Origin of the sequence: Crocosphaera chwakensis CCY0110, assembly GCF_000169335.1 — a bacterium.
In the GTDB taxonomy this organism is placed as follows: Bacteria; Cyanobacteriota; Cyanobacteriia; order Cyanobacteriales; family Microcystaceae; genus Crocosphaera; species Crocosphaera chwakensis.
Genome location: NZ_AAXW01000015.1, coordinates 1 through 57671, shown reverse-complemented (window position 1 = coordinate 57671; position 57671 = coordinate 1). Strand labels below are relative to the sequence as shown.

The 57671-nt window shown below is 36.5% G+C and carries 50 protein-coding genes (1 of these 50 running past the window's edge); 21 read left to right on the top strand and 29 right to left on the bottom strand.

Going from position 1 to position 57671, the window contains the following annotated elements; genetic code table 11:
* A protein-coding gene (locus CY0110_RS11735; RefSeq protein ID WP_008275650.1) for an HlyD family efflux transporter periplasmic adaptor subunit crosses the window boundary here: on the bottom strand, positions 1-1500 show its 5' portion. It extends 159 nt beyond the left edge of the window; 1500 of the gene's 1659 nt are visible here — the first part of the coding sequence; the start codon lies at positions 1498-1500; its stop codon lies beyond the left edge, outside the window.
* An 867-nt stretch (positions 1501-2367) separates the two neighbouring features.
* On the opposite strand from CY0110_RS11735, the gene CY0110_RS27965 reads away from it, so the two are divergent.
* On the top strand, positions 2368-3309 hold the full coding sequence (locus CY0110_RS27965; RefSeq protein WP_008275649.1) for a DUF3102 domain-containing protein: 942 nt from the start codon (positions 2368-2370) through the stop codon (positions 3307-3309).
* A 217-nt stretch (positions 3310-3526) separates the two neighbouring features.
* On the opposite strand, the gene CY0110_RS11725 is transcribed toward CY0110_RS27965, so the two are convergent.
* The 4 genes from CY0110_RS11725 to rsmI form a co-directional block, all read right to left on the bottom strand.
* Positions 3527-4906 (bottom strand): aldehyde dehydrogenase, encoded by a 1380-nt coding sequence (locus CY0110_RS11725; RefSeq protein WP_008275648.1) that lies wholly within the window; start codon positions 4904-4906, stop codon positions 3527-3529.
* Positions 4907-4993: 87 nt separating this feature from the next.
* Complete coding sequence (gene dusB / locus CY0110_RS11720) at positions 4994-6007, bottom strand: tRNA dihydrouridine synthase DusB (protein WP_008275647.1); 1014 nt, start codon at positions 6005-6007, stop codon at positions 4994-4996.
* A gap of 4 nt (positions 6008-6011) precedes the next feature.
* On the bottom strand, positions 6012-7517 hold the full coding sequence (locus CY0110_RS11715; protein WP_008275646.1) for a TAXI family TRAP transporter solute-binding subunit: 1506 nt from the start codon (positions 7515-7517) through the stop codon (positions 6012-6014).
* A gap of 20 nt (positions 7518-7537) precedes the next feature.
* Positions 7538-8401 carry a 16S rRNA (cytidine(1402)-2'-O)-methyltransferase gene (gene rsmI, locus CY0110_RS11710; RefSeq protein WP_008275645.1) on the bottom strand — a complete coding sequence of 288 codons (864 nt, stop codon included), beginning with the start codon at positions 8399-8401 and terminating at the stop codon, positions 7538-7540.
* Here rsmI and CY0110_RS11705 point away from each other — a divergent pair.
* Complete coding sequence (locus CY0110_RS11705) at positions 8400-9308, top strand: sugar kinase (protein WP_008275644.1); 909 nt, start codon at positions 8400-8402, stop codon at positions 9306-9308. The two genes, rsmI and CY0110_RS11705, sit on opposite strands and share 2 nt — an antisense overlap.
* Before the next feature lie 113 nt (positions 9309-9421).
* On the opposite strand, the gene CY0110_RS11700 is transcribed toward CY0110_RS11705, so the two are convergent.
* Entirely contained in the window at positions 9422-10894 is a 1473-nt protein-coding gene (locus CY0110_RS11700) for an FAD-dependent oxidoreductase (protein ID WP_008275643.1), read from the bottom strand.
* A gap of 224 nt (positions 10895-11118) precedes the next feature.
* Between CY0110_RS11700 and gntT the strand changes: the two genes are divergently transcribed.
* On the top strand, positions 11119-12462 hold the full coding sequence (gene gntT / locus CY0110_RS11695) for a guanitoxin biosynthesis MATE family efflux transporter GntT (RefSeq protein WP_008275642.1): 1344 nt from the start codon (positions 11119-11121) through the stop codon (positions 12460-12462).
* 146 nt (positions 12463-12608) lie between these two features.
* Here the strand turns inward: gntT and CY0110_RS11690 are convergent, their stop codons facing one another.
* On the bottom strand, positions 12609-14525 hold the full coding sequence (locus tag CY0110_RS11690) for a transketolase C-terminal domain-containing protein (protein ID WP_008275641.1): 1917 nt from the start codon (positions 14523-14525) through the stop codon (positions 12609-12611).
* A 44-nt stretch (positions 14526-14569) separates the two neighbouring features.
* Positions 14570-15859: a glucose-1-phosphate adenylyltransferase gene (locus CY0110_RS11685; protein ID WP_008275640.1), complete on the bottom strand. Its 1290-nt coding sequence runs from the start codon at positions 15857-15859 to the stop codon at positions 14570-14572.
* A gap of 302 nt (positions 15860-16161) precedes the next feature.
* Here CY0110_RS11685 and fabG point away from each other — a divergent pair, with 302 nt between their 5' ends.
* Both fabG and CY0110_RS11675 read left to right on the top strand, forming a co-directional pair.
* Complete coding sequence (fabG, locus tag CY0110_RS11680; protein WP_008275639.1) at positions 16162-16857, top strand: 3-oxoacyl-ACP reductase FabG; 696 nt, start codon at positions 16162-16164, stop codon at positions 16855-16857.
* Positions 16858-16991: 134 nt separating this feature from the next.
* Positions 16992-17534 (top strand): REP-associated tyrosine transposase, encoded by a 543-nt coding sequence (locus CY0110_RS11675; RefSeq protein ID WP_008275638.1) that lies wholly within the window; start codon positions 16992-16994, stop codon positions 17532-17534.
* A gap of 213 nt (positions 17535-17747) precedes the next feature.
* On the opposite strand, the gene CY0110_RS11670 is transcribed toward CY0110_RS11675, so the two are convergent.
* Positions 17748-18506 (bottom strand): pentapeptide repeat-containing protein, encoded by a 759-nt coding sequence (locus CY0110_RS11670; RefSeq protein ID WP_198139148.1) that lies wholly within the window; start codon positions 18504-18506, stop codon positions 17748-17750.
* Here CY0110_RS11670 and CY0110_RS11660 point away from each other — a divergent pair.
* Positions 18483-20537 carry a PKD domain-containing protein gene (locus tag CY0110_RS11660; protein WP_198139147.1) on the top strand — a complete coding sequence of 685 codons (2055 nt, stop codon included), beginning with the start codon at positions 18483-18485 and terminating at the stop codon, positions 20535-20537. The two genes, CY0110_RS11670 and CY0110_RS11660, sit on opposite strands and share 24 nt — an antisense overlap.
* Before the next feature lie 96 nt (positions 20538-20633).
* Here the strand turns inward: CY0110_RS11660 and CY0110_RS11655 are convergent, their stop codons facing one another.
* On the bottom strand, positions 20634-21704 hold the full coding sequence (locus CY0110_RS11655) for a DUF3616 domain-containing protein (RefSeq protein ID WP_008275635.1): 1071 nt from the start codon (positions 21702-21704) through the stop codon (positions 20634-20636).
* A gap of 282 nt (positions 21705-21986) precedes the next feature.
* Here CY0110_RS11655 and CY0110_RS11650 point away from each other — a divergent pair, with 282 nt between their 5' ends.
* A complete protein-coding gene (locus tag CY0110_RS11650) occupies positions 21987-22244 on the top strand; it encodes a hypothetical protein (RefSeq protein ID WP_008275634.1) in 258 nt (85 codons plus the stop codon).
* 96 nt (positions 22245-22340) lie between these two features.
* Here CY0110_RS11650 and miaE read toward each other — a convergent pair whose 3' ends face one another.
* Together miaE and CY0110_RS11640 are read right to left on the bottom strand one after the other, a co-directional pair.
* Complete coding sequence (miaE, locus tag CY0110_RS11645) at positions 22341-22937, bottom strand: tRNA-(ms[2]io[6]A)-hydroxylase (RefSeq protein ID WP_035799247.1); 597 nt, start codon at positions 22935-22937, stop codon at positions 22341-22343.
* A gap of 40 nt (positions 22938-22977) precedes the next feature.
* On the bottom strand, positions 22978-24261 hold the full coding sequence (locus CY0110_RS11640) for an ATP-binding protein (RefSeq protein ID WP_008275632.1): 1284 nt from the start codon (positions 24259-24261) through the stop codon (positions 22978-22980).
* 148 nt (positions 24262-24409) lie between these two features.
* On the opposite strand from CY0110_RS11640, the gene trpS reads away from it, so the two are divergent.
* The 3 genes from trpS to CY0110_RS11625 all read left to right on the top strand — a co-directional run bounded on the left by trpS (position 24410) and on the right by CY0110_RS11625 (position 26986).
* Positions 24410-25429 (top strand): tryptophan--tRNA ligase, encoded by a 1020-nt coding sequence (gene trpS / locus CY0110_RS11635; protein ID WP_008275631.1) that lies wholly within the window; start codon positions 24410-24412, stop codon positions 25427-25429.
* A 55-nt stretch (positions 25430-25484) separates the two neighbouring features.
* On the top strand, positions 25485-26381 hold the full coding sequence (locus tag CY0110_RS11630; RefSeq protein WP_008275630.1) for a methylenetetrahydrofolate reductase: 897 nt from the start codon (positions 25485-25487) through the stop codon (positions 26379-26381).
* Between the two features lie 71 nt (positions 26382-26452).
* On the top strand, positions 26453-26986 hold the full coding sequence (locus CY0110_RS11625; protein WP_008275629.1) for a DUF2062 domain-containing protein: 534 nt from the start codon (positions 26453-26455) through the stop codon (positions 26984-26986).
* Positions 26987-27298: 312 nt separating this feature from the next.
* Here the strand turns inward: CY0110_RS11625 and CY0110_RS11615 are convergent, their stop codons facing one another.
* The 3 genes from CY0110_RS11615 to CY0110_RS11605 form a co-directional block, all read right to left on the bottom strand.
* Positions 27299-28099, bottom strand: coding sequence for an SDR family NAD(P)-dependent oxidoreductase (locus CY0110_RS11615; RefSeq protein ID WP_008275627.1), 801 nt, complete (start codon positions 28097-28099; stop codon positions 27299-27301).
* 94 nt (positions 28100-28193) lie between these two features.
* Positions 28194-30860, bottom strand: a complete 2667-nt coding sequence (locus CY0110_RS11610) for an MGH1-like glycoside hydrolase domain-containing protein (RefSeq protein WP_008275626.1) — start codon at positions 30858-30860, stop codon at positions 28194-28196.
* Between the two features lie 217 nt (positions 30861-31077).
* The gene (locus tag CY0110_RS11605; RefSeq protein WP_008275625.1) at positions 31078-31950 is read right to left on the bottom strand and encodes an SDR family oxidoreductase; all 873 of its coding nucleotides are present in this window, start codon (positions 31948-31950) and stop codon (positions 31078-31080) included.
* A 334-nt stretch (positions 31951-32284) separates the two neighbouring features.
* Between CY0110_RS11605 and CY0110_RS11600 the strand changes: the two genes are divergently transcribed.
* On the top strand, positions 32285-32680 hold the full coding sequence (locus CY0110_RS11600) for a rhodanese-like domain-containing protein (protein WP_008275624.1): 396 nt from the start codon (positions 32285-32287) through the stop codon (positions 32678-32680).
* A gap of 139 nt (positions 32681-32819) precedes the next feature.
* A complete protein-coding gene (locus CY0110_RS11595; protein ID WP_008275623.1) occupies positions 32820-33617 on the top strand; it encodes a glucose 1-dehydrogenase in 798 nt (265 codons plus the stop codon).
* A gap of 139 nt (positions 33618-33756) precedes the next feature.
* Here the strand turns inward: CY0110_RS11595 and purD are convergent, their stop codons facing one another.
* Positions 33757-35016, bottom strand: a complete 1260-nt coding sequence (gene purD, locus CY0110_RS11590) for a phosphoribosylamine--glycine ligase (protein ID WP_008275622.1) — start codon at positions 35014-35016, stop codon at positions 33757-33759.
* A 115-nt stretch (positions 35017-35131) separates the two neighbouring features.
* Here purD and cobT point away from each other — a divergent pair, with 115 nt between their 5' ends.
* On the top strand, positions 35132-36244 hold the full coding sequence (gene cobT / locus CY0110_RS11585) for a nicotinate mononucleotide-dependent phosphoribosyltransferase CobT (RefSeq protein ID WP_008275621.1): 1113 nt from the start codon (positions 35132-35134) through the stop codon (positions 36242-36244).
* Positions 36245-36262: 18 nt separating this feature from the next.
* Here the strand turns inward: cobT and CY0110_RS11580 are convergent, their stop codons facing one another.
* Together CY0110_RS11580 and CY0110_RS11575 are read right to left on the bottom strand one after the other, a co-directional pair.
* Positions 36263-36460 carry a type II toxin-antitoxin system HicA family toxin gene (locus CY0110_RS11580; protein WP_008275620.1) on the bottom strand — a complete coding sequence of 66 codons (198 nt, stop codon included), beginning with the start codon at positions 36458-36460 and terminating at the stop codon, positions 36263-36265.
* 2 nt (positions 36461-36462) lie between these two features.
* Positions 36463-36711, bottom strand: a complete 249-nt coding sequence (locus tag CY0110_RS11575) for a DUF1902 domain-containing protein (RefSeq protein ID WP_008275619.1) — start codon at positions 36709-36711, stop codon at positions 36463-36465.
* A 574-nt stretch (positions 36712-37285) separates the two neighbouring features.
* Here CY0110_RS11575 and CY0110_RS11570 point away from each other — a divergent pair.
* Positions 37286-37801, top strand: a complete 516-nt coding sequence (locus CY0110_RS11570) for a hypothetical protein (RefSeq protein ID WP_008275618.1) — start codon at positions 37286-37288, stop codon at positions 37799-37801.
* Positions 37802-37837: 36 nt separating this feature from the next.
* On the opposite strand, the gene CY0110_RS11565 is transcribed toward CY0110_RS11570, so the two are convergent.
* Positions 37838-40084 carry an amino acid permease gene (locus CY0110_RS11565; protein WP_035799226.1) on the bottom strand — a complete coding sequence of 749 codons (2247 nt, stop codon included), beginning with the start codon at positions 40082-40084 and terminating at the stop codon, positions 37838-37840.
* Between the two features lie 71 nt (positions 40085-40155).
* Positions 40156-40530 carry a phage holin family protein gene (locus CY0110_RS11560; RefSeq protein ID WP_008275616.1) on the bottom strand — a complete coding sequence of 125 codons (375 nt, stop codon included), beginning with the start codon at positions 40528-40530 and terminating at the stop codon, positions 40156-40158.
* Between the two features lie 233 nt (positions 40531-40763).
* Here CY0110_RS11560 and CY0110_RS28575 point away from each other — a divergent pair, with 233 nt between their 5' ends.
* Both CY0110_RS28575 and CY0110_RS11555 read left to right on the top strand, forming a co-directional pair.
* Positions 40764-40940, top strand: a complete 177-nt coding sequence (locus CY0110_RS28575) for a YqaE/Pmp3 family membrane protein (RefSeq protein ID WP_008275615.1) — start codon at positions 40764-40766, stop codon at positions 40938-40940.
* 590 nt (positions 40941-41530) lie between these two features.
* Positions 41531-42373 carry a DUF4253 domain-containing protein gene (locus tag CY0110_RS11555; protein WP_008275614.1) on the top strand — a complete coding sequence of 281 codons (843 nt, stop codon included), beginning with the start codon at positions 41531-41533 and terminating at the stop codon, positions 42371-42373.
* A 154-nt stretch (positions 42374-42527) separates the two neighbouring features.
* On the opposite strand, the gene dprA is transcribed toward CY0110_RS11555, so the two are convergent.
* The gene (dprA, locus tag CY0110_RS11550) at positions 42528-43655 is read right to left on the bottom strand and encodes a DNA-processing protein DprA (protein ID WP_008275613.1); all 1128 of its coding nucleotides are present in this window, start codon (positions 43653-43655) and stop codon (positions 42528-42530) included.
* A gap of 56 nt (positions 43656-43711) precedes the next feature.
* A complete protein-coding gene (locus CY0110_RS11545; protein WP_008275612.1) occupies positions 43712-44341 on the bottom strand; it encodes a YchE family NAAT transporter in 630 nt (209 codons plus the stop codon).
* A gap of 73 nt (positions 44342-44414) precedes the next feature.
* Between CY0110_RS11545 and CY0110_RS11540 the strand changes: the two genes are divergently transcribed.
* The 3 genes from CY0110_RS11540 (at position 44415) to CY0110_RS11530 (ending at position 47086) form a co-directional block, all read left to right on the top strand.
* The gene (locus CY0110_RS11540; protein ID WP_008275611.1) at positions 44415-45209 is read left to right on the top strand and encodes an HAD family hydrolase; all 795 of its coding nucleotides are present in this window, start codon (positions 44415-44417) and stop codon (positions 45207-45209) included.
* Between the two features lie 154 nt (positions 45210-45363).
* Positions 45364-46056 (top strand): manganese catalase family protein, encoded by a 693-nt coding sequence (locus CY0110_RS11535; RefSeq protein ID WP_008275610.1) that lies wholly within the window; start codon positions 45364-45366, stop codon positions 46054-46056.
* A gap of 403 nt (positions 46057-46459) precedes the next feature.
* Positions 46460-47086, top strand: a complete 627-nt coding sequence (locus tag CY0110_RS11530) for an HD domain-containing protein (RefSeq protein WP_008275609.1) — start codon at positions 46460-46462, stop codon at positions 47084-47086.
* A gap of 72 nt (positions 47087-47158) precedes the next feature.
* Here CY0110_RS11530 and CY0110_RS11525 read toward each other — a convergent pair whose 3' ends face one another.
* From CY0110_RS11525 to CY0110_RS11510, 4 genes are all read right to left on the bottom strand, one after another.
* Positions 47159-48160, bottom strand: coding sequence for a fatty acid desaturase (locus tag CY0110_RS11525; RefSeq protein WP_008275608.1), 1002 nt, complete (start codon positions 48158-48160; stop codon positions 47159-47161).
* Positions 48161-48406: 246 nt separating this feature from the next.
* A complete protein-coding gene (locus tag CY0110_RS11520) occupies positions 48407-48766 on the bottom strand; it encodes a hypothetical protein (RefSeq protein ID WP_008275607.1) in 360 nt (119 codons plus the stop codon).
* Between the two features lie 162 nt (positions 48767-48928).
* A complete protein-coding gene (locus CY0110_RS11515) occupies positions 48929-49582 on the bottom strand; it encodes a DUF1295 domain-containing protein (protein WP_008275606.1) in 654 nt (217 codons plus the stop codon).
* Between the two features lie 20 nt (positions 49583-49602).
* Positions 49603-51288 (bottom strand): DUF3352 domain-containing protein, encoded by a 1686-nt coding sequence (locus CY0110_RS11510; protein WP_008275605.1) that lies wholly within the window; start codon positions 51286-51288, stop codon positions 49603-49605.
* Positions 51289-51529: 241 nt separating this feature from the next.
* Between CY0110_RS11510 and hpnJ the strand changes: the two genes are divergently transcribed.
* A complete protein-coding gene (hpnJ, locus tag CY0110_RS11505; RefSeq protein WP_008275604.1) occupies positions 51530-52966 on the top strand; it encodes a hopanoid biosynthesis associated radical SAM protein HpnJ in 1437 nt (478 codons plus the stop codon).
* A 277-nt stretch (positions 52967-53243) separates the two neighbouring features.
* Here hpnJ and CY0110_RS11500 read toward each other — a convergent pair whose 3' ends face one another.
* Complete coding sequence (locus CY0110_RS11500) at positions 53244-55100, bottom strand: polysaccharide deacetylase family protein (RefSeq protein ID WP_035799219.1); 1857 nt, start codon at positions 55098-55100, stop codon at positions 53244-53246.
* 444 nt (positions 55101-55544) lie between these two features.
* Between CY0110_RS11500 and CY0110_RS11495 the strand changes: the two genes are divergently transcribed.
* Entirely contained in the window at positions 55545-55838 is a 294-nt protein-coding gene (locus CY0110_RS11495) for a hypothetical protein (RefSeq protein ID WP_035799246.1), read from the top strand.
* A 212-nt stretch (positions 55839-56050) separates the two neighbouring features.
* Here CY0110_RS11495 and rpiA read toward each other — a convergent pair whose 3' ends face one another.
* Complete coding sequence (rpiA, locus tag CY0110_RS11490) at positions 56051-56752, bottom strand: ribose-5-phosphate isomerase RpiA (RefSeq protein ID WP_008275601.1); 702 nt, start codon at positions 56750-56752, stop codon at positions 56051-56053.
* A gap of 348 nt (positions 56753-57100) precedes the next feature.
* Positions 57101-57547, bottom strand: coding sequence for an RNA recognition motif domain-containing protein (locus CY0110_RS11485; RefSeq protein ID WP_008275600.1), 447 nt, complete (start codon positions 57545-57547; stop codon positions 57101-57103).
* Positions 57548-57671: the final 124 nt, after the last annotated feature.

Below are 57671 nucleotides of genomic sequence, written 5' to 3'. Positions count from 1 at the left end.
CTCAACCCGATAAATTTCACCTAATTTTTCGTCGGATTCAGCATCGGCAGAAATGTCGGTTACTTGGCCAGTAATGACCCCATAATCCTGATAAGGGTAAGCATCTAACTTAACTTGTGCAGGCATTCCTATGTCCACAAAGCCAGCTTCTTCGTCTGGGAGAACTGCAGACACCACTAACGGAACATTGTGGGGAGCAATCTCTGCGACGGTTTTTCCTGCTTCAACCACTTCGCCAGTGTTTTTGAGATCGAGGGACAAAATGGTGCCACTGATGGGAGCTTTAAGATACTTATATTGCAGCTTACTTTGGGCAGCAATTAACAAATTTTTGTTTTCTGTTATTTTCCCTTGCAGTTGGGTCATTTCTACTTCAAGTTGCTGAATTTTTTGCATGGCTTCGATTTGCTTTCGTTGAGCTTGCGCTTGTTTCTGGGTAAATTCAGCTTGAGACTGTTGAACGGTTTTTTGTGCCGAAAAAAGTTCTCCCTGATTTTCAGTCATTTGCGATCGCAGATTCCGTATCCCTTGGTTAGCTTGAAAGATTTGTTCGTTGGCTTGAGTCACTTCTTGTAATTGACTACTGGTAATCTGTTGTTCTGTCTGTCTTAGGGTTTGTTCTGCTTCGTAGAGATATTCTTGAGAAATTGCACCTTCTTCTTGTAGGGGTTTGAGTCGGTTAATTCGTTCTTGGTGGGCAATTTTTTCCACCTCTAGTTGCTCAAGCCGTTGTTGGGCGATTGAATCGAGGGGTTGTAACTGTTTTTGTCGTAATTGATAGGCTGCAACTTCATTTTGTTGTTGAGCTAATAATTGACGAACTGTGGCAATCTTTTCTTTAGTATGAGCGATGACGGCTTGTTGAGCTTGCAGTTCGGCCGAAGCAATGGCTGCATCTGTTTCGGCTTCTAATTGAATACGTTGTTTTAGAGTGTGTTTTTGGCTTAACTCGGTTTGATAAGCTCTAATCATCTCTTGAAGTCGGTCAATTTCTTTTTCAGCTAATTCTGTATCGAATTCGACTAATAATTGTCCAGCTTGTACTTCTTGTCCCTCTTCGACAGCAATGTCAGTCACTTTACCCAATTCAACCGGTTGAATTTTATAGGTTTCTCCTTCTGGCACCAATTTTCCTTGAGCTTTCCCTACTTCTTCAAGGGTTCCAAACCAAGCCCAAGCGGAAAAGGCGAAACAAAACGCTATTCCTCCTAAGATGAACTTTTGGGGTAAGGTGGCAGGGGGTTGGTCTAGGAGGGTTTGGACAGAAGAAGACCAGAGATTAACTGGTTCTTCTACCTGGGGTGAACGATAGGCACAGGCGGGGTTAAAGGTGGTTTGAGGAAACTCTATAGCGTTGCTACTGACCCCACCATAAATGTGCTTAGAGTCATCAGGGGTCATCAAATTTGCCTGGTGTTTTTGACTAACTGATGAAGAGTCTTTATTTTGATTGAAATCCTGGACAAATTTCTTTTTCGTTCGATCAAAGTGGGTTGACATAGTAAATCTCTTATGGTTTAGATTGATACTTCTGTTCAAGGAAAGTTCACAACATTTATTAATCTTAAATTTCATTGTTTGGTTATCTTTTTAAGATTAGTTAATTTTGGCACTTTATAATGCTAAATCTTTAAAAGATAAATTATACATATTCTATTTGCTTCGCACAAAACTCTTAGAAACTATCCCTATTCTCTAGAAATATAGTTTATTCGATGTAAGTTGTCAAGACTTTATTTTGAACTTAATTTAATTTAATTTTTTGATTAAAAAATGTATATAGCATTAACAAAAAACTTTTGTTAGTGATCTTGAAAAGTTTTTTGAATATGGCTACAGACGAAAAAAACAGATAACTAGACAGGTGAATGGACAGTTAACCGTAAAAGTAAATGTGTAAAATTTACGCATTTACACAAATAGTATTGATGTAATGGTAGTCAATCCCTTAGATTGAGCTTAATTTCATGAGAATCTCTTGATCTTCATAAAGATACAGTAATTTTTTTTGACATCAAATCTCAAATACGGAAAAATTGGACTATTTATTTTTTTTGCTGTTTTTATGTCTAGATTTGTACATTTTTAGAAATTTAGTATTGTTGCAATAAGACTTAACTAAAGTTTGACCATAATCAAGGTATTATTTATAATCAGAAGGAATAAACTAGAAACTATTTCTGCTCGTTGTCTTCCTAGCTTGTTTGATGAAATCCTCATTAGACATTATTTAAGTACAATTATTTATTGCCTAAAATAGTAGATCCAGGTACTCATCACAAGTACCCGTTATCTGTCTTGTTTTTATATGGCAAACTAAAGAAATAATTAAGGTAAACAACAGTTTAAGCGTGGAAACAAGTTAATATGACTCAAAATCAAGTTTTTTCAATTTCTAACAATTCTGATATAAAAGATTTTAACTATCAACAGTTAAATCCCCAAGTGCGACATGAGATTCAGGAGTTAACCCTTGATATCAGAAATCGACTCCGTCGCTGCGCTCAAGATATCTATATTATTGGTGATCATTTATGCAAAATCAAACAACAATTGAAGCATGGACAATTTCGGACATGGTTAAAAGCAGAATTTGATTGGAGTGTATCGGCTGCTAATAAATTTATGCAGGTTAGTCAACAATTTCAACTGAATGACTTAGAAACAGTAGAAATTTCTCCCTCAGCTCTCTATATCTTAGCAGCCCCTTCAACACCCGAAGAAGTTCGCACTCAGGCTTTAGAAAAAGCGAAACAAGGTAAAACCATCACCTTTTCTTTTGCGAAACAACTCCTTAAAAAAAATAAAGATGAACAATTAGAGCCAAACATTAATAATCAACCAAAAAATAATCTTATAACCCAGGAATATCAATATAATCAAAAAACCTACAATCAGTTATTATCTGATCAATCCAATGTCTTAAATTTGGTAAACAAGAAGACAAGTGAGCTAAATTTATCGGTTCAAATTGATAGTCCTTCTAAATTTAATGATTATTTAGAGGAAGCATGGCAAAAAATGTTGGGTGCAGAACAGTATTTATCTCTGGTTCTATGTCAAATTAATTCAGAAGATAGTAACCAATCAAAAACTGTAATGTTTCAAGTCTTTCAACAACTCAGTTATGGGTTAGCTGATAGTTTGAAGCGAGGAGGAGATTTTGTCGGGCAATATGATGATAATAAATGTATTGCTGTTTTGCTTAATACTGATCCCGAAGGCGCTCAATGTGTAGTAGATCGGTTTATGAAGTGGTTTAGTGCTTGGCAAAAAGCTTATATGAGTCTGCTCAATTCAACACCCTAAATATCATATTGGAACCGCTAGTATGATTCCTAAGCAGGGATTTACACCTCACAATCTGATTGAAACGGCGTTACTGGATAAAGAACGAATGAAGTAGTTTAACTCCGATTATTATCGGAAATATTCTTTTTCCTCTATCTCCCCTCATTTCTATGTTTACCTCAACTAATAATCTCTATTGTTAATAAAGAGAATTAATGGATATTACATGGAAACTTTAACCTAGGAGACGCTTTACCCACTTTAATTTGCCTTGATAAGGTGGAAATCGCAAATTAGTTTCAAACCAAAAAGAACGTTTCAAGACACTTTTATAATGGGAAAATGTGTCAAAACTAGCTTTACCATGATAAGCACCCATGCCACTGTTTCCTACACCACCAAAGGGTAAGCTTAACACTCCATATTGCATCACTGTATCGTTAATCCCTACACTCCCTGATCGGGTATTTTCTAGTATCTTTTTTTGTTGCTTTTTATCGTTAGAAAATAAATAAATGGCTAAGGGTTTTGGTCTTTGGTTTATAAAGGCGATCGCTTCTTCTATTTCACTATAATCGAAAATTGGTAAAATAGGGCCAAATATCTCATCTTCCATAATAGGAGAATTAGGAGAAATATGATCAATCACTGTAGGAGAAATATAATTTTCTTGGGGAATTAGTTGACCCCCTACAATAATATTATCTTGGGGTAATAATGCAGATAATCGTTTAAAATGATACTCATTAATAATTCTTCCATAGTCTGGACTGTGAAAAGGTTCTTCTCCATAAAATGTTTTAATCGCTTCTTTAATCCCTTCTAATAGTTGTGATTTAATGGGTTGATTGACTAATAAATAATCTGGCGCAATACAACTTTGTCCAGCGTTGAGAAACTTTCCCCAGACAATGCGCTTAGCTGTTTCTTTAACATTAATATTTTTATCCACAATACAGGGACTTTTTCCCCCTAATTCTAAGGTAACTGGTGTTAAATGCTTAGCAGCAGCTTCCATAACAATTTTTCCAATAGAAGAACTACCAGTAAAAAAGATATGATCAAAGTTTTCTTTTAATAATTTTTGACTGATGTCTTTCCCTCCTTCAATCACTTTTATATAGTTATCATCGAAGTAATTGTTAATAATTTTTGCAATAACTTTTGATGTATTAGGAGTTAATTCTGAAGGTTTAATGATAGCACAGTTGCCAGCAGCGATCGCCCCTATTAATGGCATAATAGCTAAGGAAAAAGGATAATTCCAAGGACTAATAATAAGGATAACTCCTTTCGGTTGCGGTTGAATCAAGGCAGTGGCAGGAAATTGTTCTATGGGAGTAGAAACATAACGAGGTTTTATCCATTTTTTAAGATTATTTATCGTATTATCAATATCTTTTTTAATGATTCTAATTTCTGATAAGTAACTTTCAAAGTGACATTTACCTAAGTCTTTATTTAAAGCTTCTGCTATCTCACTTTCTTTCTCAATAATCAACTGTTTTAATTGTTTTAATTTTTGCTGACGAAACTCAATTTTTTGGGTATTTCCTGATAAAAAATATTGATCTTGTTTTTTAAAGATTGTTGGTATATTTCCAGTTTTCAACATTCTATTGTTGCCTTTCATCGATAATTTAAGGATATATGATTTAACAAAATTTTCAAAAATTAGCAATATTAATAAAAAACTTAATTATTAGTTATTATTGATTAATTTCATGGCTTTATCTAATAAAAAATAGCCTTCTTCTACTGTTTCAATACGAGACACTTTATCCCTTAATTCAGATGCGCCGATAAATCCTTTACAATACCAACTTAAATGTTTTCTAGCTTGATAAATACCTCGTTTGCCTTTATATTCCCATAACCCTTTTAAATGTTCTTTTGCACATTCTAATCTTTCAATAGAAGTTGGTTTAATTAATTCTTTTCCTGTCTGAAAAAAATAGTCAATTTCTCCCACTAAAAAAGGATAACCTAGGGTTCCACGGGAACACATAACCCCATCTGCACCGGTTATTTCTAAACAATTAATCGCAGCTTCAACGGAAAAGATATCACCATTAGCTATGACGGGAATAGTCAAGATTTTTTTGACTTTTTTAATCCATTCCCACCGTGCATTTCCTGTATATCCTTGGGCGCGAGTTCTACCATGAAGGGTTAACATTGATGCCCCCGCATCTTCCATTTTTTGGGCAAATTCTAAGATATTAATTTCATTATCGTCCCATCCTATTCTTGTTTTAACAGTAACAGGAATATCAACAGTTTTGACCACTTCTTTAACCAGATTTTCAGCTATTTCTGGTTGTCTTAATAAAGAAGATCCACCCCCTTTTTTTGTAATTTTATTAACAGGACAACCCATATTAATATCAATGGTTTTCGCCCCTTCTCCTACCGCTTTTTGAGCTGCTTCTGCCATAAAATCTGGACGACAATCAAATAATTGAATACTAATCGGTTGTTCATTGGGATCAATTTCCATCAGTCTAGGAAGTTGTTTTAAATGATGAATTTCTGTGGCACTTACCATCTCGGTGTACATCATAGAATTAGGAGAATAACGTCTGACTAAGCGACGAAAAACTAAGTCTGTTACTCCCGATAAAGGAGACTGCAACACCCGACTTTTTACTTCTACTGAACCAATTTTTAAGGGTTGAGATACTTTTTCTCGAAGGGTAGATGAAATAGATAACATAGTTTTATTTTGATGAATTAGGCAGCTTATTTTTATTATCTTGTGAGTTATTTAATGATAGTAAGTTGGTCCAAATTAAAGTGACTTGAATCATCTGTAAATAAGTTTGTAAGTCTAATTGTCCTGTTTTTAACATCTCTTTATACTGATCATGAGAATATTGTAATTTTCCATGTCTTACCATTAAACTTTCGGGTAGTTGTTGACTCCATTCATCCATCAATTGTAAGATTTGATTATGGGATAATTCTTTTTGTTTATTTTGCCATCTTTGACATTGATCTGAGAAGATTTGTGTCATTTTTTCAATTTGTTCATAAACTTCTGAAGACACTTGACCATCAATTAACATTAAACGATATTTTTGCCGTAAATCTTCAATTTCTTCTGTGGCTTTTTTGGGATTTTGCTCTAATAATTTTCTTAATTCGTTAATAGTTTGACGGTTAGCTTTCAGAAGATTGTTTTGTTTTCTTTTACGCCACCAACGAAGTAAAAACCCAATACTACTGGTTGTAATCAACATAATTGATGCAGCTTGTAGAGGCTTATTTTCTCTCAAATAACGTTGCCATGCGACTCTAGGATCACCATAATTAAAGACTTGTTGCGCCCCAGGATGAATATAAATTAACCCTTCCGTTAATAGTTTAGCATCTTGTTGAGAAGCTAATTCAGGGTAGAAAGGAGAGTATTGACGAAAGTTAGAAATAATCGCCCAAGTTAACAAAGAAACTGTCTTTTTATTGACATCAGGACGGGTAATTAATGCGCCAGGAGTAGCAATAGTTGATAAGTTTTGATTAGGTAATTCTGGTAAAGGTTTATAAGTTCCTTGGGGAATAATTGCTTGTTGATAAGATTCAGGAAATTGAATGGTTAAATAGTTAATTAAACTGGAATCTACGGAAATAAAACGAAGTTGAGTCGACTGTTGTAATTCTTGTTTAAATTTATCACTGGTTGCTAAAGGTCCAACATAAACAAAGGCATCAATTTCATTATTTATGAGTTTTTTAAGTCTATCTTCATTAGATTTTACTTCTATAATTGTGATATTACTAGCTTTAAAAATTCGCTTTGCAGTAAAATAAATTCCGCTACCTTCTGCTCCCACCATCACCCGTTTTCCTTGTAAGTCTGCTAAAGTTTTAATGTCAGAGTTAGCTTGAGTGACTAAGTGTAAATATTCTTGAGTTAAGACCAATAACGTATTAACTTTTCCTTGTTTCATAGCTTCACTAGCTACATCTAATTGTACAATAGAAAAATCAACTTCTTTATCTAATAATCGTTGTAAATTTTCTTGTGATCCTTGAGACTGATAAGTATCTGTTACCTGTATTTGTTCTACTGTATCTGCTGATGATTTAATTTGAGAACTAATTCTTTGATAACCACTTCCAAGAGAACCACTAGAAATAGATAGGTTTGTTTTGCGTGTACTACAACTACTTAAATAAATAGGAATAACGAGAAATAAACTGGTACAGAAAAATTTTTTGATCATTGTAACTATTGTAAAAAAAGCTAATTATCTAAAGATAAATTATAAATTTGACGACGGGAAAAAGTAGTGACTTCTGCAAGTTGACGACTCGCTTGCGATCGCGTCATTCCTTGATCTAATAATTGTTGTAATTCATCTTTTAATTGATCAACGGTTAACGTAAGGAAACGACTTTGAGAACAGCCAGCAATAATTAAGGTAAATTCCCCTTTAATCTGCTGAGAATTCTGATAATATAAGATAGCATCTTCTAAACTTCCTCGCCAAAATTCTTCATAACGTTTGGTGATTTCTCTTCCTACGGTAAGTTGATGATCGTTACTATAAACCTCTCGTAAATCAGTCAAAGTTTTTAGTAAACGATGGGGAGCTTCATAAAGAATAATCGTCCGAGTTTCTGTTTTTAATACTTGAAAGCGATCACGTCTTTCTTTTCCCTTTAAAGGAAGAAAACCCTCAAAGATAAAGCGATCAGTGGGCAAACCAGACACAGAAAGGGTGGTAATAGCAGCCGTCGGGCCAGGGATAGGAATAACAGGAATATTTGCTATAATAGAAGCATTAATTAAATCGTATCCCGGATCAGAAATACCTGGCATCCCTGCATCAGTTACTAAAGCAATGGTTTTTCCTTCTTCAAGATAGTTTAATAATTCAGTTTGGCGAGCCGTGCGATTATGATGATGATAACTAATCTGAGGGGTAGTAATCTGAAAATGATGCAAAAGTTTAGCTGTATGACGGGTATCTTCTGCAGCGATAAGATTAACTGATTTTAAAATTCGGATCGCCCGAAAGGTAATATCTTCTAAATTTCCGATGGGTGTTCCCACAATATAAAGTGTTCCTTGCTGTAAACTTTCGTTGTTCATTATATTAGTCATGAATGGATTATTTGTCGGTTTAACGACTCTCGATATTATTTATCTTGCGGATCATTTCCCCCATTCTAATGAGAAAATTGTAGCACTCGATCAAACCATTGCAGCCGGCGGACCTGCTACCAATGCAGCCATTACCTTTCAAAAGTTTGGGCATCAAGGAACCCTCTTAAGTATGATTGGTAATCATCCCATTAGTCAACTCATTTGTGCAGAATTAGAAGATTGTTCTTTGAGTGTTTTTGATCTTTCTCCTTATCATCCTGAACCCCCACCTACCTCTTCAATTATTGTTAATAAAATCACAGGGGAACGTGCCGTTATTTCTATTAATGCTATCAAATCTCAGGCAAAAGCGGATAAATTATCCATAGAAATTTTACAGGATATTGATATTGTTTTAATCGATGGACATCAAATGGCTGTCAGTCAAGTTGTTGCCCAAGAAGCCAATTTTAGAGACATTCCTATTATTATTGATGGAGGCAGTTGGAAACCTGGCTTTGAGAAGATTTTGCCTTATGTTAAATATGCGGTTTGTTCTACAAACTTTTATCCTCCCAATTGTTATGATTCTGATGACGTTTTTACTTATTTAAAACAGGCTAATATTCCTCATATTGCCATTACTAATGGAGAGAAGCCTATTAAATATTGGACAGATGGAGAGTTTAATAGTATAGAAGTTTCTCCTATTCAAGCCATTGACACTTTAGGCGCGGGAGATATTTTTCATGGCGCATTTTGTCACTTTATTTTGACCCATAGTTTTGCAGATTCTTTGGCTAAAGCTTCAGAGGTTGCTGCGGTTGCTTGTCAATCATTTGGAACTCGACAATGGATGGAAAATTTAACAGAGTTTGGTATTAAGAATCATCAAAAATCTACAAATAATGATCTTTTTTTTTAATGAAATAGAAAAATGGTTACGTATTCGGTTCTTTTCTCAATAAAATATTTTTAGTTGTGGTTCTGCTTCTTGTCTGCGATCGCAGTTCACTTTAAGATTCAATTTTTTCCTAATTAGTTAGTTAGAAAAATTTGCATTGGAAAAGATTCAGCCACTAATTTATTGGCTTCTTTTTCAAGATTGATATTCTCTTCAAAAGAAGTTTTGGGTTTAGTTTCTTCAAAATTGAGTAATGTTTTAATTCGTTGATAAGCTTGATAAGCAACAGTAGGAAAAAAGGAAAATTTACCAGGTAAAACACACATATAATTACTATCAGAATTCGATTCAATCCAATAACTATAGCGTCGTTTTTGTTCTTCTTGACTGATAAATTCAGTTTTCACACATTCATAACTATAAAGTTGACGACTGTATAACTTTTCTTTGCCAAAATAACGTTCTGCTGACTCTAAAATAGGTTCTATATCTACACCATCAATATTATCATCATTAGCATAACCAGAATCAGCTAATAAAGAGTAAGTATATTTTTCGTTTCCTAGTTCCCTATGTTGTACAAAATGATTAAAATGAAAGCGATTTTTAGTGGACATTCTGACAAAATTAGTGTTGACTAAAGCAGGATAACTTACCACCATTGCGCTGCGACTTCTCTTTAATTTTGCTCTCACTTGTAAATCTTTTAAAAAGGGTTCAAATCCTTCCCCAACAGCAAAAATAAATAACTTAGCTTTGAGTCGTTTTGAACGTCCTGCTTTCGTCTTACATAATAAACTTTTAATTCTTAGTTCACCATAACTATCACTTAACAATTTTTCGATTTTAATGCCGGTTTCAAATGTTACCCCATGACTCAAACAACTGGTTACTAAATCTTTTAGAATTCGACTGGTGTGCATAGAACAATCCAGCGTTTTAATAAAATCATAATTAGATGGTTGTATGTTATATGAATTATCAAATTGACGGCAAAGATTACGGATAATTTCTGTTGAATTTCTTAAAGAACAATTTAAGCCTTCATAATTTTCAACCTGTGCATAAGTAGGGGCTAAATATTTATTATTCACTAACCAATTATGTTGTCTTCCGTAAGCAACTTCTAATCTTCCTAAGACTCTATTCCGTTGAATATTAATTTGTACTGCATCACTTTTTAAGCGAGATGAGCGAATTTCTGGAGCATCTTCTTGGGGATGAATCAAATACACTGGTGCATCATTAAACCAACCTTTAGAATTAGGAATAATAGCAGGGGTATAAAATTTAGTGTCTTTTTCTGTTAAATTGACGTTGCATTGTTGCTTAAAATAAGGAGTATAAAAATTAATTAAATCCTCTACTCCATTAACACAATTAATGAATGTTTGAGCATCATCTTGACCCGAATATAAAGCTCCTGTATGATACCATCCTTCTAATTTTCCTGATGCTAATGTACCCAGTTGAGGAGCTTTTTCTAATAGTTTAATGGATAAATTACTATGACGGGCTAAGAATTCAGTAATGGCAACTCCAGCAATACCACCACCCACGACAATAACATCAACGTATTCAATTTCTGAAACTTGAATAGGGTTCATAAATGGGATAATCAGACTATTTTTCAAAGTAATTGTATAGGCTAACCCAGATTATAACGTAGATTTAAAAACTAGGTGATCACTGATTTAATGCTTAATAATAATTTTGGAATTTCATTGAATTATTATTACGACTAAACCCAATCAGCAGTATGTAAGCTAAAGTCAAAGTTAGTTATAATATAACTTTTAGTTGGATTCACAGATGACACTTAACTCTTTATATGAATTTTTCCCTTCCTGTTGAGTATCGTAGTTTTTTACCTCGCTTTTATCGTCTCGCTTCAGTTAGTGTTTTATCTAATATGATGGTTCCCTTAGCAGGGTTGTGTGATACTGCTTTTTTAGGACATTTAGAAGACATTCGTTACTTAGCAGGGGTTATTCTTGGAAGTATTCTTTTTGACTATTTATATCGAGTTTTAAAGTTCATTCGTTCTGGTACTAATGCTATCACTGCACAAGCTGTGGGAAGAGATGATCAAGACGGAATATTACTGGCTATTTTACGCAGTGGTTTAATTGCTTTGATTATTGCTTTTGTTATCCTGATTTTACAATATCCTATCGAAAAAATAGGCTTTACTTTATTATCAGGTTCACCCGACATTGAAGTATCTGGAATAGATTATTTTCGTGCCAGAATTTGGGGCGCACCTGCAGTTTTACTTAATTTTGTTTTTATTGGGTGGTTCTTAGGAAGAGAAATGAAAGCAGCTATTTTATTCTTATCTTTAGTTGGAAATGCTTCAAATGTTTTCTTAGATTATCTCATGATTGATCGTTGGGGTTGGCAAAGTATGGGAGCAGGTTTAGCTACAGCAATTAGTCAATATTTAGCTTTATTTGTTGCTATTATTTTTATGATAACAACTCTTAAATGGAGTGGCGTATTACCTCTTATCACCAAAGTTGTCAATAAAAAAGAATTACTTTCACTTATTTCTTTTAACGGTAATATTTTTATGAGATATTTTGCTTTAATTTCTGCCTATTCTACTTTTATGAATATTAGTGCTTTATTGGGAACTAATCTATTAGCTGTTAACGGAGTATTATTACAAATTGCCCTAGTGAGTCAATTTACAGTTCAAGGAGTAGGAATTACCACTCAATCTTTAACTGGAAACTTTAAGGGCGAGGGTAATATAGAGCAAATCATACCATTATTAGTCGTGTCTATTATTAATAGTTTATTCATTGCTTCAAGCTTTGCTTTGATTCCGTTTTTGTTTCCTGAAAGTATTTTTAACTTATTAACGGATCATCAAGAAATTAGTCAAGCTGCTATCACTTATACAGTCTGGTTATTCCCTTTCTTGTCGTTTAGCGCGATCGCTTTTATGTTAGAAGGATATTTCATCGGTTTAAAAGAGGGTAAAATATTAAGAAATGGAGTATTGATTGCCTTTTTGATTGGATTTTTACCCTTAGTAATTATGGCTTACTATTGGCAAAATAATCATCTATTATGGTCAGCATTAACTGCTTATGCAGGGACATTAATGATTACACTATTTTTACAATTATCGAAAGGACAAAGTAATCATATCCCCATTGAGTCATGATAACTTATTAAGATATTGAACTCAAAGATTTATGGTAGTGTAATCTCTTTTTTATTAAATGATAAGTTTTGGAACTAATCATATTTACACATTTTTGTAGGGATCAATGCTTCGATTCTGCTCAGTGTTGACCCCTATACTATCAATTAATTGATGCCTTTGGATAAAGCCTTAACATGACTAATAATACCCTTGGGATCAAGTCCTTGGTAGGGGTATTGTTCCCATAAACCCCCACAACCTTCTTGATAGGTTCCTAAATGGGCATATTTAGGCGTATAACCCCGTTCTAATAACCAAGTTCCGAAACGGCTACCCAGTCCGGTACGACGGTTAAATGCTTCAACCACCATCACTAAAGGAGACTGACCGATTTTTTTCATCATCTCTTCATCCACCACGTTTAAAGTAGATTTATTGATTAAACCGATATCTAAACCCTCTTGTTTTAACTGTTCTACCGCATCTAAAGCACGATAGAGACATTCCCCAAAACTAACCACATAACCGGCAGTTCCTTCCCGTATTACTTCGTCTTTTCCAGGGGTAAATTGATAATCCTCTCCATAGAGTTTATTCCCATTGCTATCTAAAAGATGAGGAACCTTAGAACGAGTGGAAAAGATAAATCGTAACCCTGGATCATTAAATACTGCTTTGACACAGGCGATCATCTGTCCTGGATCACCGGGAAAATAAAGACGGGTTTCGTCTCCTTCTTCGAGTCCGTTATCAGCAAACATATTATTGATGCCGAAGTGACAGGTATTATCCGCCATATCGTCGATTCCTGAATGGGAAAAATGACACAGTACATTAGAGCCATTCAGTCGGGCCATACTAATCTCAGAAACGCACATTTCTAGAAAAGCACTGAAAGTAGCATAAATCCCTTGTTTCCCTGCTTCCATACCAAAACCAGCGGCCGCTAAGAAGTTACCCCGTTCCATAATACCCCCACTGACAAAGATATCAGGATAGGCTTTACGAATCTGTTTTAAACCGCAAGATCCTTCTAAATCATTATCAATACACATAATTTTGTTTTTGCGGTCTTGATCGCTCATGGAATCTAAGATAGAAACCACCGTATCTCCGAAAATATTACGGTTTGATCCCACTTCTTCGGTTGATCCTATATAAGTGTAGGGATTTTTTGCTTTAGAAATGCTTTTGAGATAGTCAACCGCTTCTTTATGACCCCGATTTTCTAAATAGGCGATCGCTGCATCGACAGGAATCACGTCATGGCCTTCGGGGGTTCCTTCAATACCCTCAACTCCTACAGACATTTTACGCTTATTAATCACGGCCATCGGTCCATCGTTACTAATGGCTCGGTAAATGCGATCGTAGAGACTTTCTATGTCTTCCCCTTCCCCAGTCAAAGTGGTCAGTCCGTGACCTTCTAAGGTTCGACCGACATCAAAGCCTTTTTGATACTCAGACGGGTGGCCAGCGATGGTTACATCGTTATCATCGATAATTAATTTAACGTTGAGATTCTGAGACACAGCCAACCGCGCTGCTTCTGCGTCGTTTCCTTCTTGTTGGGAACCATCAGACCCTAAACAGAAGACAATTTTATTCGGGTTCGCCATTGCTATTCCATTCACATAAGGCCACATATGGCCCAAGCGTCCGGAACTAAATTGAACCCCTGGGGTTAACCCTAATTCTGGGTGTCCGGGGAGTTTTGAATAAGCTTCTCGATAATGGAGTAGTTTCTCGGCCGGTAATTGACCCCGTAGGGTTGAAATCAGGTATTGAGTGGCGACTCGATGGCCTGCTTCATCGAAGAAAATAGGTACAAATTTATTTGGCGCACCTCTAAATAAACCATCGAGAATCATCACTTCTGGAACGGTGTCATAAGGTCCTCCAGTATGGCCACCTACGCCTTTAGCTGCTCCGGTGGCGGTGAAGAAAATAATCACATCTCGACACAGTTGAATATTATGTTTGAGAGTTTCTTTTTGTTGTTGGCTTAATTTGGGTTGCGTGGGATCTAAATTTAGGGGTTGATAAGCGGTTAAATCGATAGGAAAGGTTTGGGTTGCCATTTAATTATTCTCTATGTATGGTTATTAAGTGCGTTTTCAAGCTGTTAGATGACCGTATCGTGAGGAATGACTGCATCCTTTAAAATGGTGATGATATTACTGCGAATATAAAAGCCTTGGTCTTCTTTTTCGGCTTCACTAACATTATCTTTGTTAATAATTTTGACGTTGCAGCCAATGCGAGCATTTTTATCAATAATGGCGTGGTCAATGGTGGTATTAGACCCGATACCGATGGGAATGTTTTCTAAGGAACAATCTCCTTCATTTTCAAAATCAGATTGATAATAATCTGCTCCCATAAGTAAGACATTTTTGATAGTGCAACCCGAATCAATGCGAGAACGAATACCGATGACAGAATTTTCGATATAACACTCTTTTAAGATACAACCCTCGCTAATCATCGACTCGATGACTTGACATTTTTGTTGTTTGGTAGGGGGTAAATAACGCGCTCTGGTGTAGATAGGAGCAGCTTTATCATAAAAGCTAAAGGAAGGGTTAGGCTGTTTAGCTAGGGCTAAGTTGGCGTTGAAAAAGGCTTCGATGGTTCCGATATCTTCCCAATAATCATTGAAGAGATAGGCTTGTATATTCAAGTCTTTAATCGCATTGGGAATAATTTCTTTACCAAAATCGGTACAGTCTGGCTGTTGTTTTAGTAAATCAATCAACACTTCTCGCTTAAATAGATAAATCCCCATTGAGGCAATATAGGGCTTAATTTTAGATTCTTCTGCTGAAAGTCCGAGGGTTGTGGTATCGACTTGCATCCGTTTGAGATCGTCCCCTTTGGGTTTTTCCTGGAAGTCAATAATACGACCAGTATCATCAATTTTCATTAAACCAAAACTAGAGGCTTGTTTTTCATCCACAGGAAGCACTGATAGGCTAATATCTGCGTTTGTTTCTCGATGATGTTGAATAAAATCACGATAGTCCATGCGATATAAATGATCCCCGGAAAGGATTAAATATTCATCCGCTTCTGCTCGATCAAACAACCATAAATATTGTCTGACAGCATCGGCGGTTCCCTGGAACCAATTCATATTTTCTGGAGTTTGTTGGGCTGCTAATATTTCTACAAATCCTTGCTGAAATCCTGAAAAGTTGTAAGAACGAGAAATATGTTGATTGAGTGAAGCAGAATTAAATTGGGTTAAGACATATATTTTGTGAATACTAGAATTAATACAATTACTAATAGGAATATCAATTAATCTGTGTTTTCCCGCTAGGGGAACAGCAGGTTTAGCTCTGGTTTTGGTGAGGGGATAAAGTCTTGTTCCTGCGCCACCACCAAGGATAATCGAAAGTACGTTATTCATAAATTCCTCCTAGTTAATCGTTTTCTTGTAATAGTCGAAGCAAAGGTTAATACTATCTTGTATTATCTAACCTACACACACACCTCTTTGTATGTCTAAAGTGTTATTCTCAATCATGAGTGATGTTATTTTTTGTTAAGATTTACCATAGTTTTATAGGTGTTGTCAAATTAATTAAAAAAAGAATTGACTAAATCTGAAAAATTTTGCAAGCAATGTATTGGAAAATACACCCTTGGGAAGATGTAGTTATTAACGTTATATTAGTCAATAGATAGAAGACAGTATGAATAATATTAATTATGGAAGGTAAACAAGTTTTATTAACTGGCGGAACTGGAGGATTAGGATTAGGGGTAACGCCAGAAGTCATTAAGCAAGGGGCAAAGGTAACCATTCCCTATCGAGATGAAACGGAGGTTAAGCGTCTTAAGGATAAATTAGCTCCGACAGATTTTGAGAAAATTCGTTTTGTTAAAGCGGATTTATTAGATGAAAATGTAGTTAAACAGTTAGTAAATGACTTAAATAAAGTTGATATTTTAATCCATCTTATGGGAGGTTTTTCTATGGGAGAAACTCATCAACAATCCTATGAAGACTGGAAATCTTCTATTGATTTAAACCTTAATAGCACGTTTTTACTGTGTAAATATTGTTTAGGTGCGATGTACAAATCAGGATATGGCAGAATTGTCACAGTCGGGTCTCGTGGTGCGGTGCAACCCGATGCAAATTTAGCTTCTTATTGCGCTTCTAAAGCCGGTGTAGTTGCGTTAACTAAGTCCATTGCAGAAGAGACAAAAGAGTATAATATTACGGCTAATAGTGTGCTTCCTAGTGTTATCGATACCCCTGCCAACCGCGAAGCAATGGGGGAAGAAAATGCGTCAAAATGGGTTTCTCCTGATTCTTTAGCGCAGGTTATTTGTTTTCTTGCGTCTGAAGAGGCTAAGGATCTTCGAGGTGCAGCTATTCCTGTTTATGGACAAGTATAATTCACAATACGAGCATTACCTAGGTTGGGTTTCGTTCCTTAACCCAACTTATAGTAAATTACCTAGAGGCTTGTCCTGAGCGATAGTTGAAGGAAACAAAATCCAACTCATAGCATCTTAATTATGATTAATTTATGCAATATCGTCGGGCAAAACAACCAGGAAGTAGTTATTTTTTTACCTTAGTTACCCATAATAGACGCTCATTTCTCTGTGAAGCAGAAAATATAGTATTATTGCGAGATTCATTTCGTAGAGTCATAGAAAAACATCCTTTCATTATTGATGCCATTGTTATTTTACCTAACCATCTTCATTGTATTTGGACGTTACCCCAAGGTGATGCTGAGTTTTCGACTCGTTGGCGTTTAATTAAAAGTTGGTTTAGTTGTCAATGCGATCGCAAATATCAAGGAAATATTTCAACTTCAAGACAGAGTAAACAAGAGAGGGCTATCTGGCAAAGACGATTTTGGGAACATTTAATCCGAGATGAAGAAGATTTTATTAATCATGCTGATTATATTCATTATAATCCCGTGCATCATGGGTTAGTTTCACGTCCAAAAGATTGGGAATATTCCAGTTTTCATCGTTATGTGCAGCGCGGTGTTTATGATGTTAACTGGGGAAGTTCAGAAATCCCTGTTTTTGATGTTTCTGTTGGGATGGAGTAATTTCTTATATTGTTTTGTTGGGTTTCGTTCCTCTACCCAACCTACGAGATCGGCGATCGCACTAATGTTCCTGAAGAGATTCGACGTGACCTCAAAAACAAACATCATTTTCAGGCAGCATCTGCATCTCTTCTAGCTGAGATAAGTAACAATTCTTTTGATTTATCTCAGGCTCAAAACAATTTAGAAAATAACACAACGCTATTTATCTCATCAACTCCAACCGTTGACAAAACTCCCGTCTTCTCTAATGGAATTGTAGCAAGAGGGACTGAATTTTCCGTTCCCACAAGTGCTAGTCAAATTAGCTCCTTGCCAATTAACATCGATCAACCTAAGGGCGTCACAATCGATCATCTCTCCTGTCGCTCCTCGCAAATCAGAAAAAGCAATTACAGCAGAACCGAGATAGCATCTGTTGAGAATCGCACCACTCAAATTACAGAAAATAAAACGAGTAGGCCAAACAGAAGCGTGACTCAAGTTGGCTCTACTAAAATTAACATGAGTGAATCTACCACCCCATTCAAGAGATCTGAGGTCAGCCCCACTCAGATCAGCACGATACAAGATAAATTCTTCAAAATACCGCTCTCCCTCGGCGTAACGTCCAAGCAATTCTGTGGCATCAATAACTTTGGAACTACTGCTTTCGATTGTGCCATTGGGCATAGTAGTCAAGTGAAAGATACTACTATCGAAGTGATTGCTTTGAGTAATAATCCCAGTCAAATCCGCTCCTCGGAGATTTGCACCGACCAAAATAGTATATCTGAGATCGGCATTGGTCAGATCAGCATTGGTCAGATCGGCATCAGTCAAGTCAGCCCCAGTCAAATCAGAGCCTCGAAGATTAGCATTCCGAAGTTTGGCATTCAGCAGAAGACTTCCTCTCAAATCAGCCCCTTCGAGATTGATACTGCTCAGGTCAGCGTTAATCAACCATATTTGGGTCAAAATCGAATTTGCCATATTGGCATTCCTAAAATTAACACCATTGAAAATCTCATCGATATCCCCAGGATATTCAGTTCCCATGTGAATTCCTCTCAAATCAACTCCAGAAAAACCCCGTTCTCCAGCCTCATATCTTCTCAGCAATTCGGCTCTATTCATCATTCAACCCCTGAAGTAATAAACAACTTAAATAATACTGCAACCAACATCTGGTCAAACTTACTCCAATCAGAAACCTCACTAGACATCACCTTCCAAATAACCGACCTACCCACAGGACATCTCGCCGAAGCCACCATCACAGGCTTCGACCCCTTCGGTCGCCCCAACGCAGGAACCATCCTCATCAACTACAACGCCAACGGAGTCGGTTGGTTCATCGACTCCACCCCATTTGAGAGTTCAGAGTTCGCAGTTCAGAATTCAGAATTTGCCTACAATGCTACCCCCAACTCCGACGCTTACGGCAAATACGACCTTCTCACCACCGTTCTCCATGAAATCGCCCACCTCTACGGTTTCATCGAAGGTTACGAACCCTTTGACCACCTGCATCATGACCATGCAACCCTACACGGCGAACACCTTGATAACCACGCACACCCCTACGATCTCCTCAACACTCACCTTGCCCCAGGTATCCGTAAACTGCCCTCAGATATAGATATTGAGATATTAAAAGCTATTTTGAAGGCAGAAGGCAGAGGGCAGAAGGCAGAAGGTAGTTTAGAAGCATTGCTAACATCGACTCCATTATTAGCTGCGATCGCCAACGGCAACTTCAATATCTCCGACCCCTACCACCCCAACTTTGGGTGGAAAACCAGAGGCGCAACCACCATCCTGAACGGTCAAGCACTACTTACAGAAGGTTCACCATTCCTCAGCAACCTCAGCCAAACCTTCATCATCCCCGAAGGTGCAAAAACCCTACAATTTACCCTGGTCGATGCCCAACTTGGGACGACCCAATCCTTCCCCAGTGATGCCTTTGAAGTCGCCCTTCTCGATGCTCATAGCCTCACCTCCTTAGTCGATACCATTGATGAACTCAGCTTCACCGATGCCTTCTTTAACCTCCAAAACACAGGTACAACTTACTTAGGAAATGACATTCAACTTACTCATGGTACAGACAATTCTCCCCGTACCTTCTCCATCGATATTAGCCACTTAACCCCAGGTACAGAAGCTACCCTTTACTTCGACTTACTTGGCTTTGGCGATAACGATAGTCGCGTCTTAATTGATGATGTAATCATACAACGGGAGATTTCCCCCATCACTGTTAATAATCCTGTTACCCTTACTCAAGGACAATCTACGGTTATTCAGATTTTCCCCGATAACAGCAATTTAGAAGAAATTCTGCAAACCTATACCATCCAAATTCAAACCCCTGCTGAAAATGGAACCGTTAATATTGCAGAAAACGGAACCTTTATTTACACTCCAAAAGCTGGATTTGTTGGTACAGATACCTTTACCTACATCCTTACCGATGGTAACGGCACTCAAACCATCCCAAGCACCATTACAGTTACTGTAAATAACGCCCTCCCAGAAATTGCAGACATTGACATCATTTCTGAAGTAATAGAAGGTAATAAAACGGTACTCAGAGCAACTGCAACGGATGCTGGAGGCGATACCCTGACCTATATTTGGGAATTAAGCGATGGCACACGGTTGACAGGTCAGGTGGTTACTCATAGCTTTCCCCATAACGGTACTTATACTGCTACTTTAACCGTAATCGATGCTCATGGAGAGCGAGTTACCACCAGCTTTGAGTTAGAAATTACTAATATTGCACCCATCGTTGAACCAGAAGACAAGCCGACTATTTCTTTAGCTTCCAATACAACAACTAAACTAACTCGTAATAATACAGAAACGATTCCCAACCTTAACATCCGTTCAAGTTTTTCTGAGACTCCTTTACCTATCAATTCTCTACCCTTTAATAACTTTGTTTCTGTGAGAATAAAAGATAGTTTAGCTCCAAATAATTTAGCATCAGCACTAAACAATAATCCAAATTAAGAACTCGGTCATATTAATAACTGTCTTATAACTTGTAAAAGTCCAAGGAAATCTTAATTAACTCGATTAATTAACTGGACATGGGATTTACTTGTACTAAGGTAAGCGAAATACATCTGCGAAAATACTATGATCTTGAGGACGGCGATTTTCGTTAGGGGAGTCATAAACAATCATCAGGGCGTTTTCATACCCTAAACAGGGATACAAAGCTAATCCTTCTGCATGATCAGAACCAATAGTAAAAGGTAAATTAAATAAAGTTTCGAGACAGTCTGCTTTTTGTTCCCATAAATTATTATGACTATAATCGAGTACATTTTTGAGACGAAAGACTTGCATTGCTCCTTCTAAATCCATTGTTGGACCAGCTAAAATGATTAAATCGTCCCCATTTAAACATAGTTCACGAATTCCCAAACCATTAAGATCAAGAAAATGTTTACGGTAGTAAGAACCGTCTCCTAAGTCTTTCAACGTGAGGATACCAGGAGCGGAATTTTCTAATTCAATTTCTATGATTATCGCCCAACCTCTTAACACTGGGCCACGCAATCCTAAAAATAATTTATGATCTTTTACGGCTAATCCTTCGATGTCAAAACCATTATCTTTTGAGGGAATATTCATCGTTAAAAATTTCCCTAAGTGTTCATCTTCTGCTAGTATTTCCATCAGTAAGTTATGATTATCAACTTTTTTGACGGAAGCAGCCGTTAAAGGGGTTTCTTCATCAACAGAATGACTACAAGTTTTGACTAATTCACCGTTTAATACTGGTAATCTGGCGATTAAATAACGATTAGGATCTCTTTCTATTTCTGAGAGATTTTTAATATCTTTTTTATTTTTTTTACCTTTAGTTTTGTTACGCTTAAGACTATGAGAACCAGTGACCCAAATATAACCGTCAGAGTAGTCAAGTCCTTCGATATCGACTTCTGAATCATGATCAAATAAGTCAATATAATCTTTTAGATGAAAGACTTTATGACCACCATAAATACCATCTCCCATTGGCGTTAATCTTTCTATAGAAAGGTATTCATCAGAACCAACCCAAAGACTACCATCTGGGGTACGAGTAACGGCAGAAATTTCTTCAATTAAATCATCGTCTTCACTTTGAAATTGTAACAAAATTCTAGTTAATAAAAAAGCATTCATAATTATATTCTCTATTAATAAGTGTTTAACCCGAACATTAAGGCAAAATTCGGGTTAGGTAACAGCAATGATTCTGTTTTGTGTAATTAGTCGATTTTTATAAAGCTAGTTAACTAAAAATCTAAACTAAAAAGTAAAGGAAATACATCTATCCAAAGACACATTAAATTAATGGGACTTGGAGGTTTTATACTATTGCTAATTCTACTTTTAGATAGATTAAATTTTTTGCTGGTTTGATTTAGGCTAGTGATATTAGTTATGTAAGTGAGGGAAAATTTTATGGCAGCTTCAACACCTCTCCATGAAAACGAATTAATTGACTGTGTCAGAGCCAATATAGGGAAAAATATAGCAACCGTAGCAGAAAGGGCCGGTTATGGTGAAAACATTGAGAAATTTGAAAAAGAGTTAAAAAAAGCTTATGAATCTATTGGCGTAGACATAGAAACGTTTGATGCTTTAAAAGAAAAAGAGCGAGAAAAAGAAAGAGAAAAGCGAGGAGTAGAAATTGCTCCTGAAACACCCAGTGACCTTTAAAATTATAGTAATCCAAACTTATTAAATTTGGACTTAATTATCACATATAAAGACTAATAAAACTTGCAAGAATCAACTCTGAACTCAGAAAGACAACTAACTATGTATTCTGGGTTCGGGGTATAATGTAGTTAAAATTTCACTTTCTATAATAGATAATTCTTCTAATCTTTTTTGTACCTTTTCCCTGTCAAAATAATGATCAGCTAATACCCAGTAAATACCGTAATGTCTGGCTTCTGATGCCATTAAACTACGGTAAAATTTAGCTAAATTTTCGTCAGGGCAATGTTTTCCTAGCAGTCCTAACCTTTCATGGGATCTCGCTTCTATTAAGGCTGCAACTAATAAAGAATCTAGACATCTTTGGGGTTCTTGGGTGCTAATTTCTGCTTTTAATTTAGCACCATAAGGAGGGGAAGAGAGAGGACCCAGGGGAATATTTTTCTTTTCTAACCATTGATTAACTTGGTCAAAATGTTCTAACTCTTCTTGTGCGATCGCTGTTAATTTCCTCACTAACATTGTGTTAGATGAATAACGAAACATTAAATTCAAAGCCACACTAGCTGCTTTTCTTTCACAATGAGAATGATCTAATAAAATTGTCTCTGAATTATTAATCGCTTGCTCAATCCAAGGGTCTTGAGTTGGTGTTTTGAGGATGTTTATTTTAGTTTTTTCCGTTAACATTTTAGAATTTAGCATAAGTTGATAGTATTGTAAATGATTATTAATGATTTAATCCTAATTCTCCCTCTAAAAAATCAATAAATTGTCTTGCTGTTCTTCCAGATCGCCCATTATGTTGAGTTGCCCATTGTTTTGCTCTAAATTCTAGCTCGTCTTTATCTATTTTAAGGTTAATTTGTGAGGCTAAATGATGGACAATATTGAGATAAGTATTTTGATTTGCTGGTTCAAACGTAAGGGTTAAACCAAAGCGATCGCTAAAGGATAGTTTTTCTTGTACGGTATCCCAATGATGCACCTCATCGGCATCTTTTGGACGGGGGCGATCATCGAAATATTCCCTAATTAAATGTCGTCTATTAGAAGTAGCATAAACTAACACATTTTTCGCTTTTGCTGTTACATTTCCTTCTAAAACAACTTTCAGAGATTTAAAAGCATCATTATCTTCTTCAAAGGATAAGTCATCTACAAATATGATAAACTTTTGAGGAATATGTCTTAATTGATCGACAATCATGGGTAAACTAGATAACTGAGATTTATTAACTTCAACCAATCTTAACCCTTGACTATAGTATTCATTTAATAACCCTTTCACTAAAGAAGATTTACCTGATCCACGACTGCCATATAACAAGATATTAAGGGCATTATAACCAGCTAATAAAATTTCTGTATTCTTCATTAATGTTTCTTTTTGAGACTCATAACCGACAATTTCAGTTAGGGTAATTGGATCAGCTTCACTAATCCCAATTAATTGCTTATTATGCCATTTTAAAGCTTTATATTGGGCAAAAATTCCTGTCCCATGTTGACGATAATGATTCGCTAATTGTTGTAAGCAATTAGCCCAATTATCTTCTTGATGAAGAAACGTATTATCTTTATTTTCAAATTCCCCAATAAAAGGAGAAAAAGGAACATTAGCTGCTTCTTTTACCCATTGACTAATGGCTTCAAGGGAAAGATTATATAAAGTGTTTAAAATGCGTACATCGTGTTCAGTAGCTTCGATTAAAGGTTTTGGTAAATCTTCTAAATCATAATATTGAACTTGTTGACTAAAGGGATTATCATCAACTAAGATTCTTCTAATCAGATAATCTTGCCAACTCATGCCTTGAGAAGCTAAATTTTTAAACAATAGACTATAAGCCTTAAGACAATTAATATCAATTGATTGCTGATTGCGAACATAAATTAAATTTAAAACTGACAAAAAAGCCTGTCCAATTTCATCGTCAAAAATAGATTGATATAACAGTAAAGAAGCAATCTCTTGATGAATAAGATGATAATAATTTAAGTCTTGATTCATGTTTCTTGACACAAAGCGTATGACTACAAGGGCATAATATATTATGACCTTACAAAACTTATCTGATAAATCTTTTTACAGAAGTTACATAATCAGTCATAATTGTAAAGAAATAATAACATTCAGTAAAAAGTAAAATAGTATTAGAATGGGTAAACAAAGGGTCTTATCAGGGGTACAACCAACCGGAAATCTTCACTTAGGAAACTATTTAGGGGCGATCCGCACCTGGGTAGATATACAAGATAACTATGATAACTTCTTCTGTGTAGTAGATTTGCACGCCATAACCGTCCCTCATAACCCCAAAACCTTAGCCCAGGATACTTATACCATAGCAGCCCTGTATTTAGCTTGTGGCATCGATTTAGACCATGCAACTATCTTTGTTCAATCCCATGTATCGGCACATAGTGAACTGGCTTGGTTGTTAAATTGTATCACCCCTTTAAACTGGTTAGAAAGGATGATTCAGTTTAAAGAAAAAGCCGTTAAACAAGGAGAAAATGTTAGTGTTGGCCTATTAGATTATCCCGTCTTAATGGCAGCCGATATCTTATTATATAACGCTGATAAAGTCCCTGTGGGTGAGGATCAAAAACAACATTTAGAATTAACCAGAGATATTGCTATCCGTATTAATGATCAATTTGGAAGCAAAAAAACCCCAATTTTAAAATTACCAGAACCCTTAATTCGTAAAGAAGGGGCAAGGGTAATGAGTTTAGCTGATGGAACTCGAAAAATGTCAAAATCTGACCCCTCTGATCTCAGTCGCATTAACTTACTTGACCCCCCTGATCTTATCAAAAAGAAGATTAAAAAATGCAAAACTGATCCCATCAAAGGGTTAGAATTTGATAATAAAGAACGTCCTGAATGTAACAATTTACTAGGTTTATATAGTTTATTGTCCCAAAAGAGTAAAGAAGAAGTCGCTACAGAATGCCAAGACATGGGATGGGGACAATTTAAACCATTACTGACTGAAACAACTATAGAAGCTCTCAAACCCATTCAAGAAAAATATCAAGCAATTATGGACGATAAAAATTACTTAGACTCTGTGTTACGAGACGGAAAAGAAAAAGCTGAAACCGTTGCCAATGAAACCCTAACTAGAGTCAAAGATGCTTTAGGATACCTACCCTTACCAACCAATGACTAGATAACCCCTCAGCGATCGCTTACTCCGATTGAAAAGATTAAAACATACCTAAACTATGATTAACCAATTTCGTCAAGCTGCTCAAAATAAAGAATTTTTGATCACCGCAGAAGTCACCCCACCAAAAGGCGGAAACCCGTCCAGAATGTTAAACATGGCTAAACAACTCAAAGGTAGGGTTCATGGGGTAAATATCACCGATGGTAGTCGCGCTGTATTGAGAATGTCCTCAATGGCAGCATCTGCTCTATTATTGCAATATGGCATTGAACCCATCTGTCAAATGACTTGTCGCGATCGCAATGTGATTGCCCTACAAGGAGACTTAATGGGGGCTTATGCGTTAGGATTACGCAATATTTTAGCCTTAACCGGTGATCCAGTTAAAGCAGGGGATCATAAAAAAGCAAGAGGCGTATTTGAGCTAGAATCTGTTAGACTATTGCAAATGATTGATAAACTCAATCGAGGCATTGATTTTAACGATAAACCCCTCCCCGATGAACCCTTAGACCTCTTTCCAGGGGCTGCTGTTGACCCTCAATGTGGCAGTTGGTCAGGGTTACAACGAAGATTTGAACGCAAAGTGGCCGCAGGTGCAAAATTTTTTCAAAGTCAATTAATTACTGATTTTGATCGCTTAGATAAATTCATGCACCAAATTGCTGCTAATACCGATAAACCAATTTTAGCTGGAATTTTTCTGTTGAAGTCGGCAAAAAATGCTCAATTTATTAACAAGAATGTACCAGGGGTAGAAATTCCTGAGAGTATTATTAAGCGATTAGCTGACGCAGAAGAACCCTTAAAAGAAGGGGTAAAAATTGCAGCAGAACAAGTTAAACTCGCTCAACAACTCTGTCAAGGAGTCCACATGATGGCTATTAAACGAGAAGACTTAATCCCTGAAATTTTAGATCAGGCTGGCATTGCCCCAATTGTTTCTAAATAAAAAATCTAGTATTCATGTTAAAAAGGATTGATAGCATAGAAAAAGAGTAAACCTCGTTACTTTTTAATCAAATGTCTCTTGATCCCTCTCCGTACCCTGTGATTTTTCAAGACCAAAAACCCAAACATCGTCGTCAGTCAAAACGTCGTCGTTCTCGAATCAAGCGATCGTGGCGTTACTTTTATTTGCGGTTTTTGCGCCTACGGGGAACGCCTCGCTATATTTCACGAGGGTTAGCCTTTGGGGTATTTGCTGGTTGTTTTCCTTTGTTTGGACTCCAAACTATCATCGGTGTTTTGTTAGCTATTCTCTTTCGTGGACATAAATTAGCTGCAGTTGCTGGAACCTGGGTTAGTAACCCTTTAACTTATGTGCCAATTTTTGCTTTTAATTACAAAATTGGAGAATTATTATTAGGGTTTGGGATCGGAGAAACTCAGGTTACTTTTCCCGATAATTGGCAATCTTGGGGCCAGTTAAAAGAATCAGGTTTAGTTTTTTTGGTAACGTTATTTTCGGGTTGTTTAGTGATAGGTGCGATCGCTTCAGTTGTAACTTATATTGTTAGTATACGATTTCTATATCGTTGGCGCAGAAGACGATAAGTTGTCATTGCGAGGGAGAAATTCTAGCTTAACCTATGATTCTCACTAAAAATACCCCGAAGCAATCAAGAGATTTGGCTATACCCACCTCTTGCAGCAATACGGCCTAACTAATACCAAATCCGCTCTAGATAGTATAGTATCAGGTGTCGGAGCAGGGAGCAGGGAGAAAAAACGTTACTCTACTAAAATAAGTGGATTTGGCATAAATAGTAAAACAAAAAAAATCAATTCTCAAGCGTTTAGGATAAAAATCGAAAAACCCCCTAACTTAATGCCAGGGAGTATAACCAAGTGAGTTTTACAATTGTTTTAGGCAACTGTCGCTACAGAACCGCCATCGACACGATAATCAGAACCCACAACAAAACTAGATTGTTGAGAACACAGAAAAGCGATAACGGCTGCAACTTCGTTGGCTTTTCCTCGACGGTTTAGAACAAGGTGAGGACGTTTATTTTCTAGAAATGTATCGATCGCTTGATCAAAACTGATATCCTTTTCTTTAGCCCGTTTTTCCATCATGGCATCAGTCATGGGAGTTTCAATATAAGCAGGAGAGACAGAGTTAACTAAAATTCCGTCTTTTGCATAAACTTTAGACAAATTTTTCGCTAAGTTGAGAATGGCTGCTTTGGCTGCACAATAGGGCATTTCGTCAGGGTAAGGTTGCACCGCATCTTCTGAACCGATTAAAACAACTCTACCCCATTGTTCTTTTTGCATCATGGGAATAAAGGCACGACAAACCCGAACAGCAGCCATAAAGTCAATTTCTAGGGTTTGATACCAGTCTTCGTCACTAAGTTCCAAAAAGTCTTTTGTTGCTCCTGTAATACCGGCACAATTAACTAAAATATGTAGGGTTCCAAAGCGAGTCAAAATTTCTTTTTTGGCAGCTTCGATGTCTTCTGGTTTGGTTAAATCTGCGGTTACGGGAATCACTTCCCCTATTTCGCTAATTTCTTCAGCATTAGCTTGTAATTGATCGGTTGTTTTATCAGAAAGAGCGATTTTGACTCCTTCTGCTGCTAATAGTTTGGCTGTTGCTTTCCCAATACCAGAGTCTGCTCCTGTAATGAGGGCAACTTTATTTTTAATTCCAAAATCCATAATTATTGCTGTTGAGAGTAAATTTTCACTTAACTACTAGGATTCCAATTTTTTGCTAATAATTTATCTTTCTAAAGATTGATTCTTGCTTAAATCATGAATATTCACTTCGTTGTAAAATCAACTTGGCAATTAAACCAGTCCATCCCGTTTGATGAGAAGCACCTAACCCTTTACCGTTATCGCCGTGAAAATATTCGCAAAACAGTAACAAATCTTGCCAATGAGGATCATTATTAAAGAGTTCCATATCTTTAAATACAGGACGGTTTCCTGATTCATTGGGTAAGAAAATATCAACTAAACGTCTTTCTACTTCTAGAGAAACGTCCCATAAAGTCATCATCTTTCCTGACCCCTTTGGACATTCAACCTTAAAATCATCTCCATAATAAAAGTCAAATTTTTGTAGGGCTTCAATTAATAAGTAATTAATGGGAAACCATACTGGACCACGCCAGTTAGAGTTACCGCCGAACATGGCTGTTTGTGATTCTGCGGGTTCGTAACCTATCGTATAAGTTTCGTTTTCTGTCTCAAATTTATAGGGATTATCAGCATGATAACGAGAAACCGAACGAATGCCAAAATCACTCAAAAATTCTCCTTCATCAAGCATTTTTTCGAGGAGAAGACGCAATTTATTTTGATCTACCATAGCTAATAATCGGCGAGAGTATTGACCACACCCTTCGAGACACGCTAAATTACGACTAAGTTGAGGACGATTCTTGACAAACCAATCAACTTGTTGACTAAAGTTAGGAAGTTTTTTTAATGTTTCACTTTCTATGGTTGTGACAGCCAAAAGAGGAATTAAACCCACAAGAGACCGAACTTTGAGATCAATATTTTCTCTGTTAGGTAAATCTAAAACATCGTAATAAAATCCGTCTTCTTCATTCCAAAGGGTTGCCCCTTCTGAACCCATATGATTCATGGCATCAACAATGTAGAGAAAATGCTCAAAAAATTTACTCGCCATGTCTTCATAAACATCATTTTCTTTGGCTAATTCTAAGGCAATGGTCAACATATTCAAACAATACATTGCCACCCAACTGGTTGCATCAGATTGGGTTAATTTTCCCCCTGTTGGTATGTCGCCTCCTCGGTTGAAAACCCCAATATTATCTAAGCCTAAAAATCCCCCTTGAAAGACATTATTTCCATCTTTATCTTGTCGATTAATCCACCACGTAAAGTTTAATAATAGTTTCTGAAATACTCTTTCTAAAAATTTCTTATCGCAGTTTCCATACATCTTTCTTTCGATGGTATAAATACGCCAAGCTGCCCAAGCTTGAACCGGAGGGTTAACACCGTTAAAGTCCCATTCGTAAGCGGGAAATTGTCCGTTAGGGTGCATATACCATTCACGGGTGAGGTGATGAAGTTGTGTTTTAGCAAATTCGGGGTCGATGGTAGCTAAAGGAATTAGATGAAATGCCCAATCCCAAGCTGCAAAATAGGGATATTCCCATTTATCTGGCATGGAAATGACATCATAAATGTGAATATGTTGCCAATCGCTATTATTTCCTTCTTTTCTCTCTTCTGGGGGTTTCGGTTGCTTGGGATCTCCAGCTAACCAGGTATCTATTTCATAGTAATAATATTGTTTGTTCCACAGTAAACCAGCAAACGCTTGTCGTTGAATATTACGGAGTTCGGGATTTTTTTCGTAGGGGGAAATTCTTTGATAAAATTCGTTGGCTTCTTGGTGGCGAGTATTGAAAATATTATGGTAGGTTTGATTAAACGGGGAGTCTAAATGAGGATTATCACACAGTCTTAGTGTGATCGTTTGCGTCTCTTCTCCTGGAATTTCTAAACAGTAATAAGCAGCGAATTTTGTGCCGATTTTATTAGGATTAACCGCTAATTCATCACCATTAACAATATAACGATTAAAGCCATCTTTCACATAGGGAGAGTTATTATCTGTATTAGATAATCGTTGGTAATTTGTTTCATTTTCAGTAAATAAAAGTTGTTCTGAGCCAGAACAATATAACCATCTTTTTCCTAACTCGTAATGGTTAGCTTCAATGATACTATAGTCTTCTTTATTTTCATAAATTTTTAAGTTTGGTTTGTGGGTTTCATCGTCCCAAGACCAAACATTACGAAACCATAAAGTAGGTAATAAGTGTAATTGTTTTAATTGTGAACTACGATTGGTAATATGAATTTTGATGAGAATATCTTCGTCACTTGCTTTGGCATATTCTACCGTAATATCAAAGTATTGATTATCATCAAAAATGCCTGTGTGGAGGATTTCAAATTCTCCGTCTGTTAATCCACGCTGTTTATTTTTTTCTTTTAATTGCTCGTAAGGAAAACAATTTTGAGGATACTTATATAAATATTTCATATAAGAATGAGTAGGAGTATTATCTAACTGAAAATAACACTCTTTAACATCTTCCCCATGATTGCCTTGTTTGTTAGTTAGTCCGAATAATCTTTCTTTTAAACAGGGATCTTGACCATTCCAAAACGATAGAGCAAAACATAATCTTTGATGATTATCAGAAATCCCTGCAATGCCATCTTCTCCCCAACGATAAGCCCGATAATGGGATTGTTCAAAACTGAAATAGTCCCAAGCTGAGCCGTCTTTACTATAATCTTCTCTGACAGTTCCCCATTGACGATCGCTTAAATAACAGCCCCATCGTCGCCAATAAGCTTGGCGTTCTCGATCTTCTTTTAATCTAATTTCTTCTTGAGTAAGTTGTTTTGATGATGACATATTTATCAATTATATTTTTAACAAATAACTTATTTGTATTGACAAAATAATATTTTTTGAGACCATGAGGTTTTGCCATGAGCATAACTGGAAACGGTACATTTAACCCCTATCTTATTTCGTCGTCTTAGAGCGCAGGGTTGCTCATCTATCTCAAAGCGATGACCTCTGTGTCTCATAAGTATAAAAATCTGTTGCAATAGGGCGTAAAAAATAACTAGGCAGCTAATTGTCCGCCAGTCACGTCATACAGCGCACCTGTAACAAAACTACTATCTTCAGACGCTAAAAAGACATAAGCAGGGGCAAGTTCTTCAGGTTGGGCTGCCCGTTTCATAATTCCGTCAGTATCGTAATTATCAACTTTTTCTTCTGGCATCGTCGCAGGAATATTGGGAGTCCATACAGGGCCTGGAACCACTGAGTTAACGCGAATACCGCGATCGCCAAGATTTTGCGCTAGGGACTTGGTAAAGCTATGGACAGCCCCTTTAGAGGTAGCATAATCAACTAGCATTCCTTTGCCCATTTTGCCTACAATACTACCGGTATTGATAATCGTATCCCCAGATTCTAAGTAGGGAAGGGCTGCTTTTACCATATAAAAATAGCCAAAAACATTCGTTTCCATGGTGCGACGAAACTGTTCAAGGGAAATATCCTCAAACTTTTTCTGAGTCATTTGATAGGCTGCATTATTAACTAAAATCGTTAATCTGCCAAAGCGATCAATCACTTGTTGAATTGCTTGTTCACAGTTTGAATAGTCACGAACATCCTTTTTAATAACTAAACAGTCTTTATTAGCTATTTCTTTGACCTTTTCTTTGGTATCTTGAGCGTCTTGATCATTTTGGTCGTATAAAATAGCTACCTCTGAACCTTCTAAAGCATAGGCGATCGCCACAGCGCGACCAATACCGGAATCTCCTCCTGTGATAATAGCCACTTGATTTTGAAGTTTATTGGCAGATTGATAATTAGATAAATCACTATCCGGTTGAGGAGTCATGTCTCGTTGAGAGGCAGGATAGTCTAACTGCTGGCCAGGAATATCTTGTGGAGTAGGACGACGTTTTTGATTTACCATAGTTTTAAAATTTTGTGATAGGAGATTTAACTACACCGATTGCGATTCTTAATTTCAGAGATATATTTTCTCTGAGATAATTTATAGTATCTATTTAATATTGTAAGAAGAATAATTATTTTGAAAATATCTCATAAGTTAGATTTTTTTATAAGTAAATAAAAATTATAATTATTTCTTCTTTCTGCCAAAAAATTGCTCTTATCAATTTATATTTTCTCAATTGAGAATATTATTTATTTCAGACTTTAGATAGAGTGCTTACTAATAAATAATTGTTTAAATAAATAATAAGTAAGATTACTTTGTCGTCACAATTTATTTATAATAGTCTATGTCAACCGAAGCAAAACCCCCCATAATAGAACAAACAGGTCTTAAAGATAGTCTTCCTATTCCTCCTGACCAACAAATGCCAGTATCCAGTCCTCAAGCCCTAAAGCAACGCTTAGACTGGGGTGAACCTGGATTGACGATTCTTGATGCTCGTGATAATGAATCATTTTTAAAAGAACATATTACAGGAGCGATGCTACTGGAATTTGTTGAAGATAGTATTTCTTCTATGTCTCGCGATCGAGATATTTATGTTTACGCAGACGGAGAAGAAAATGCTAAACAAGCAGCCGAAAAATTGCGAAATAAAGGCTTTAATCGTGTTTCTCGCATTGAAGGCGGTTTAAAAAAATGGAAGAGTATTGCCGGTCCTACAGAAGGAAGAGCAGCATAATTTCAATAGCCATTTGAATTAAAGAAATACTATTGACAAAACTTAGGGAAGGCTTTTACTGAATAACTAAATAATTCAGGTTGAAAGCCTCCCCTTTTAATAATTTTCAGTGACCAGCGACCGAAAACTAAAAAAATTCATGGAAGGACTCACAGGAAAAAATGTTTTAGTAACCGGGGCGACTTCCGGTATTGGACAAGCGATCGCAGCTCGTTTAATGGCTGAAGGTTCTAATGTTGCTTTAAATTATCGTAATGATATTAATAAGCTTGACGATACAAAAAATATGATAAAAAAAATGACTTCCAAAATGGATAATAAAGGAGGTCAGTATCTACCTGTAGAAGGGGATGTTTCTGAAGAAAAAGATATCTTGAGAATGTATGATGAAGTAATAGAAAAATGGGGAAGTTTGGATATTTTAGTTAATAATGCAGGGATTCAAATAGATGATCCCTCAGAGCAAGTGGAAACCGATGATTTTGATAAGGTAATTAATGTTAATCTTCGGGGTGCTTATCTTTGTGCAAGAGAAGCCATTCAACACTTTTTAAAGACAGAAAAAAAAGGGATTATCCTTAATGTTTCGAGTGTCCATGAAATCATTCCCAGACCTCAATATGTCAGCTATGCTATTAGTAAAGGTGGGATGAAAAGCATGACCCAAACGTTAGCATTAGAATATGCTCCTTATGGTATTCGGGTCAATGCGATCGCTCCTGGTGCGACAGATACATCGATTAATGATGATTGGCTTGATGATCCTCAGAAAAAACAACAAATGAAACGTCGTATTCCTTTAGGTAGAGTGGGAACTCCCGAAGAAATGGCAGCAGCGGCCGCTTTTTTAATGTCTGATGAAGCGCAATACATAACAGGACAAACACTTTTTATCGATGGTGGTATGACCCTTTATCCTAACTTTTTGAATTCATAAAAGAAACCCTCTCTTGAAATGGACTGGATTCTACCTCAATCTGCTTAACCCGAACTCAGGTTAAGGTTAGTTGTTTCTGGGATTGCATTTTAAAATTTGGTGGTGAACATTTGTATTGATTGCAAGGCTAAACAAACAATTAACGAACCCGATGACCAATATCACGACGATAATATTTACCAGGAAAATCAATGGTTTCGATACAACCATAAACTGTCTCAATAGCTTGGTTAAAATCTTTACCCATCGATGTCACCCCTAACACTCGTCCCCCGTCGGTTAATAAGCGATCGCCTTCTAACTTTGTTCCTGCTTGAAACACCGTTGATCCTAAAGTTTCGGCTTCAGTGATCCCTGTAATCACTTTTCCTGTTTCATAGCTTCCAGGATAGCCATCAGACGCAGCAACCACACATACTGCACTACCGTCGTACCATTGTAAGGGGGGAAACGCTTCTAAACGGCCTTCAATACAAGCCATTAATAACTCATCTAACGGCGTTTCTAATAGAGGTAACACTGCTTGAGTTTCGGGATCACCAAAGCGACAGTTATATTCTAGAACTTTGGGATCGCCTTCTGGTGTCACCATTAACCCGGCATACAGTACCCCACAATAATTAATACCTTGTTGACGCAATCCTGTAACAGTGGGTTCTAAAATTTCTCTTTGCACCCTTTCTAATAACTCAGGGGTTGCGATGGGTGCTGGTGCATAGGCCCCCATTCCGCCGGTATTGGGTCCAGTGTCTCCTTCTCCAATGCGTTTGTGATCTTGTGCTGGTAATAGAGGCCGTACAGTTTTACCATCGGTGAGAGCTAAAATAGAGACCTCTTCCCCTTGTAAATATTCTTCGACGACGATTAAATCAAAACCCGTGGTCATTAATTCATCTACTGCAGCTTTTGCTTCTTCGACAGTTTGAGCCACGATAACCCCTTTTCCGGCCGCTAAGTTATCTGCTTTTACAACGATAGGCGCACCTTGTTGGGTAATATAAGCTTTTGCTGCTTCTGCATCGGTAAATGTTTCTCCTTGAGCGATCGCAATACCAGCATCGGCCATCAATTTTTTAGCCCAAGACTTACTTGATTCAATTTGCGCCCCGGCTTGAGTGGGTCCAAATACTTTAATGTTGTAGCGTTGTAGATAGTCAGTAATGCCTTTAGCTAAGGGAACTTCTGGCCCAACAACAACGAAATCGATGTTTTTTTTCTGGACATAATCAGCAATATTAGCAAAGTCATCCACTGCATAAGGAAGATTCTCGCATTTTTCTAATAAAGCGGTTCCCCCGTTTCCAGGGGTACAAAAACACTGTTCTACTTGAGGTGACTGAAGTAGTTTCCAAGCTAGGGCGTGTTCTCGCCCTCCATTTCCCACAACTAAGACTTTCACGCTTTAATCATACATAAAATAAACCCATAGACATCATAAGTCTGTGAGTGTTACCATTGCAATCTAATTGTCATAGACTGATCAATGATCAGTGATCACTGGTCACTGAAAAAAGATGTTTCGCCTTTATTCTGCTCATTCCTTAGGACAAAAATGGATTGAAAACTATCAAGGATTTTCACCCATTTTTGCTTGTATTTTGGGCTTTACTGAGACAGGTTTAATTCCTGGCATTTCGGCAGCCGGTGCCACTCCAGAAGCGAGAAAATATACAGCGATCGCCGATGCAGAATTTTTAATTAACGGGGTTCAATCTTCTTATCACTATCCTTTACCGCCTTTAAGTCAAGGGGTTTCTCCTGTTTTTATTACTCGCGCTGTGGTAGAAGCTTGTGACATTCCTGTTTATTTATTTAATGCTGGTTTACCTATCGTTCCATCTGTTCCTTTTATTGATCTAGGGGGACAACCGGCACAGTGTTTAACCACAGGAAAAGCATTACCCTTACCGTTAGTTTATGACTTGTTTCAACAAGGATTAAATTGGGGTGAAAAATTAGCAAAAAATCATACAAAAAATTATTTAATTTTCAGTGAATGTGTTGTGGGTGGCACAACAACGGCTTTAGCTATTCTAATCGGCTTAGGAATTAATGCTATGGGAAAAGTGAATAGTAGTCATCCTCATTGTAATCATAAACAAAAAGAATTAATTGTCAAAAAGGGTTTTGAAAATGCTGGTTTTTCTAATAATTTAGAACTAATTAATCCTTTTAAATTAGTAGCTGTTGTAGGTGATCCTATGCAAATTTTCGTAGCAGGAATGGCTATTGCTGCTAGTAATAAAACAGGGGTGATGTTAGCTGGAGGAACCCAAATGTTAGCAGTTTATGCTTTAATTAAAAGTATTATTAATACCTCTGAATATGATGTGAATCTAGATAATATTATTGTGGGTACAACACGCTGGGTAGCAGAAGATTTAACAGGGGATACTGTTACTTTAGCTGAAGCTATTGGGACAGTTCCTTTATTAGCCACTCAATTAAATTTTTCTTGTTCTTCTTATCAACAATTAAAAATGTATGAACAAGGTTATGTTAAAGAAGGTGTGGGTGCCGGCGGATCTGCGATCGCTGCTTCTTTATCTTATCATTGGACTCAAGAAAAGTTATTAAATGATATTGAAAATCTTGTTAAGAATTATCACAGAATAATTAATAATTAATCTTATCATATAGGATTTTCAAAAAGCTTTAGAAAGACCCGCTTGTTTTAAAACAGCATTAGCAGTATGACGAGATTTAATTGTCCCATCCACAACAAATCTTTTCTGTGTTATTGGACTGTACCAAATTTCATGATCACCTTTACCTTGACGTTCAAAATAACATCCTGCATCCGAAAGTAATCTTTTTAGTTGAGGCGTAAATGAAGAAGGCATTTTTAAGAAGCAAGTGAAATAATTTCTTGACGATGACAAATTAATTCCATTTGAATCAACCCTTGATAATTTTCTTCTAGCATCCCATTTAATATTAACAATTCTGGAATCATTACTCGTAACTTATCATTAAGATTCTCTAATGTATCTGCTTCTGTTGCTAACCCTAAAACATCTTGGCTAGTTGCAACCCAAACCTCTGCTTCACTGTCCCAAAACGCTTGTATATTGTAAACTTTCGGTTTTTTCATCGATGTCTCTATAGCTTTTAATATTCTATTTTAGTGTAGAAGATATTTAATAACTTTTAAAATAAGGTGATAGGAATGTGAGCATCTTGCTCACTCGCGGGAAAAATAGCAAGCAGGATGCTTGCACTCCGTGAAATCTAAGACACACTTTTAGTTAAAACAGTCCACTACAAGATTGACGCACCGCAAATAGGATCTCTTCGAGATCACACTGGTTGTAGTTAAATCTATTGTACAATACCGTAGATACCGCCATCACTGGTAGCAAAAACAGTTTTAAAATTCCATCCACTTTCTACTTTTATACAATTATTGCTTGCCCAACTAGCAGAACCATTTTGCCAACCTTATAAAAAATATAATTTATAATTCCAATTTATGACATACAAAATTCTTATTTCTAGTGTTGCTGAAGCAGAGACTGATCAAATTTTCTTGTCAATTTTTCAAAGGCTTTCTCAAGAAAAAGCTAAAGAATGGTATAAATGTAAATACAAACTTTAATAAACTTCTTCTAGTATTCTAATTTAATATTAATAATTTCTAATACAGGAAATTACAGGAAATAGTCTCAATGTTTCAATTACTATCAACTTATTTTTTATTAACTTCTTTGAACTTGTATGACCAATCATTAAAGTATCCATCAATGACTCGTTATCAACCCATTGAAAATAATAAAATACTTGCTCAAAACAGAGAAAAAAATGAACAATTTAATCAATTAAAACAAGAATTAGAAAAAGCAGGATTTGAGGTTATTTTAGCATTACCCCCAAAAAGAGGAGCCTATGGACTCTTACAAGTTACCACAAAAAAAATATGGATTAATCCTGTGGTTTTTGATCTGCATATTGCCTTACCAACCCTTATCCATGAATCGGTTCATGCGTCCCAAGTTTGTGCAGGAAACGGCGAAATAACTGCATTAGGATTAACCCTAGAACCCATCAATCAAGCGCGTCCTTTTTTTCAAGGTTATCGAGATATTCATCGTAAAGACTTAGAAAGAGAAGCGTATACGGTGCAAACTCAACCCAATAGTTTTGATTTAGCTTTATCTTTACTTAGAGAAAAGTGTAACTTATAAGTAAGGTGGGCATTACCCACCCTACTATTAACTACTTCAATTTTCCCCTAACACTTCTTGGAAATTAAACTCAGGGGCAGCTAAAACAAAGACAGTGGTGGGTAAATCTTCAGTCCAGTGTTGTAGTCTTTCATAGTTAGAAACAAAAAGTTTATCGTCACTGGGAGAGGGCATTCCTAAAAAGATAAAGTCAGCCCCTTGAGACGACTGTTTCAGAATAGTGGCAAAGGTGCGACCATTGGCTACAATAATCTCAGATACGGCATCAATGCGTAAATCTTGGACTAATTTATCTAAGTTATTTTGAGCTTCATTGACAGCCGTTTCATCTGTTACCACTAACTTGAGATGAATCTCTCCTTTTTGCCATTTCGGATTAGAGTGGAGTAGATATGCCAAAATCAACATTAAGCTTCCATTGCCTTGTATTCCACCACCCCACCAAACGTCGATACGAAAACGACGATTTTTAGACTCATGCCAGGGATCATAGGATAAATTAGGATTTTCTCGCAGCACAATAACATTCCGTTGTGCCTTATAAAGATTAGCGATCATTTGACAATAGCGATCGCGGTGAGTGGTTTGTTGAGAATCACCCAATAAGATTGTGTTCGGAACAATCGATCCTAACCCATAGGTTTCTACGAGTCTTTCCGCACCATCAAAGGGATCAGGTGCTGTAATCAATCTCACTAACGCTTGTACTCCACGACGTTGTAAATAGTCTCTGATACGCCTTTCTAATACCGCTTGACGGGCAACATCCCGTGATCCTTGAGGTAAAACACTCGACACAGTGATTAACCCTCGATTATGGGTTAACGCTTGGGCTAACTGAATTAACGGCCAGCGTTTGGTTGGCGCACCAGACAAGACCAAAAATTGAGGCCGCCAATTTTTTGTATCATCGGTGTGATCGGTTTGTAAAATGGCCATGCGTAAAATAGCCATCCAAATACCCCGTCGTACATCTCCCCACGTCACCATCAACTCCCGTTGACGCACCCAAAAATAGATGGCGATGACCACAATAGCAGCAACACAGGTGGCCAGAGCATCGATGAGAAACATCACCCCTAAACAGCCAACGGCACCTAATAAGGATAACGCCCAATGCACCTTAAAAGAGGGACGAAAAGACGGACTATTTAATAACCCTTCTACCCCAGCAGAAATATTTAAGACCAGATAAGTGGTTAAGAAGAACATGGTTAACACGGGGGCAATAATATTTAAGTCCCCAATGCAAACCGCAGCGATCGCTACGGCAAACGTCACCAATGTGCCTATTTTTGGTTCATCGTTGGGACCGCTACCTTGTCCTAAAAAGCGCATCCAATGGGGTAAAATACCGTCTCTGGCTAACGCTTGAAGAATACGCGGGGCCCCTAAAATACTACCGATGGCACTACTGAGGGTTGCTCCCCAAACCCCTAACGAAATGGCTGGTCCCCATAAGGCCATTCGTTGCATAATTAAGGGTTCTGCAATTAAGGTGCTACTATTAGCCCGCATCGCCATAAAAATAGGTAAAACCAAATAGATTAAAAAGCCGGTTCCTACTGCAGCTAAGGTTCCAATGGGTAAGGCTTTAATGGGATCTCGTAAGTCCCCTGACATATTCACCCCGGCCATGATCCCAGTTACCGCCGGAAAGAAGACTGCAAACACAGCCCAAAACGGTTCTTTATTGTTAACCCACAGTTCGATATGGGTTTCTTCGACGGAATGACCGAAGAAAAAAGAGAATAACGATAAGACAATGGCCGCCATGATAAAGTATTGGGCTTTAATGGCAATATCAGCCGAGGTAAACGCTAAAATTCCCACTCCAACGGTAACAATCAAGGCGATGTAGAGTTGACTCAGACCCAAGTCAGGAAAGGTAGTTACTACACTTTCAGCAAAACCAATGGTGTATAGAGCGACGGAAAGGGCTTGGGCAAAATAAAGGGGAATGCCTACTGCGCCACCAGTTTCCACTCCTAGAGAGCGACTAATCATATAATAAGCCCCTCCCGTTCTAACAACGCGATCTGTGGCGATCGCACAAACGGAAAGGGCGGTTAAAAAGGTAATACTGTTGGCTAAAACAACAATTAAAATCGTCCCAATTAATCCTGAGTTCCCTACCACCCAACCAAAGCGTAAATACATGATTACGCCCAGGATGGTCAAAATAGAAGGGGTATAAACACCCCCAAAGGTTCCTAAGCCGGACGGGTTTTCTTCGAGAGGAGACTGAGGGTTTGGGGGTTGTGGTCGAAAGGGCAATTTCACAGACGATTATGACTTTATTTACTGGGTCACCGTTATTATGCCAGATTTTCGAGATTAAGCCACGGCAAAGCCTATACAGAATTGTCGCTGGTTAGCTTGGGATATTTCTCGGCAAAATATTCACTTAAAAAGGTATTAACAAAGGATAAGATGACTGGCGCGAGTAGGAAAGCCAATAATCCACTGACTCTAAACCCAGGGGCAAATACGGAGGCTAACCAAAAACAAAAGCCGTTAATAACTAATGAAAACGCCCCTAAGGTAACGAAGTTAAGCGGTAAGCTTAAAAATGAGATAACAGGTTTTGCTGAAACGTTAATTAAACCAATAATTAACCCTGCAATTAATGCAGAGGGAAAGTTAGCTAAACTGACACCTGGAAAAATAATATCAACCACTAATAAACTTAAAGCAGTCCCTAATAATGTTAGTAGATTCCTTAACATATTTATCTCCTAAACTTTAACAAAAATATATTTTTCTAACGCTAGACAGTTCTAATTTAACAAACAATCAATAATACTTTATCTATCTAGCGAGATAAATCGTTATTAGCTTTAATGAAGCGTTAATTACTTGTATTCATTTGCTCATTCTTTTTTCTCTCTCTTAAGAAAGATGATATTTTCGCTATTTTTTTTACAATAGAAGAAGTAGTAATTATTATTGAAATACAAAAATGCAAATTTTAAAACTAATTCTATCAATTCTTGTTCCTCCCGTTGGCGTGTTTCTCATGGTAGGAATTAATGTTACTCTTTTAATCAACATTTTATTGACGCTTTTAGGTTGGCTTCCAGGGGCTATTCATGCTGTTTGGATCTATTCTAAACAGGCAGAAAGGGTTAATCCTTAGATCACAATAATTAAAGCTTGAGTCATGGATAGTAGATAGTTTTTAATACAAATGACTATCTATTATCTATTTTTTGTGCAAATACGAAAGGATCTTGCGATCGCCCATACCAAGACACACCCTACTGATAAATTGAAATAATCTCTATAATTCCGATTTTGTCAAGAGCAGCACTTTACAAACTTTACATTATTTAGTACATACGCTCAAATAAAACTAAAGTGGAATGGTTAATCTAGTTAAAATGTCATCTTAATTTGACTGATATAACGAAGTATTGGTATTTTTTGAGGTCAAATCTTAAAGTCGACAAACGTACTGTAGATTATCAGCATTATTAATATACCTCAAACCCAGTCAATTCGTCAACTATTGAGAAAGATTCTTACACATTACGGACTGTAAAGTTGACTAAAATTTTAAACAAATTATAAAACATACTTAAAACTATTAAATAAACTTATAAAAAATAGTCATTAATAGAAGATAAAAGAGAATGGGTTATAAAAGGAGATATGGCAGTACAAACAATAGTTAGGATATTTTTTGTCTCTTGAAATGTCATTCCGAGAAACGAGGAATCTCATGTAATGATTAATACAGTATCTGAACTTAAAGTAATACTTGCTGACTCAGAATTAGCTTCTTTTGAGATGGCTGAGTTACCCATTTTAGACACAGGTGAAAAAGCATTAGCAATTCAAGTTAAATCTGAAAATGCCTTATCTTCTTGGCAAATTATGCGAGATAAATTAGAAGAGACTAAGCGTTGGCCAGTATTAGTTTGGCCTTTAGTTTTCTCAGCAAAGATTCAGAATACGTGGGGAAAAGATACACAATTATTTGATGAAATATTACAAGAACAAGATTTTTTTGCAAGAAGATCATTCAACAACAAAAGTGTGCAAACAATTATTAATTATTCTAAAAACGTTAATATTCAACAATCTTTAACTCAATTATATCAAAATAGACAATATGATGAAAATTTAGTAGATTATCTTGACTATCTCGAAGATGATTTATGGACTAGAGAGGAAAAGTTTGGTTACTACCTCGACATTGAAACCATAGAAAATTTAGTGGACTCAGAAGATTTACAAACAGTCAAAGATTTGGAATATTGTTTATTTAAGTGGGAAATAAAAGAGTTTCCAGCAGAAAAAGCATTAAAAAACGATTATCCTGTTTATTCTCATTGGTTTGATCCTAGTCCAGATAAGATAGTTTTGTTGTTAATGCCAACTATTAATCATTGGGAAATTTTAGCTTATATTCATTGGTATGGTTCAGATGATTATAGTGAATTAGTGATTGCTTTATTAAAAAATTGGCACGAAAAATATGGCAGTGAATTAATTTGTCATTATGGAACAATGTTACAATTAACAACTAAAACATTACCAAGTTCTCCAGATGAAGCATTTCAATGAGCTTGGGAACAAGAAGTGATTACACCCTATGAATCTATAGAAACTTCGTTATCAGATCATGCTCGTGAATTATTAAATACTTATCGCTGGTTTCTACACGAAAGACCGTAAGAATAAAAAAGACTGAAAGAAATTAATAAAAAAATAGACATCATTAATTTAACCTCTGATACCGCATTCCTGGTAACTGAGTAATTAAACCTTCTAACTCCAATTGCAATAATCCTCCTGAAACTTGAGCAGTAGGTAAACCAGCTTTTTCTACAATGACATCAAAAGAAGTTGCTTCCGTAGAAATAGCTTGAAATATTTTTAATAACTCAGGGTCTAACTTCGGTACATCTTCTTTTTTTTCAACCTCAAATAATGATAATTGTTTAGCTTGATCCAACTCAGGAATAGCCCCCAACATTTCTAATAACTCATCCTCTGTGACAATCATTTCTGCCCCTTGATGAATGAGTCGTAAACATCCTCTGGCTTGGGCAACTTCAGGAGAATTCGGTAAAGTATACACATCTCTGCAAAACTCATTAGCATATCTTGCCGTAATTAATGCCCCTGATTTTTCTGGTGCTTCCATCACCAAAACCGCCCGACTTAATCCAGCAATAATACGATTTCTCGCTGGAAAATGACGACGATCGCCTGGAGTGCCAGCAGGATATTCACTGATAATTAAACCTCGTTTTTGTAAGTCTCGATGCAACTGACGGTGATGACTCGGATAAACTATATCTACCCCCGTTCCTAACACCGCGATCGTCCTTCCTCCGGCTTCTAAGCAAGCTTGATGGGCAACTCCATCGATCCCTGCAGCCATCCCTGAAACCACTGTAAACCCATGTTTAACCAAAGCGATCGCGATGTTACGAGTCCAACGACGACCATGATCGGTAGGGTAACGAGTTCCCACAATACCCACTAACGGGGTGTGTCCTTGATTTTCTAATAAATTGACTTGTCCCTGATAATAAAGCAGAGGGGGAGGGCTAGGAATTTCTAATAATAAACGGGGATAATTATCTTGGTTGGGAGTCCAAAATTGAGGATTATTTTGTAAATGTTTTTTGTGTAATTCTAAAGGGTTAATTTGTGATCGCTGTTGTTTAATTGTGTTGAGTAGCTTTGCCCCTATTCCTTCTACTTGACATAAGGCTTCTGGAGAAGCTTTCCAAGCGGTTTCTAAGTTCCCAAACTGTTGCCATACCCGTTTTAATAATACAGGTCCAACTCCAGGTATTTTAGACCAAGCTAACCAATAAGCTGATTCTTGTTGCAATGTTTTCTCCTAATAAGTTACAGTTTGGGAATTAATCATCTTTAAAGTCTTACCTATTATTTCCATCCAGGAAACAAAACTTCTAAACCATCCGCCATAAACTGAACTGCCATTGCCATTGTAATTAATCCCATTAAACGAGTCACAATATTCATCCCTGTTTTACCAAGAAAATTACCAATAACATGGGCAAAACTATAAGAAATAAAAATTAAAATAGCTAAGATAATAATCACAATAGACAATCCTAATTTCTCTACCAAAGATTGAGTTTTATGGGCTAAAACAATTACAGAACTAATCGTTCCAGGGCCTGCTAGTAAAGGTAAAGCTAAGGGAACAATGGCAATAGAATCGGCAGTTTGTGCGTCTTGATTTTCTTCTGAAGTATGATGAATATCGCTGGTTTTTGCTTGCAGCATATGAAATCCAAAAATAAATATAAGAAAGCCCCCTGCAACCCTAAAAGAAGCAATACTAATGCCAAAAGCAGATAAGATAACTTCTCCCATGAAACAAGACACAATTAAAATAATAGCAAAGGCAATGGATGCTGTTTTAATCGTTTGTTGTCTTTGTTTCTTAGTTTTATCTGCTGTTAACCCAAGATAAATGGGTAAATTTCCTATGGGATTAGAAATAGCCAGTAAGGTGATAAAACTATTGATATATTCAGAAAAATTCATGGTATTTTTATCTATTCTTATTATAATATGAATAGTTATAGCAAGTTTAACTCAATTTTATCAAGTTAACGTTATGCAGAATACTGAGCAACCTAAAATTTTAGCCCTTGATTTTGATGGAGTCATTTGTAACGGTTTAAAGGAATATTTTCAAACAACCATCAGAACCTATCAAAAAGTATGGTCAGATAATAATCAAGATAATTTAGAGGTTTGGTCAGATTCTTTTTATCAGTTACGTCCCGTCATTGAAACTGGTTGGGAAATGCCTATTTTATTACGAGCATTAGTATTAGAATATGATCAAGAAAATATTGAAAGTAACTGGCATCAGATTTGTTCGGAAATTGTTGAAAAAGAAAACTTAAATAAACAACAAGTAATGTCAGAATTAGACGGAGTTAGAGATCATTGGATTAAAACAGATTTAGATAACTGGTTAGCATTACATGAATTTTATCCAGGGATATTAGAAAAATTAGGTCAACTGCTAGCATCTTCTACCCTTTTATATATTGTCACAACCAAAGAAGGAAGATTTGTTAAACAACTTCTAAAACAGCAAAATTTATCTTTTCCTGAGGAGCATATTTTTGGCAAAGAAGTTAAACAACCCAAGTATGAAACTTTACGCCAAATTCTCACAATGAATCAAGAAAATACTAATCATTTATGGTTTATTGAAGATTTATTGAAAACCTTAAAAAGTGTGCAAACTCAATCGGATTTAAGTCAAGTTAAATTATTTTTAGCTGACTGGGGTTATAATACCTCAAAAACTCATGAAATAGTTAAGGAAGATAATACTATTTCTTTGCTTTCTTTAGAGAAATTTTCTCAAGATTTTAGCGAATGGATTACCTTTTAGTAATCTAGAAAAATAACTATGTCTTAAGTTATAGATAAACAAAAAAATATTGAAATAAAAAAATATATATCTAACTTTTGAACCAGGGCTTTTTTAAAAATTTTTATTATTGTTATTAATAGCTAAAAAATAAAGATTTTGGGAGATATAAGTAATGTTTTTTCATAAGAAAGAATTAATCGCTAAATCCGTTAATGTTAAAGATCCAAATCCTCGTTTTGCTCAATTGCTACTAGAGCAATTTGGTGGCGCAACTGGCGAACTTTCGGCAGCTTTACAATATTGGGTACAGTCGTTTCATGTAGAACATTCTGGTATCAAAGATATGTTGCAGGATATTGCTGTAGAAGAATTTAGTCACCTAGAAATGATCGGAAAATTGATTGAAGTTCATACAAAAAATGTAGATCAAACCGATGCTTTCAAAAGCACTTTATTTGCAGTCAGAGGTGCTGGTCCCCACTTTCTCGATTCTCAAGGTTCGGCTTGGAATGCTAATTATTTGAATGAAGGTGGTGATGTTGTTCGAGATTTACGAGCTAACATTGCGGCCGAAGCTGGTGCGCGTCAGACCTATGAATCACTCATTAAATTAGCTCCAGACCAAGAAACAAAAGATACTTTGGTTCATTTGCTAACTCGTGAAATTTCTCATACCAAAATGTTCATGGAAGCACTCAATTCATTAGGCAAACTCACTGATCCTTTCTTTGGAGATATTCAGCCTGATGAAACCGTAGACCTTTACTATAACTTATCGAGTAATGGTGCTGAAGACGAGCGTGGCCCTTGGAATTCTGATGAAAATTTTCATTATGTTGCTAATCCAGTAGCAGAAAAAGAATAGTTAAAGGCAATAATTCTAATATAGGTTAACGGAAAAACGGTTAGCTTATTTTTATGAGGCAACTTCCTGGTTTAAGAGGTAGTTGTCCTCAGTAGTTTTAACTCTTATTGCTGAATTTCCAAGTGCTAAAAATATAAATATTTGTACTTAGTTTTAGATAAATTATTAAAGAAAAAGTGTGTTGTGACTTTTTGATAAATCACGAATGATGAGAAACAATTGTGGAATGAAAAAAAGATTTTGATTGAAAACACCCAGAAACGGGGAAATAGTGGTCGTCGAATAAAGACTATTATAGATACTAGGCTAAATACATAAAGCCAAAGTCCAGAAAGTACACAGAAGAAGTGTATCTAAAATCTATAATCGGCAATCTAAAATTGTTTAAAAACCAGAATTTATTATGGAGTTGAAAAAAACTTGGTTAAAATTGATTGGTCAATATAGTATTAATCCAAGTCTTCAGAAAAAACTTTGGAGTGAAATTGAAACGGCTTATCAACAGCCAGAAAGATTTTATCATAATTTAGAGCATCTTATTTATTTAGTGGAGTTAGGAATTCAGTATCAATCTCACATTGAAGACTTTAATACCCTATTATTTGCGATATTTTATCATGATATTATTTACCAGATTAAGGAAAAAGATAATGAAATAAAAAGTGCTGAATTAGCAGTAGAAAAACTATCCTTAATTAAATATCCTCAAACCCAAATAAGGAAGTGTTATTATCAAATAATAGCAACGAAAAAGCATGAATTGAATCAAGATAAAGATACCAATTTGTTACTAGATTTTGATCTGGCTATTTTAGGAGAAAAAAGAAACAAATATTTAGAATATGCTGAAAACATCAGAAAAGAATATTTAATCTATCCTGATCACATTTATAATCAAGGACGCAGACAAGTCTTACAAGAATTTCTAGAAAGAAATTTCCTTTATAAAACTAAACTTTTTCAAGATAAATTTGAAGAAACTGCCAGAAAAAACTTGAATTGGGAACTTGGGCAGTTAAGAACTAATTAAATTTAAGATTCTTTTTGAGATTATACGACACTAATTTCTTGGTCTCAGTCATGCAGTTTCTTTTTCTTTAATTTAAAAGTTTTTGATAAGAGCGAGATTGAACTTAATATAGCCATTAGCAGCGTATTTAAGATGAGGTAGCAATGATTGATGAGCCTTTTTGAGAGCGTGAAAAGGAATGGAAGGACAAAAGTGATGTTCAGCATGAAAGGGCATATTCCACATCAAAAGTCTTATAGGTGTAATAGTCAAAGTGGTACGAGTATTAGCAAAAGGATTGGCATCAAGAGTACAATCTGTATGTTCAGCCAATAAAATAAATCTGAGTATGGGTTGTCCTATTGCTAGAGGGAACAACCAACCAACCACAAACCAAGGTTGTCGGTAATAAAAAGAAACAGCGATCGCTACTAGATAAGTTAACAGTTGTAGCTGGACTGAGCGTTGAATTTTAACTCTGGCATTTTCCCGAATGTAAGGGAAATTGTGAAACAGACCGATGGCACAAAAAAAATGAGTTTGAAATTTGCCCAACCACCAAGGAATACCACTTATAATCCAAAGATATTGCCATAGGTTTATAGGAGTCAAGTCTGTCAGTTCAGGATCTTGATCTTGAAGGCGAGTATAGCGATGATGCCATTGATGATAGGAACGATAAAAAGTGCTGTTGTAAAAGGAAAATAATCCTGCTATCCAACCAATAATTTCGTTAAGGCGACGATTAGCAAAAGCTGTATAATGAACACACTCATGGAGAGCAGCAAACATTGAGGCGATACTGAACCCATAGATAATTAAAGCAGGGATTTTAAAGATAAGATTGTCCAAACTTAGCCAAAGAAAACCACTAACAACTATGACACTTAAATGTAAGAGTAATTGCAGGCAACCTTTTAGATTAGATAATTGATTCAGTTGTGCTAGTCCCTCAAGAGAAAAAACTTGCTGGGGAGACAGATAAGCCTTAGCTTGAGTCAAGTCCCTTTCAAAGTGTAGTTCTAAGGGAATCTCATTGGAGGCTATTGGAAAAGAGGAGGGGACAGAAATTTCTTCAGATTTTTGCTCAGACATAGGCAGGGCTGTTGATCAATGGAGATAAAAGCGTCGTTATCTTACTACCAGTTTGGTTATAACTAATTGTCCAAGTCTTTGTCAAAAGAATCATCAAAGAAAAGTTAAGACACAGCGATAAAATATAATCGAACTTATCAAGCAGAAAGTTTTAAGTCATAAAAGTGAAATCATTACTATTTTCTAACACTATTATTTAGAAAAACTTAGGAATATTGGCTATCTTATCATCGTACACTCCCAATCTCAGACTTTCTCTAATAAGCGAGAGGTTTCTAGTTCTAATGTTAAATTATCATCATGACGATGGGCTTCCCATTTCCCCTGATGAAAAGAACTTTCTTGCCATCTTCCTTGAATAAGTTGTTCATCAGTTGAAACCGTGCCAAAATAATCAATGCAATGACGCGAACCACCAAGATAACATTTACGAAAAGTGATAGTACGGCCAGCGACTTCTCCTGCAACAGTAGCTTCCCCTAAATTACTATCATCTAAAATATTACCAGTTAGGGTGTTTTTTCCTTGTACTAACGTCATTTCAAAACGAGTAGGAATACCATACTGCCAGTAAGTTCCTAGCCATACACCATTAAGATCAGCCATAACTTGTACTGAATTGCTTTATTTCTAATTGTAGAATAAATTCCCTATTCAGCCACGCCACTTTCTTTACCAACCCTTGCACTTGCACTACTAACTCTCTTCCCACCTAGGGTTAGAAATTTAAAATTTTTATACCCTACGATTGATGATTAAAATTAAGGGTTAATTTTCTTGAGAAATGATATTTTTTTGAGATTGACTCAAAAATAATTTAGGAACAATTAAACCAGATACTTGTTGATAAGCTTCAAATTCAGGGTAACGGGATAGAGACTTATCTTTTTTGAGCATATTAGGAACAAAAAGAAGACTAACAAACAGTCCTAAGATAACAAAAGGTAACCAATGCTGAGTCAATAAAGCAAAGCTACCATAGATTAAAATTTCCCCTAAATAATTAGTATTTCGACAACGAGCAAAAAATCCTTCTGTAATTAACCCTGAATGATACTTAAGGGTGTAATATTTTTGAGCATCACTACTGTAATGTAGGAAAACCCCTAATATATTCATAGCAATAACTACAGCAATTAAAGGGGGAGACGCTTGAATATTTTGACTAATTAAAATAAAAGGAGCAACCCAATAAAGAGAAATGATAAAAAAGCTGCCAATTCCCATCGCAATAGATATTTCTTCCTCCCAACTTTTGTCGGGATATATCCTATCTTTTAATAGCCAAAGAATACCATACGTTCCGTGAAGTGCTAAATAAATCCACGCGGTAACACTAAAATTGTCATAGAGACTCATTAAACCTAAGACGAAAAATAAAGTGAGTCCTTTATGTAAGTTAATAGGATGTTTGATTTTCATAGTTGTTGTATTAATAAAGTTTACTCAACACCAACATTAAAGAAAATGGTTGCGCGACGAATATTCTCTTGACTCCCTTGACTACTTAAGGTTAAAGAACGGAGATTTTTTAATAAGGGCTTCACTCCAAATTCTACTACTCGTGTAATAGGTAATTTTTGGGTTAAAATGGGTTCACTTTTTTGCCAATTAATATAAAAATAACCATCATTGTCTGGGGATAGTCCTTCAATCACGTGCTGAAATTCTTCGGTTTCAATTAACTTAGGAAACTCGGCTGAAATAGCTTCAGAAAGTGCTTCTATTGACGTAGCTAAGATAATATAATCGTCAACATTTGCATAAACACCGTTGACTTTAGCTTCTAAACTAGCTAAACTTTTCTGATTAGGATTAACTGTTGCTGTTAACTCTGTCCACACTGTTACCGTCTTGTCTAATAAGGGGACATTTCCCACTGTATAACCGGCGTTTTCTGCCCATTGATCAAACTGTTTCAATACTTCATCTATCGCTACGTCGGGACTTTTTTCAGCGACAAAAATCCAATCTGCTTCACCCCCTTCTGCTTTAGGCACTAATCCTAAACTAAATTCCCCTTTAACCCAAGGAAAAACATCTTTTGATAAATTAACTCCTAATGGTTCTTCTAGGTAGCCAATAGAGCGATTTAAGAGTTGTTGTAGGGGACTATCTTGGTCTAAACCTGTCTCAATTTGTTGCCATAATTGATTTAAGTTGGTTCCTGTTGCAGTTAATATCGTGTTAGCTGGAAGATAGGAAAATGCCTCAACGGGTTCCGATAAAATAGGATTACGAGATACTTCTCCTGAGACTCCAATTAAAGCCGTTTGAGCAACTAACCCCTCTTCTTTGATGGAAAAAGCAATGGTTAAGGTTTGGGTAATTTCTGGTAATTCAGGAATGGGTAGATTAGCTAACCAAGCGGATAAAGCAGGAAAATTGGTGTAAACAATACCAATTCTGGGGTCATTAATGGTGTTTAACGCCTTCTGATATCCTGGGGCATTTTTTAAGTTTAAATCAGGAACTTGAACATTATTAATACTCTCTTTTAATACTTGAATATCATTTGCAAAGAGAACCATATTACCTACGACTGCTGTGGCAGAAAGGGGTGTATTTTTCTTTAAATTAGGGTTTTCCTGGGCAATTAAATTAACCCCCTTATAAGACTCAAAAACTAAGTCAGACGTGCCGGCGATCGCTTCAGTAGAATAAGACGCTTGTAGGAACTCATTAGCAAGTTGTTGATCCTTTGTAGAAACTGCTAGTAAATAACCCGGTTTAATGCCATTATTCGGATTATGATCGTAGTCAAGAGATGTCACTGCTAGGGTAATTTCTTCCCCTAACCAGGGTTGAATTTGAGATTGATAATCAAGTCCTGTTTTTGCTAATAAGGTTTTCTCAATGGTGCGTATTTCTTGATGCGATCGCCGTCTTTTTTCAGGAGAAGCAATGAACCGTCCCAACCCATCCAAGCGATCGGGGTTTGTTAACAAGGAGACCATTACCGGTGCTTGTTTGGGGAGAAAAACGGCGGTAATGGGTTCTTTATTAACCCCTCCTGCCAACAGAGGCAAAGGACTGGGTTTTAATATCCAGTAGACGCTAGTTGCTGCGAGGGAGAGAAGAAAAATAACACCAAGAATGAGAGTGACAAAAAAAGGACGTAACTTCACTATTATCTATCCACAATAAGGAATCACCATTGTTCATTTTAACCTTAATCTGTAGGGTGGGCATTGTTCAGCTAAGAGATAAAATTAATATAAAAGTTAGCCATCATGGAGTTAGATTACGCTTTCATTAACAAATTGATGAGTTAAGAAAAAATCCGTTAGCATGACAAGAACTAACTCATCAGGTCAGTGTACGGATGAGTAATGTATGTGAGTAAAATGTGAACGGAAAGGAAACACAATGAAGAAAACCTTATTTTTAAGTCCTCCGTCCTTTAATGGGTTTGATGGGGCCGCAGGGGCAAGATATCAAGCGAAACGGGAAATTACCTCTTTTTGGTATCCTACCTGGTTGGCCCAACCAGCAGCTTTAGTCCCTGATAGTAAGTTAGTGGATGCACCGGCCCATTATCAAACCGTTGAGGATGTTTTAAAAATTGCTAAAGACTACGAACTGGTGATTATGTACACCAGTACCCCTACTTTACCCAACGATGTTAAATGTGCTGAGGCCATTAAAGCCCAAAACCCGGATACACAAGTTGGGTTATTAGGGGCCCATGCTGCGGTATTACCTACCCAAACCTTAGAAGAAAACCCCGTTATTGATTTTGTTTGTCGCAACGAATTTGATTACACTTGTAAAGAATTAGCAGAAGGAAAGCCCTACGAAGACATTAAAGGACTTAGTTACCGCGATAAGTTTGGTAATATTAAGCATACCGAAGAACGGGAATTAATTCACGATTGGGACGCAATGCCGAGTGTTTTTCCCATGTACGAAAAACATCTAAATTTCCGTAACTATTTTATCGGTTATTTACTCCATCCCTACGTTTCTTTATACACAGGAAGAGGTTGCCCGGCAAAATGTACCTTTTGTCTCTGGCCTCAAACTATTGGGGGTCATCAATACCGCGCTAAAACTCCCGAAGCAGTCGGGAAAGAAATGGCTTTAGCTAAGTCAATATGGGGTAATTCTGTCCGAGAATATTTCTTTGATGACGATACCTTTACTATTGATAAAAAGCGGGTTATTGCTATTAGTGAACATCTCAAAAAGCTTAACTTAACCTGGAGTTGTAACGCCCGTGCTAACCTAGATTATGACACCCTAAAAACCTTAAGAGATAATGGTTTACGTCTGTTATTAGTTGGGTTTGAATCTGGAAATCAAGCGGTTTTAGATGGGGTTAAAAAAGGCATTAAATTAGAAGTTGCTCGTAAGTTTATGAACAACTGTAATAAACTAGGGATTAAGGTACACGGGGCTTTTATTCTTGGTTTGCCTAACGAAAGCAAAGAAACCATTGAAGATACCATCCGCTTTGCTTGTGAAGTCAGTCCCCACACCATTCAAGTGTCCATTGCTTCCCCTTATCCTGGCACAGAATTATATCAACAAGCGCAAGAAAACGGTTGGTTTACTAACGGAGACTTAGTGGCCAGTTCCGGCATTCAAATGTCTACCCTACAATATCCTAATCTCTCTGCTTCTGAAATTGAAGATGCCGTTGAACGGATGTATCGTCGCTTTTATTTCCGTCGTCGTACTATTATTCCCATTGTGAAAGAAATGATCGTAGATCCGCAAATGTTAGTCCGTCGTTTACGAGAAGGCCGGGAATTTATGGCCTATCTCAAAGAACGTCATACCCGTAGTTTAGTTAACGCTTAAACCTATTGTTATCATTAGTCGGTTGGGTGGAACGAAAGTGAAACCCAACGCGATGAGTTAGGGGTTCGGAGTTCGGAGATATGAGAAGAGAGTCAAAACCAGGGTAGAATCATTTTGTCGTAGTCTAAACTCCAGTTCAAAGCAGCTTGTCCCCCTCCGTCCAACTCACGTTGTATTATGCCTACTAATAGAAGTAATCTGGTATTTATTTATCATTATATTCGTCGCTAATCTCTTAACCACGAGAATAAACGGACTTAGTACCAAACACTATTAACTATTCCCTTGAATCTGTGTTTTCTAACAACAAAGAAACAGAAGGTAATAATACCACCACATGAGGAACCGGACGAGGAATATAACCTACCAAAGATTCTCCTTCATAAGCTAAAGAGGTACTTGCACCAGAATCTAACATGACAGCATCTCTAAACCCTAATTGTTGTAGAATTTTGCCTAATTCGATGGAATCAACTGGGTTTTTAGACACTCCTATCATGGGTTGTCCTGAGCGATGAATTCCCCAAAAGGCACGATGTCGAGGCACATGAAAATCAAATAAATTGCCAAAACTTTCGTAAGGTTGTGCCATCGAATCTTTGACTAACCAAGCTGCTGCGACAAATGTATCTGTAATAAATTCTCCGTCCTCAGATTCACCAGTAACCCCTTGCCAACTGTTATGAATATTGGCATCAAAAGGGACAAATTTAACCCATTTATCGCTCATTAACACTAAAGGACGACCATTTAATCTGGGATTTTCACTGGTATTTCCTGGAACAAATTCTCCTCCTCCACTCATCACCGGTCCTATCATCACATTAGAATCTAAATATTTTAAAGAGAAAAATGCCCCATCAACCGCAGCAACTGCCTCGCTTGTTGCCATAATTTCCGGCACTTGATAACGACTATCAGCATGGATAGTGCTAGGTTTACCACCATTAATAATAATGAGTTCTACTCCATCAATTTTATGTTCTCGTTTCGTAATATTGGCCGTAAAATTAAAGCCACCCTCTAAATGTTCTCCCGGATAACCCCCCCAAGCTTCAGGAGAAACCACTTGTAATTGTGATTGACCAAAACGACCAATACTTAATAAATCAGGGGATTCTCCTGCGAATATTTCTTCTTCATTAGACATCGATAACGCCATTTTATAACCAGCAGCTATCGCCCACTGTTTCACCCTAGCATCATGTTTTCCTTCAGGATAAGTAAAATATTCAATCGGAATCCCTAATTTTTTCTCTAGAATTTCTTTGGACATCATCACTTCTTGAAATAATTCATCATCGGATAATTCTCTTAAATCTCTCGGATGACTAATGGTATGAGAAGCAATGGTAATTAAAGGGTCATTAGCAAGTTGTTGTAATTGTTCCCAGGTTAAGCTAGAACGGGCTGTTTTTCCTTCCATTTTCGTCACATAAACTGAGAAAACAGCCGGATAATTATACTTTTTCAATAAAGGATAAACATGGTCATAATGTCCTCCATAACCATCGTCAAAACTCAGTAAAATGGGTTTGTCGGGCAAAGAAATTCCTGTTTGTAAATGCTTTAATAACAAATCAAGACTGATAGGGGTTAATCCTTGTTCTTGAATGTACTTAAAATGGCTTTCTAATTCTTCAGGAGTAACATCAAAAAAGACTTCTTTTCTGGGTAGAATATCATGATACATAAAGATGGGAACCTTCGCTGCCCTAGCACTTTCATGGATATAAGGAAAGGGTTTAGGCACAGCTTGCTCGGCGTTTTTTGCTGCTTTCCATAACTCAGGAAATATTGTTGGCGAAATAATTAATTGCTGTCTATTATGAGAAATAACCCCACGTAAACAGTCTTGTAAGTTTAAACTATTATTAGAGAAAATAGTTCCTATTGCTTCAGGAGCATAATTAAGATTTAGTCCTAACTTCGACAAATGATTAGAGGACTCAAAACCAGAAAATTGACAATTTTTTTCTTGTTCAAGTTTCGTCGCTGTTAATCTATTATTTTGTATTGAACTATCTTGATAAAATAAATTGACCAAAATTAGGCTATAAATAGCCATAAGTAAGCCACTGCTGCAGCATAAAGCCAGTTTAAAGGAAAACCATTGTGATGGAGTGGAAAACATAAATATTTTTTAAAATTAGTAATATATGGATTGATAAAATTTTAGTGTAAAGTGCCTTGATTAAGACAAAACTGTTATGAATTTATTAAAAATTTAAGATTTTTACCAAGTTGTTTGTACTGTTCCTGTTGTAGACTTAATCACAAAGTTATTTGACCCGTAACCAGCAGCCCTCAGATAATTGTTGCCTATTTTTGGGCTTGAATGTTTCTTTACATCTACAAATGAAACTTAATATAATTTAACATAAAAGTGAAGTAACGCGATGAAATGTAGCATTGTTGCCATCTTGGCTTATCATTTAATTGCTATTTACCAAGTTTTTTAATAAAGTTTTAAGATTTTGTGACATTAGCCCCTAGACAAACGAAAAGAACTTATTGTAAAAGAAGAGCAAATACAATCAATCAGAATTTTGGTTGGTTCGGCCGTATTAATTGGGAGATGACAACTGTGTCTAATTTATTTCGTTCCCTACTCTTAAGCGTGTTATTAAGCTTTGTGACCCCTCTGTTGTTCCTAGGGGGAATTTTAGGAGCGTTGCTAACCGCCAGTTATATTCCAGGAATTGCTATATTAGGTCAAATTGGACAAGAACTTATTTTATCTTTTCTTTCTACGTTTGGAGAGGGCTATCCTTTACAAGGAATGTTAACCATTGGAGGAACTTGTGCAATGGTTGGTGGTTTATTTGATGTATTTAATTTTTATTTGTATCAAGATATTCATGGTCAGTAAATTCAGTGATCCCACGCCATAACACTACACATTAGGGGATATAGTACCACTTCAAGGCAAAAGGCAAGAGGCAAAAGTAAGTTGTCTCTTAGTTTTTCCAACTTAATTAACATCCTAACCTTAATGCGTAATGCTATCAATGAGAATTGAGAATAGAGAACAAAAAAGAGGACAATGATGATTGTCCCCATAAAGTGTAAAATTAATTTTTCTTAAAGTTCTCGAACAACAGGCTTATTATCGATAACTTCACCTACTAACACGATATCGGTAACTCCAACAAATAAGCCATTTTCTAGGACACCGGGAATATTATTAATGGTTTTTTCTAGGGTTGCAGGATCGTCAATACTGTCAAACTTGACATCAACGACTAAATTACCTTGGTCTGTCACCACGGGGCCTGCTTTTTTGACTCCCATGCGTAATTCTGGTTTTCCGCCTAATTGCTCTAATTTTCGCATCACAGGAACAACGGCTTTAGGAATTACCTCAACCGGTAATAAAAAAGTTGACCCCAATTTATCCACCAGTTTACCGCCATCAACTACCACAATAAACTGTTCTGCTAAACTATCGACAATTTTTTCTTGGGTATGGGCTGCACCACCACCCTTAATTAAGTTCTTTTGAGGATCAACCTCATCAGCCCCATCAATAGCCATGTCGATGCGATCAACCACATCTAAAGTGCTTAAAGGGATATTATACTTTCTTGCTAAGACTTCTGCTTGAAACGATGTAGTCACACCGACAATATTTTTTAAGTCTCCCGATTGTAACCGTTCACCAATGTATTGTATAGCGTAGGCAGTGGTTGATCCTGTTCCTAAACCAACAATAGAATCTGATTTAACACGGGCTGCTGCTGCTTTACCCACCTCTTGTTTCATCATCACAATCGGATCTGACATAGACGATCTCCTAAAATAGTTAATGGTTTGGTGTTATTTTATACAGTTTATAGAATTAAGAATAGGGGATGAGTTAGCCTTAGACACTCCACCAACGCTCATCAAAGATCATAGTTGGGGATTTTTCACCGATTGAAGAGGTTACCGAGAAACGCGGTTTCCGCACTGAATCGTAAGACTTTTGCTTACTAATCCCTCAGTAAAATCTAGAAGCTGATATAGATGATTGCTCATGGGCAAAAGGTCGTGTCTGGAGATGTTACTCTTTACCGTACCTAACCTAATAAAGATACCCTTCAATCAACCATATCAGGCCACACAATCCATCCCTTATCTCTTTTCTATCCCTTAATTATTAGAAGACGCTGCCAGCATTTCTTTGAGTTGTGCTAATTGATCAGCCCAACGGGGATCGGGTTGAAAGCTTTCGTTAGAGGAACCACCACTGGATGAGGAAGAACGATTATTACGTTTTTTCCCGCCACCTTTTTTGGACTTAGTGGCAGGTTTATTGTCTGCACTTCCCTCATTCTCTTTTCCTTTACTTCTGGGCAATGCTTTCTCAATTTTGAGATCATTGTCCATAAAGGATTGTCCATTGTATTTTTCGATAAACGCATCAGCTAATTCATCATTAGGAACGGTGACAAAGGCAAAGCCACGACATTTGCCGGTTTTGCGTTCTTTGATCACCTTAATAGATACGATTTCGCCTCCGTCGGCAAATAGTTCCTCTAAGGTTTGGCGTTCTAGATTTTCTTTAGGTAAATTACCCACGTATAAGCGAATAGGCATTTAAGAGATACCTCCAGTGATTGAGTTGATAAAAAACTTGATCAATTTCCCATAATGGGATTGTGTTTGGTTGTAGGTGCATAGGAAACAAGAAATAACTTTACCATGACTCCCTACGCCATAA

Bases quoted from the DNA above. Each gene is read 5' to 3' on its own strand.
- CY0110_RS11520 (WP_008275607.1), bottom strand. From the start codon at position 48,766: ATGGCTGATCTTAATGGTGTATGGCTAGGAACTTACTGGCAGTATGGT.
- CY0110_RS11485 (WP_008275600.1), bottom strand. From the start codon at position 57,547: ATGCCTATTCGCTTATACGTGGGTAATTTACCTAAAGAAAATCTAGAA.
- trpS (WP_008275631.1), top strand. From the start codon at position 24,410: ATGGGTAAACAAAGGGTCTTATCAGGGGTACAACCAACCGGAAATCTT.
- rsmI (WP_008275645.1), bottom strand. From the start codon at position 8,401: ATGACTAATATAATGAACAACGAAAGTTTACAGCAAGGAACACTTTAT.
- CY0110_RS11685 (WP_008275640.1), bottom strand. From the start codon at position 15,859: ATGAATAACGTACTTTCGATTATCCTTGGTGGTGGCGCAGGAACAAGA.
- CY0110_RS11560 (WP_008275616.1), bottom strand. From the start codon at position 40,530: ATGTTAAGGAATCTACTAACATTATTAGGGACTGCTTTAAGTTTATTA.
- CY0110_RS27965 (WP_008275649.1), top strand. From the start codon at position 2,368: ATGACTCAAAATCAAGTTTTTTCAATTTCTAACAATTCTGATATAAAA.
- CY0110_RS11545 (WP_008275612.1), bottom strand. From the start codon at position 44,341: ATGAATTTTTCTGAATATATCAATAGTTTTATCACCTTACTGGCTATT.
- cobT (WP_008275621.1), top strand. From the start codon at position 35,132: ATGTTTCGCCTTTATTCTGCTCATTCCTTAGGACAAAAATGGATTGAA.
- CY0110_RS11630 (WP_008275630.1), top strand. From the start codon at position 25,485: ATGATTAACCAATTTCGTCAAGCTGCTCAAAATAAAGAATTTTTGATC.
- CY0110_RS11615 (WP_008275627.1), bottom strand. From the start codon at position 28,099: ATGGATTTTGGAATTAAAAATAAAGTTGCCCTCATTACAGGAGCAGAC.
- CY0110_RS11675 (WP_008275638.1), top strand. From the start codon at position 16,992: ATGCAATATCGTCGGGCAAAACAACCAGGAAGTAGTTATTTTTTTACC.
- CY0110_RS11525 (WP_008275608.1), bottom strand. From the start codon at position 48,160: ATGTCTGAGCAAAAATCTGAAGAAATTTCTGTCCCCTCCTCTTTTCCA.
- CY0110_RS11605 (WP_008275625.1), bottom strand. From the start codon at position 31,950: ATGGTAAATCAAAAACGTCGTCCTACTCCACAAGATATTCCTGGCCAG.
- CY0110_RS11705 (WP_008275644.1), top strand. From the start codon at position 8,400: ATGAATGGATTATTTGTCGGTTTAACGACTCTCGATATTATTTATCTT.
- rpiA (WP_008275601.1), bottom strand. From the start codon at position 56,752: ATGTCAGATCCGATTGTGATGATGAAACAAGAGGTGGGTAAAGCAGCA.
- gntT (WP_008275642.1), top strand. From the start codon at position 11,119: ATGAATTTTTCCCTTCCTGTTGAGTATCGTAGTTTTTTACCTCGCTTT.
- CY0110_RS11715 (WP_008275646.1), bottom strand. From the start codon at position 7,517: ATGATCAAAAAATTTTTCTGTACCAGTTTATTTCTCGTTATTCCTATT.
- CY0110_RS11495 (WP_035799246.1), top strand. From the start codon at position 55,545: ATGACAACTGTGTCTAATTTATTTCGTTCCCTACTCTTAAGCGTGTTA.
- CY0110_RS11610 (WP_008275626.1), bottom strand. From the start codon at position 30,860: ATGTCATCATCAAAACAACTTACTCAAGAAGAAATTAGATTAAAAGAA.
- CY0110_RS11555 (WP_008275614.1), top strand. From the start codon at position 41,531: ATGATTAATACAGTATCTGAACTTAAAGTAATACTTGCTGACTCAGAA.
- CY0110_RS11690 (WP_008275641.1), bottom strand. From the start codon at position 14,525: ATGGCAACCCAAACCTTTCCTATCGATTTAACCGCTTATCAACCCCTA.
- CY0110_RS11595 (WP_008275623.1), top strand. From the start codon at position 32,820: ATGGAAGGACTCACAGGAAAAAATGTTTTAGTAACCGGGGCGACTTCC.
- CY0110_RS11500 (WP_035799219.1), bottom strand. From the start codon at position 55,100: ATGTTTTCCACTCCATCACAATGGTTTTCCTTTAAACTGGCTTTATGC.
- dusB (WP_008275647.1), bottom strand. From the start codon at position 6,007: ATGTTATCTATTTCATCTACCCTTCGAGAAAAAGTATCTCAACCCTTA.
- CY0110_RS11670 (WP_198139148.1), bottom strand. From the start codon at position 18,506: ATGGCAAATTCGATTTTGACCCAAATATGGTTGATTAACGCTGACCTG.
- CY0110_RS11650 (WP_008275634.1), top strand. From the start codon at position 21,987: ATGGCAGCTTCAACACCTCTCCATGAAAACGAATTAATTGACTGTGTC.
- hpnJ (WP_008275604.1), top strand. From the start codon at position 51,530: ATGAAGAAAACCTTATTTTTAAGTCCTCCGTCCTTTAATGGGTTTGAT.
- CY0110_RS11575 (WP_008275619.1), bottom strand. From the start codon at position 36,711: ATGAAAAAACCGAAAGTTTACAATATACAAGCGTTTTGGGACAGTGAA.
- CY0110_RS11600 (WP_008275624.1), top strand. From the start codon at position 32,285: ATGTCAACCGAAGCAAAACCCCCCATAATAGAACAAACAGGTCTTAAA.
- CY0110_RS11515 (WP_008275606.1), bottom strand. From the start codon at position 49,582: ATGAAAATCAAACATCCTATTAACTTACATAAAGGACTCACTTTATTT.
- CY0110_RS11700 (WP_008275643.1), bottom strand. From the start codon at position 10,894: ATGAACCCTATTCAAGTTTCAGAAATTGAATACGTTGATGTTATTGTC.
- CY0110_RS11570 (WP_008275618.1), top strand. From the start codon at position 37,286: ATGTTTCAATTACTATCAACTTATTTTTTATTAACTTCTTTGAACTTG.
- CY0110_RS11530 (WP_008275609.1), top strand. From the start codon at position 46,460: ATGGAGTTGAAAAAAACTTGGTTAAAATTGATTGGTCAATATAGTATT.
- CY0110_RS11580 (WP_008275620.1), bottom strand. From the start codon at position 36,460: ATGCCTTCTTCATTTACGCCTCAACTAAAAAGATTACTTTCGGATGCA.
- fabG (WP_008275639.1), top strand. From the start codon at position 16,162: ATGGAAGGTAAACAAGTTTTATTAACTGGCGGAACTGGAGGATTAGGA.
- CY0110_RS11535 (WP_008275610.1), top strand. From the start codon at position 45,364: ATGTTTTTTCATAAGAAAGAATTAATCGCTAAATCCGTTAATGTTAAA.
- miaE (WP_035799247.1), bottom strand. From the start codon at position 22,937: ATGTTAACGGAAAAAACTAAAATAAACATCCTCAAAACACCAACTCAA.
- CY0110_RS11625 (WP_008275629.1), top strand. From the start codon at position 26,453: ATGTCTCTTGATCCCTCTCCGTACCCTGTGATTTTTCAAGACCAAAAA.
- CY0110_RS11725 (WP_008275648.1), bottom strand. From the start codon at position 4,906: ATGTTGAAAACTGGAAATATACCAACAATCTTTAAAAAACAAGATCAA.
- CY0110_RS11655 (WP_008275635.1), bottom strand. From the start codon at position 21,704: ATGAATGCTTTTTTATTAACTAGAATTTTGTTACAATTTCAAAGTGAA.
- CY0110_RS28575 (WP_008275615.1), top strand. From the start codon at position 40,764: ATGCAAATTTTAAAACTAATTCTATCAATTCTTGTTCCTCCCGTTGGC.
- CY0110_RS11640 (WP_008275632.1), bottom strand. From the start codon at position 24,261: ATGAATCAAGACTTAAATTATTATCATCTTATTCATCAAGAGATTGCT.
- CY0110_RS11540 (WP_008275611.1), top strand. From the start codon at position 44,415: ATGCAGAATACTGAGCAACCTAAAATTTTAGCCCTTGATTTTGATGGA.